This window comes from Clostridium sp. LS3 (assembly GCF_055330225.1).
In genome coordinates this window covers 2,501-60,171 of the sequence record NZ_CM143921.1, presented here as the reverse complement: position 1 = coordinate 60,171, position 57,671 = coordinate 2,501, and the positions used below count along the sequence as shown (strand labels likewise).

Sequence of the window (57,671 nt, the reverse complement as noted above, 5' to 3'; positions counted from 1 at the left end):
GATTTAACTAATATGTTAAATGCCGAAAAAATATAAACCTTAATACATAATTAAAAAAAGCTTAGTAATATAAAAACTAAGCTTTTTTTAATTTATACAACTAAATTTTTTTACTTATTATTATATTTAGTTTTTTATTACAAAGTTTTTATAAATACATTTTTAGATAATTCTCTAAGCTTTTCTTCATCTAGTATATATATTTTTTTATCCTCAAATCTTATAATTGATTTTGATTCCATTTCTTTAAGTGTTCTATTTAAATGCCTATATGTCGTTCCTAAAAATTGAGCAATTTCTAAAAATGATGAACTTAAAATTATATAGTCTTTATCTGTTATATGCTCAACTAAATATGTTGCTAATCTATTTATAAGTGGATATACAAAGTTATATGAACTATTATTAATAGTCGCATAAAGCTTATCACTTAAAGAATCTACTAAATGGTGTAAAAGCTTTGTATTATTAAAATACTTTTTTCTAAGTATATCTGACGGTATTGCTAGCAAATAAGTATCTTCAACTGCATCAATATTACAAAGTATAGGAATATTCTTTAAAAGCTCTAAATCTCCTATAGTATTAAAGTCTCTATAAAACTTTAAAAGCATAGATTTCCCATTTTCAAAAGGATAAAAAATTTTAACTTTTCCATCTACAAGTAAATAATAATACTCAAGACTATCTTCCGCTTCTAATATGTATTCTTCTTTTTCATAAAAATGAAGCTGAGCATATTTTAAAATCTCTTTATCTAATATATTTTCTATATTATGTTTATAAATATAGTAATTTAAAAGTTTATCATCAGAAATTCTTTTCATAATTCCTCCCATCATGACATATGTCATGTCTAGATTAATATAGATAGTGTAATTTATTTATAAAAGATTGTAAAGTTTAGGAGGAGTTTATATATGTACACTAATTTAGCTTTCGTAAATGGAATTATACTTGCTATAATGATTTTCCTTAATGGAATGCTAGCAAATATAATAGGCCCTTATATGAGTACCTTAGTATTTCACTTGCTAGGACTTATATTAATTATAATTATATCAATAATAAAGAAAAATAAATTTCCCAATTTAAAGAAGATACCTCTTCTACTTTTTATACCAGGAATTCTAAGCGTTATAACTATATTTTTAAATAATATCTGCATACCTAAAATAGGATTAACTCTTACTATTGGTATTACTTTATTCGGCCAAATTATAATGTCTAGTTTTGTAGAGCACTTCGGATTATTTGGAATGCCTATTAATAAATTTAAAAAAGAAAAATTATTGGGATTATCTATAATTTCTATTGGGATGATCTTTATGATTGCTGTATAAGGAGAAATAGAATGATATATATTTTTTTATCATTTATAACTGGAATAACTATAGTTATAAACATGATGTTAAATGGAAAACTTGCACAAACCGAAGGTAAGATAAATGGAGTTATTATAAACTATTTAATGGCTACAATATCATCAATTCTTCTTTGTATTATTATGATAAGATCTCTGCCTTCATATGCTTCTATAAAATCTATTCCATTATTTTATTTATTAGGTGGCATTATAGGTGTTTTAACTACTTATATTTTTAATATTATTGTTCCTAAAGTACCTGCAGTATATATCGTTATACTTCGTTTTATAGGCCAGATGTTTACAAGTGCACTTATAGACTATTTATACTTAGGTATATTATCCAAAGGAAAGATAATAGGAGGATTCTTATTTTTTATAGGGCTTATAATTAATGCAAAAGTCGATAATAAATATGAACATTCAAAAACTAAATTACAAAATAATATTTAACTATTTATTAATGTTTATATAAATTTATATGTTATAATTATAAAATTAACTATATATGGAGGATTATTATGAAATATGAAATTATAATATTTGATGCAGATGAAACATTATTTGATTTTAGAAAATCTGAAAAGTATGCTTTTGAAAATGCTATGATTGAATTTAATATAGACTATAATGAAAATTATCATTTAAAAATTTACTCTGATATAAATAAAGCTATTTGGAGAGAGTTTGAGGAAGGTCTTATTTCTCAAGAAAAGTTAAAAGTAGAAAGATTTAAAAGACTGTCAGATAACTTAAATATACATTTTGATGAAGTTAAATTTTCAAAATCATATTTAAAACATTTATCTAATGCATCATTTTTATATAATGATAGTATAAAACTTATAGAAAGCTTAAATAAAGATTATAGACTCTGTATAATTACTAATGGTCTTAATGATGTTCAAGATAATAGAATAAGAAAATCTATTATATCTAAATATTTCGAAGATATAGTCATTTCTGAGGAAGTTCAAATAGCAAAGCCAGATTCAAAAATATTTGAGATTGCTTTAAAAAATATAAATTATACTGATAAAAATAAGGTGTTAATGGTGGGTGATAGCTTAACTTCTGATATACAGGGTGGCATAAACTTTGGTATAGATACTTGTTGGTACAATCCTAATAGAATTATAAATAAAACTGAAATTAAACCAACTTATGAAATTTCTAGTTTAATGAAGCTCCATGAAATATTAGAAAAATAGCAGCTTCATTATCATATTTGAATATTAACTAAAAAACGAATTGCTTTAATAGCTTATGCTTTTTATAATTTTCATGAATAATGTTTCATTTTATTAAGATACTTAAAAAGGCAAAAAAATATTACTGGAAATGAAAGTTTCCAGTAATATTAATATACTAAATAAATAAACTACGCAAAATTATCTCTCTTCTCCATTTTATTATAAGCTAATTAATAATTAAATTTTCAAACTATTTTTTTACTATTGGTATATAAATATCCATCACAGTATCTTTTCTTCCATGACACCTTTCATCATAAAATTCAAAATCTAGCTTACTTTCATCAAAACTGTATTCACTATCTTTAAACCATTCTTCAAATATATATTTCCAGGTTTGTTTTATTATATCTGCAAAATCATTTTGCTCTGAATCATTTGTTGTATCTACTGGTGGAGTTGTAAATACTGCATAAGTTGCTTCTGGTACTTCCATAGTTATCATATCTTCTGTAACTTTTGTAAAATCATTAACTATAACACCAAGAAGATATATTGCAGCTCCATCCCTTTTACTAGATGATACACATAAACCCACCTCACCATGTTTTGGTGGCTCTAAAATTTTATACATTTTGCTTTCTAAATTTTCACCATCATAATTATTCCAAAATGAAGCAACATCTTTTGTATAATTCCCATTAGAAACATTCGTCTTAATACCATAACCAGCAACTTTAAATGCTGACTTTTTAACAATAATAGGATTCATTATATAACCTCCAACTCTTAATTTTGATCTTTCACCAAAATAACCATCCATGCGTTTTAGATATTGTGTAGGAGTAAAACCATACTCCTTTTTAAATGCCTTTGAAAATCCATTATGCGTATCAAATCCATATTCTACTGCAATATCTATTATTCTATTTCCATTAAATAAGTCTATTGCTGCTAATGCAAGCCTTCTCTTCTTAACATAATCCATTAAAGTCATGCCTTGATGTATGCTAAATATCCTACAAAAATGAAAAGTTGAATATCCACATTCTCTAGCTATTAATTCCGGTGTTAAATTCACCTTTATATTTGCTTCAATATACTCAATGCATTGTAATATGGCGTTGCTATAGTTCAAATTATCACCAACCTTTTCCCACGTGGTAATTATATTTTATCAATAAACTTAAGGTTAAATTACTCCTAAATTGCTAAATTAAAATATTTATAAATTTTCTAAAAATTAAATAGTATTATGAAAGAAAAAGGTTGATATCTTAATAAAGAAAAGCTTAACAATCTTTAAAATAGATTGTTAAGCTTTTCTTATTAAATTATATATTTTTTATTTTCCACTTTATTATTATACTAAGTTTTCCATCCTTTAGCTCTGATGAAATTTCATGCCCCATCTGTTCCACTAATTCTTTTGTTATAGCAAGACCAATACCGGTGCTCTTACCGCTTCTAGTACGATCCGCTGTAAAAAACCTTTGAAATAAGCACTTTGAATCTTCTTCACTTAAGTTTTTAGCCTCATTTGTAAAAGCTGTAATTATATAATCATCTTTATGCTTTAAACTTATTGATATAAATCTTTCTCCATACTTCAACGCATTTTGTATTAAATTAAATAATATCCTCTTTACAGCATTTTCATCTCCAATAATACTAGGTGCGTTTTCATCTATATCAATATAAGGCTCTATACCTTTATTGGTAAAATCATTATAAAATGAAGCTATTGAATCACAAATCAAATTAGATACATTGATTAATTCAAAATTAAATTTATATTCCTTTCCCTCAAGCCTTGATAAATCATAGAAACTAGTTATTAACATCTGTAAGGATTTTGTTCTATCCTTTATTATATTCATATACTCGTTTCTTTCAATCTGACTTATATTAGGATCTTCCATCAGCTGCAAATATCCCATTACTGATGTAAGTGGTGTTCTAAGATCATGTGATATATTGGAAATTGATTCTTTAATTTCTGAATCCATCTTTCTGTAATCAACTTCTGTTTTTTGTTTCAAATCTATAGTATTATTTATTTCTAAAATTAACTTCTCAACACTCTTATTCCCTGTCTTCAATAATACCCTTGAATTTGTTTTATTTTTATTTATATACCTAAGTTGATTCTCCACACTTTTTATTTCTTTTCTTAATAAGATGTAAAGTGTGACAACTATACCCAATATAATGGTAAGACAAATAACTATTATAAAAATCATATAGGTCACACCTTTCTATTTAATCTTTAGAATTAAATTAATAAATACCTATTTAATTTCTTTCTTCCTTAAATATAGCATACTTAATCCTGTAAATACTATAGTATATATAACTCCTACTAATATTGCAGGCCCTATATTCTCCATAGTTAAAGGTTCTCTTGCTAAAATATTTATCTTAGTAGAAATAAGGAAATTATTTAAATAACTAAATTTATCCCAAACAAGTAGTGATAATATAGCTATAATATTTTTAGTCATTAAGAATATTCCAAAATATACAAAAGCAGAAATATTACTACTATTAAAAACTAATGCTATAAATGTACCTATAGATATTGCTGCTATCCATAATACACTTGCTAGTGAGAATCTGATAAGAAATTCTGATAAGAAGTCACTTGATCCCCCTAAAAGTATTAAACCACTTATTGAAAATGCAGTTAATATAATAAATGCTGATAATATTGAAAGAATAACTGCAGTGATAACCTTAGAAATAGCTATTGTATTTCTTGTAACTCCAAAAGATACTACATTTTTAAAGGTTTGATTCTTCTGCTCATCGCTAGTTGCCATTTCAACAAATGCTCCTACTAAATATATAGGAAGAGTAAATGCTTGAGTAGCTATATTAAGCACTAAATTAAAATCTTTATCTGGAATATCTGAAATCTTAAAAAGTACTGTAACTAATACTGCCATTGCAGCTATTATTCCTGTATAAATCCAAAAATATTTTCTATTAAGATTTCTGTAAATATCTGCTCTTATATAATTAAGCATTATGTCCACCCCCAATTAAATTTATAAAGTAATTTTCTAGGTTTACTCCTTCTGAGCTCATGGAGTATAACATAATATTATTATTTATAAGAACTTTAGATACCTTCTCTGGAACATCCATAATATCATACAATTTTATTTCATTATCATTTAAAATTTCATATTCACTGCTTCCAAGTTCTCTCTCAATTATAGCAGCTGCTTTTGCTGTATCATTTACCTTTATGGCCAAAGCTTTCCTACACTTGTCACTTAACTCCTCGGAAGATAATTGTTCTAAAAATACACCATTATGAATAAAACCATAAGTAGTCGCAAGTTGAGAAAGTTCACTTAATATATGACTTGATATAAGTATTGTAGTATTTCTTTCTCTATTAAGCTTTAATAATATTTCTCTAAATTCTACTATTCCAGTAGGATCAAGACCATTTATCGGCTCATCTAAAATAAGTATATCTGGACTAGACATTATTGTAAGCGCTAATCCTAACCTTTGCTTCATACCTAAAGAAAAATTCTTGAATTTTTTATTTCCTGTATCATATAACCCTACAATTTTAAGAGCATAATCTATGGAATCTTTTTCCGCTATCCCTCTTTGAATTCTATAATATTCAAGGTTTTTTCTTGCAGATAAATAAGGGAAAAAGCTAGGAGTTTCAATTATAGCTCCTGTTCTCATTCTTGATTTATTTAACCCTTGAGATGATGTTTCATTAAACAAGTCAATTTCCCCATTAGATGGCATTGTAAGCCCACTTATCATTCTAAGAAGAGTTGTTTTTCCTGCTCCATTTTTCCCAACAAGTCCATATATATCTCCCTGTTTTATTTCCATATTAACATTATTTACTGCCAATTGATTATGATACTTCTTAGTTAAATTTTTTGTTTTAAGTATTGTGTCCATAACTTAAATTATCCTCCTTTTCTTGTATAACTATATATTAAAGTATAATCAACAAGATACCTTAAAGAAAAACTTAAGAAAGTATTAATTTCTCTGACTTATTTTAAATCCGATTCCCCATACTGTATGAATATACTCATCATTTGGTTTGATTTTAGAAAGCTTTGAGCGCAGATTACTTATATGAACATTTATTGTATTGTCGTCTCCTAAGAATTCCTCATTCCAAACATGTTCAAATAAATTTGACTTTGTGAATACCTTATTTGGATTAGCCATTAAAAGCTCTAATATACAAAATTCTCTTGCTGTAAGAATAACAAGATTTCCATCTAATGTAACCTCTACAGTATCTCTATTTAATACTAAATCCTTATGTCTTAATATTCTTTCTTCTTCTTTAGGTTTTGAAAATACCATATAGCGTCTCAATTGTGACTGAACTCTTGCTATAACCTCATTAGTATCAAAAGGCTTTGATATAAAATCATCAGCTCCAAGGTTAAGCGCTTCCACTTTAACACCTTGCTCAGCCTTTGCAGATATAACTATTATAGGCATTATTTTCAGTTTTCTTACAAATTTAATAATATCCTCTCCATTTATTCCTGGTAACATTAAATCAAGTAAAATAAGGTGAAAATCATACTGCTCCATACACATTTTAGCTTCTGTCCCTGAATATGCAGCTCTTACATTATATCCTTCTTTAATTAATATCTTGCACAGAAGATTATTTATATCTAAATCATCTTCTACAACTAATATATTCACATTATTATCCATAAACTTTCTTTAGTCTGGAAGTAAATTATATACCTCCACACCGAAGTTCCCCCTTCCGTTTTACATCTATAAAATTATATTATAAACAATTTACTTGTTGTATAACTCCAAACAGCTACTTAAAGTGATATTTTTCCATTTATATCTTATCTTTATTTTACATAATTACTGTATAATATCCAAGTTAAAAATACAATTCTTTATGTTATGTCTAAGAGTAAATATGATTTTTACAATCTTGGGTTATTGTTGATTCACATTAATATAAAATAGACATGCTATATGTACAATACAGCTCTTTGCATATAATTCTAAAGTTATTTATAAATAATTAAAAACCCCTCTACATTTGTTGAGGGGTTAAATATATCAATAAGTTTTTAAGCGGCATTTCTAAGTATTTTTAAATTTCTATTAGTAGCTTCAACTTTTTTAGGAGGTTTTATTGTAGCTACTATCACAACTGAAGCAATACACAATATTCCAACCACTATAAATGTAGGTTTAAATCCTCCTACTAATGTAGCAATAACTGATCCTGAAAGAGCTCCAAGTCCGAAACCTTGATATATAATTCCATAATTTTTACTATGATTCTTTAAACCGAAAAAGTCTCCTACTATAGCTGGGAAAACTGTAATATTTCCACCAAAACAAAATGCAATTCCAGCAACACAGGCAAAGAAAATTCCAAAGTTTAAATGTACAAAGCTTAATACGAACACTGAGATAGCAGTAACTGTAAGTGTAAACACTAATACTTTTAATCTACCTACTTTATCTGATAAGGCTCCTAATATAATTCTTCCAGAAGTATTAAATATTGCAACCATAGCTACTGCACTTGCTGCTACAGTAGGTTCAAGTCCAGCTAATTGAACACCTATATCTTTAACAATTCCTATTAAATAAAGCCCACTCATGCATGCTGTAAAGAATACTGTAAATAAAAGATAAGCTTGTCTGGTTTTTAACATTTCACTTACTGTAAAGTTATTTTCATTTGTAGTATTATTGACACTTACCCCTTCAGATGTGGCATCTTTTAATAATTGAGCACCAGTAAATACTAAAATCATTACTATAATTCCCCAATACAAAAAGGCTACAGAAACACCTTTTGAATTTATTAAACTTCCATTAATATATTTAAATACCAAGCTTCCAGCTCCATAGGCTCCTACTGAAATACCAGATATAAGGCCTTTTTTCTCAGGAAACCACTTTATACAATTAGAAAGAGTAGTAATATATGCAATACCATCTGCAGCTCCAACAATTAAACCAACCATAACATACAGCATAGATACTGATGTTACCTTAGAGGTTAACATTAAACCAGCTCCCATTATTATTCCAACTATTGATATAAGCTTTCTTATTCCTAGTTTCTCTTGAAGTTTACCTGCAAATAATGTTGAAAATGCTAAAGCAAAACTTGTAATTGAAAAAGTAAGAGCTACTTTACTTAATTCCCAGCCAAATTTATTTACAAGTGGCTGATTAAATAAACTCCAAGTGTATATTGTCCCTAATCCTAATTGAGTAATTATTGTACCTAATACTATTAACCAATTACGTTCTTGTTTACTTTTCATTTTAAAAATCTCCCTTCACTCACTCTTTAATTTTAGTTTTATACTATAATAAATAAGTAAAATCTTTATCCCTTCGTAAACCTTTTCCGATTTATTCCCTTTACTTATTTTAAATTATATAGTAGCACTCCATAAAATTATTAATTATTGAATGAGATGCAAAGAAATCTACATTAAATGCATAAATAAGCTAACTAAATACTATTAATACTCTTAACTCTAAGAACTAAGACGTAATAGTACTTAATTATCTTATTAAAAACTTGAATTATATATTCATTAGTTGTTTAAATTCCTTTAAATTACTTCTGCTTACTGGTACTTCATAATCTATATCTTGAAGTCTTAAATTATATGTATTATTAAACCAAGGTATTATTTCTCTTATTTTATTTATGTTAACAATATAAGACCTATGAGACCTAAAAAACTTATCTTTTGGCAAACTATTATAGAATTCAGTTATACTCATACCTACTGAGTATTCTTCATCCTTTGTAAAAACATGAGTTATTCTTTCTTTAGCAACACAATAGTATATATCATCTAAATCTACTACTCTTATCTTTTCATTCTTCCATAAATTCATTTTGTTAGGTATACTGTTTTTATGTAAATTATGTTTTTCCTGAATATAGCTACTTTCTAATTTTTTTAACATAGATATAATTCTAGATTCATGGTATGGCTTTAATATGTAATCGAAAGCCTCTATTTCAAAAGCCTCTACGGCATGCTCTTTATAAGCTGTTATAAATACTATATAAGGCCTTTTAGAAAAATTACTTATATTCTTCGCAAGTAGAACTCCATCAAGTGATGGTATATTTATATCTAAGAATATAGCATCAACTTGATTTTCTTGAATAAATTTAAGTACCTCTATTCCGTCTTCAAATTCATCTACTATCTCTATACTGCTATAATTTTTAATAAAATATTTAAGTTCTTCTCTTGCTAGAAATTCATCTTCAACTATTATAGCTTTCACAATCTCACCTCTTTACATAGAACTCTATTTTAGTTCCCTTATCAAGCCTTTTTATTATAAGTCCTTCCCCATAAATAAGTTTAAGTCTTAAATGTACATTATAAAGACCAATTTTATTTTCAGGCATAGTATCACTATAAATTCTCTCTATTATACCTTCACTTATACCGATCCCACTATCAGTTATAGATATTTTCACCCTTTCATCACACTTCTTTACACTAATACTTATAGTTCCCGTACCTTTATCTTTTAAAATACCATGGACTATAGCATTCTCAACTAAAGGTTGTATTGAAAGACTTGGAATTTTAATATCTACGTCATCTATATCATAAATTATATTTAATTTATTTCCAAACCTAGCTTTCTCTATCTCTATATAATCTTTAACTTGTTTAAGTTCTTTTTTTATATCTATAAACTCACCATTTAATTCCAAGTTATATCTTAAATAGCTAGCTAAATTTATTATAAGGTCCCTTGCTTTATCAGGGTCTATTCGTATAGATGAAGTTATAGCATTTAGTGCATTAAATAAAAAATGTGGATTTATTTGAGTTTGAAGAGCCTTAATTTCAGATTTATTTGCCATTTCTTTTATTTGCTCAATTTTTGATATTTCCATCAAAGTAGAAATAATTTGTGAAAGTCCCACTGCAAGACTTTGCAATGAATAAGTTATTTTGTGCTCTTTTCTATAGTATATTTTTAAAGCTCCTATAACTTCATTTTTTTCCTCAAGAGGAATTACAATAGCTGACTTTAGCATTGCGCCTTTATCCTCTAGGTTATCATTTTTTATAACTATTCTACCACTCTTTATTGCTTCTTTAGTTACTTCAGTTATTATTTCATGACCTATATTATAATTTTCTTCTCCAACTCCAACATAAGCTAATATATTTTTTTTATCTGTTATGGATACTGCATCAGCTCCTATATCATCCTTTATAATATTGCATATCTTATTTAAAGAATCACTATTTATATTTCTAAAGTATGGTAGCGTTTTGTTTGCAATATCAAGGGCTAATTTTGCTTGTTTTGCAGCTATCTTTTCTTTATCATCTGCTACACTTTGAACTAACAAAACAATAAATCCTACACTAATTTGCCCAAGTATCATTGGTATAGCAATTTTAGATACTATATCAACGCCTAATAAATGAGGTTTACTTAATATAAGTATTAGTATCATTGTTATTGTTTCACTTAGCATTCCTGCAGCTATACCAGCTATCCACCTATACTTCCTCTTAATCTTTTTATTTATATATCCAGATACAATTCCTGAAATTATACTACTAATAAGACATGGTATTGATGTTATTCCATTTATGTCTATTAAATATCTATGTAGCCCAGATACTACTCCTGTTACTATTCCTACAAGTGGTCCAAATATTACGCCTCCAGAAACTATAGTAATTGTTCTAACATTTACTAATGATCCTTCTACATCTACCCCTGTATAATTTGCAAATACAGCAAATATACTAAATACTATGCAAATAATGGCATAATCCTTTCTTTCATAATTCTCCTTCAAAAATATTTCTCTAAAACTTTGTAACCTAGTTATAATAAATAAGCATATAACCAGCAATGTAGCTCTATCTACAACTTGAAATAATATATCGTATATATAATACAGTTTAAATTCATCTCCATTCCTTAGATATTAATAAACTATAAAATCAATTTTCTATATCTGTTATAGGTAGCCATAACTTCTTGTTTTCTTGGCATAGCTAAGCTTCCTGATCCTCCATATATTTTATCTATAGAAATTAATCCATTTTTATTTATTTCGCTATACACTTCTTCAATCATCGCTTCAAAAGGTAATGATTTCTTCATCATATTCTCCTCTGCCCACTTCATAATAGCACCTATTGAATTTAATTGTTCTGTATCAACTATTTGTTCAACAGCTCTTAAATCTATATTTTCTTTATTTATACTAATTGAGCTTAATCCCATAGCTTTAATTTTTACACCTTTGTATGTGCTTTCTATAGTTCCTTTTTTAATTTTTCTATCAAATTTTATATTTACCTCTATATCTTTTTCTTTTATCCTCTTATTTATTTCACCTCTCATAAGGGATTTTGCTTCTTTTGTAACATCTTTTGCTTCATAATTATCCATTTGAATTACGTAGTCTGCTACATCAAAAAAGTCCCCAGAGCTTCCCACAACTATTATTGTGGATATATTATTTTGCTCATAAAGAGGTTTAACTATTTCTATAAATGGTGTTATTGGCTCTTTTTCTTTTGAAACTAACTTTTGCATTAATTCATCTCTAATCATAAAATTAGTTGCAGATGTATCTTCATCTATAAGTAAAAGATTTGTTTTACTTTCTATAGCTTCAACTATATTCGCTGCCTGTGATGTACTTCCACTAGCATTTTCAGTTGTAAACTTCACAGTATCTTTTCCATTAGGCAAATTATCTATAAATAATGATATATCTGTATTTTTAATACTTCTTCCATCTTCTGCTCTAACCTTTACAGCTGTGTTATCAGTAATAACAAACTCCCTACCATCACCTTCTATATGATTATAAACACCTAATTCAATAGCATTTAAAATAGTAGATTTTCCGTGATACCCTCCACCTACTATTAAAGTTATTCCTTCCTTTATACCCATTCCCTTAATTAAACCTTTATTAGGAAGATTAAATTCTACCTCTAAATTCTTAGGAGATTCAAACTTCTTTCCATTTCTTAAAGGTCTTGAAGACACTCCACTTTCTCTTGGAAGTATAGATCTATTGGCTACAAAGGCAATTAACCCCTTATTTTTAAGTTCACTTCTTATGTATTCTTGATCTTCTACTAAATTTATTCTTTCTATAATTTTTTCTTTATTTATATTTTGATAAATTAAAGTGTTTTCTATTATGCTAGGAATAATGCTGTATAATATCTTTTCTAACTCTTTAGCTAGAACACTTCTTCCCCTAGCTGGAAATCCTACATAAAACCTAGCTTCTATATTATCATTATTTATTACTATAGATGTTCTTTCTAAAATTTCTTGAGGGGATTTACTTATAGTTACCAAACCACTTTTACCTGATCCAAATATTTTTTCTCCATATTTATTTATATTAAAATAAAATAATCTAGTTAGAAAATCTGAAACTGCTATTTTTTTGTACTTTTTATCTAATAAATTTTCCGGGAAATTAGATATATTTTTATCTACAACCACTCTTAACCTTGATGGAGAAGCAAATGGATCTCCTTGAACATAATCTATACATAAAGTATAGTCTTTAAAGTGATATTCACCTTGTAGATTTTTATATAATTTATATCCCTTTCCATCTATTTTATTTAATTCATTTTTTAAAATAATAGAATTTTTCATATCTTTACCTCTTATAACTTGCTAAAATACTCATCTATTAGCTTTTCACCCATTCTTCTATACATATTGCTCATATTTATAAAAGAACTTAATAATAAAAAGTTTTTTTCAAATTCATCAGATTTTAACCCTTCTTCTTTTAAAAGCATATTCTGTATATCATTTAATTTATACTCCATCGACTTTTCTACATCAATTAAGTCATTTTGATATTGTTCTAAATAAAGTTTATATAAATCCCTTAATGCATAGTTCTCTTTATTTTCTAAAGATGTAACTATCTTATTTAGTGAGCTTTTTATATCACTTATCGATAAGGCTCCCTTTAAATTGTATATAAGACTCATTAAAATTAAGTGTTCTTTACTATATTTTTTATTTTTAACAGACATTAAAAGCTTACCTTTAGCATAATTATTAACCATTGTTTTAGTTAAAGCTTTATCTTCTTCCGTTCTTTTTGAATCATTAAACTTATTATCAAAAAGTTGAGTTACTTGATCCATATATAAATCTATTTCTGGTATCTCTTCTAAAGTTAATTGATTTTGTAAGTTTAATTCATTAAATTTTTCTTTTAATTCATTTAAATCCATATGTACCTCCATGTAGTTTCGTAAACTACTTATTAATATATATATTTAAATATACTAGTAATAAAGAGATATTTCAAGGAAATCAAAAAATATATTAATATTTCTAACTATTTCGTCTATTATAACCTTTGACTTTCAAAGTTTATTTTAATAATATAATTATAACAATACATAGTTTTTAAAACTACTTGTAAAGGAGTGTTTATTTTTGGAAAAATATTTAAGAGAACCTATAAATAGCTTAACTCATTGGATTGGTGCAATTCTTTCTCTTTTTGCTTTAATTGCAATGCTAACAAAAGGCTTAGTAAATGACTCATCTAGTATAGCAATAGTTTCTGTAGTAATATTTGGTATTAGTCTAATATTACTATATAGTGTTTCTGCAACTTATCACGGTGTAATAACAAGCGAAAAAATAATATTTAGACTTAGAAAGCTAGATCATTCTATGATTTTTATCTTAATAGCTGGGTCTTATGCACCATTTTGCCTAATAGGCATTAGTGGCTTTAAGGGAACTGTATTCTTTGCAACTATAGCATCCATAGCAATTGCTGGCATATTATTTAGGATGCTTTGGTTTAACTGCCCTAGATGGTTACAAACTTCTCTTTATATAGGCTTAGGCTGGGCTGCTATATTTATGATTAAACCTCTATCAGCAGTTCTTAGTCCTACTAGTTTATTTTTACTAGTATTTGGAGGAATTCTTTATACTATTGGTGGAGTTATATATGGATTAAAGCCAAAGAAATTCCAACTTGGTAAATTTGGTTTTCATGAGATATTTCATATATTCATCATTTTAGGTAGCTTAAGCCACTTTATATGTGTTTTCATATATTTAATATAAAATCAAAAACAGAAGGCTCTAATTAAAACCTTCTGTTTTTTTAATCTATAGAATCTAATTATTTTTCTTTAATTATCATTTTTCTTATCAATAAATATGCAGCTATAATTAATGCTATGAATAAAATAATGAACGTCAATATTGCTGTATATACATTTCTAGGAGTAATTCCAAATATATAAAATAAGAATTCAAGTACTTTTTGTGCTGCATAAGGAAAAATAGATACAAGCGCACCAAAAAGTATAAATAACATTATTGGAGAAATAGATATTACTGTTTTCATAAGCTTATTACATTTATAATAAACCATTGTTATTACAAATCCTAATGCAAATAACATTAAATACAATGCTGCTTGAAATAAGAAAGTATTAAAAAGTGTTACTATATCATTTCCTTGAATCCAGTTAGAAGTTGCCGTTGTAATATCAACATTATTGGAGAAATCAGTAAAAATCATATCATAGTTCGTAGGGCATTTAGAGAATAAACTATATACTCTATTTATTATTATATCTATAACAGACATTAAGGCTGCTATAGGTAACATTGATAAAACTGTTCCTAAAAAATAGCTTTTTCTTGATACATTATTACTCTTCATAAAATAGAAGTTTTCCTTAAACATATTTAATCCTACAATAAATATAAATATCGCTGAAGATAATTCTATTCCTGAGGTTCCAAAATTACCATAATATATTTTACTAAGTATAACTAAAAACATACATACAGCAATAAATATTAAATAATATACAAATAATGACTTTTTTAAACTATTAATATTATATTTAGCAATCTTATAAGCTTTCATTATTTAATACCCTCCTCTCCAGTTAAATGTATAAACAGCTTTTGAAGTTCAACTTTTGAAACTTCTATCCCTAACCTTTCTATATCCCTTTTATCTTCTTTACTTAATATTTCAACTATAGTTGCTTCCTTAAATCCAGAGATAGTATTAATATTTATACATTTTTTATTTTTAATATATTTATCTATACTTTCTGAAGCTCCTGAAACTATATAAGCTTCACTTAAAAGATTTTCAACTTCTTTATCACTTAAAAGCTTTCCTTCTTTTATTATTATTACTTTTTCTAGAATCTCTGCGACTTCTTCAATTATATGAGTTGAAAGAATAATAGTTTTAGGCTCATCTATATAATTAGCAACTAACTCTTTATAAAATAAATCTCTATGATTTGCATCTAAACCTAAAACTGGCTCATCAAATATCAGTATTTCTGCTCCTGATGAAAGCGTAATAATTATTTTGCATATTGATGAATATCCAGTTGAAAGCTCTTTAAACTTCTTATTAGTATCTAACCCAAACTTCTTACAAAGATTTAAAGCATATTCCATATTAAAGCTTTCATAGAATTCAGATGTCCATTTAAATAGTTCTTTTACTTTTAATCCTTGAGTATATAAATCCTGTTCTGTCATAAAGTATATCTTTCCTATAGGTTCATCTGATTCAATAACACTTTCATTATCTATAGTTATAATTCCTTCACTTGGAAATATTCTATTTGTTATAAGATTTAATAGTGTTGTCTTTCCTGCCCCATTTCTGCCTAATAAACCATAAATCTTATTTTCTTCAATTGTTAAAGAAACATTGTTTAACACCTTACTATTGCCGTACGTCTTTGTTAAGTTAGATATCTTTATTAAGCCCATATACTATTCCCCCTTTTCTATCATATCTATAATATCTTCTGTTGATATATTTAACTTTTTAGCTTCTTCTATTAATGCAACTATATAATTTTTATAGAAACTATCTTTTCTCTTTTGTATTAGTATTTCTTTGCTACCACTTAAAACAAACATCCCAACACCTCTTCTTTTATATATAATTCCTTCATCTACTAATAAATTAAATCCTTTAGCCACTGTAGCTGGATTTATTTTGAATTTTACTGATATCTCTGTAGTAGATGGTATTACTTCATCCTCCCTAAATATTCCCTTTAAAATACTATCCTCTATAGATTGAGCTATTTGAATATATATAGGAATTTCACTTGTAAAATCTAACTTCATATTAAGCCTCCTTGTAGAGTTTTATACTATATTATATTCGACTTTAGTCATTTGGTTCATTACTGTTGTAATTAACTATATGACTATTGGAATATTTTGTCAATATGTTTGATAAGTTTTTTGTAAATTTATACATATAAATATTTATCCTATATTTTGTTTAATAAATGATATAAAAATAGAGACCTGAGTTATCTCAAATCTCTATACATTATTATATTAAAAATTTTAATTATTATATTCCACCATATATTATTCCAAGTACTATAACTAAAACAGTTATAGTCGTAAAACCATACTTAGAAAACATTATAAATTTATCTCCAACCTTCTTACTTGCTCCCATATTAATTTCACTTAAAATATCTTCTTTATCTCTCATAAAGTAAAATACGATAAGTACTATCAATGCACCAATTGGAGATATAATTATTGTCATTAAATCTGAAAATCCATTAAATAAGTCCATATTTAAATTTAACGGTATTGAAAGTATAAATAGTATTCCAACAATCAAAGTAGTTGCTTTCTTCCTATTTAACCTTGTTTGAGACATCAATGCTTCTACCGGACCCTCTAGCATATTTATAGATGAACTTACAGCTGCAAATATCACACTTAAAAAGAATAATATAGATAGTATTTGACCTGCTGGCATTGATTTAAATATTGTTGGTAATGTTATAAATAATAAAGGCGGACCTGACATTGGATCAAGTCCGAATGCAAATACTGCTGGCATTATAACAAATGAAGCTAATAGTGCTGATATTATATCTAATATTGCTGTACTTATTGCTGCCGTTGGTATATCCATATCCTTTCCTATATAACTACCATATACAACCATTCCACACCCATTTAATGATACTGTAAAAAATGCTTGTCCTAAAGCCATTACCCACGTATCTACTTTAAATAAGTATTCCCACTTAGGTGTTAATAAGTATTTAACGCCTTCCATTGCTCCTGGTAATGTTAATGATCTAACTGCTAATAATATAAAAATTATAAATAATAAAGGCATTATTATTTTATTTATTTTTTCTATACCCTTTGTTACACCTATAATAACTATAATAAGAGCTATAAATATAGCAATCGCATTCCAAAGTATAGTTTCTGTACTCCCTGAAAAATTATTAAAATAACTGTTTATTTCTATTGTATTTATTTCTCCTGTTACACTTAAGGTAAAATATTTAATAATCCAGCCTACCACTACATTATAAAACATAAAAACTCCTGCTAATCCTACTGCTGGTATTACTCCTAATAATATTCCACCCTTCTTACCTTTTTTTTCAAAGGCCCTCTTTATCCCTGTTAATGATCCTCCTTGTGATGCTCTTCCAAATGCAAACTCTGTAATAAGCCCTGTAGAACCAAGTAATAAAACAAATATAAAGTATGGTATTAAAAATACTGCTCCTCCATTTTGCCCCAGTCTATAAGGAAACATCCAAATATTTCCTAGCCCTACAGCTGCTCCTATACAGGATATTATAAATCCTGCTCTGCTTGTAAAATGTTCTCTTTTCTTCATAACCTACATTCCTCCTTGTTTTATAAAAAAAACCACATAGACTACGCTATGTGGTAAATAAGCAACTTTAAAAATTAAAGCCACATAGCATTTATCTATGTGGCTAAATTAACTCTGTGAATTTGAGCACAACTAACAATAATAACCATCATAGATACAAACCCCGAATCTTCTTAACGGTCTGTATCTATAATTGTTTTTATAAATACAAGACCTATCTATAATAGTTATAATAATATTCTATATTAACTTTTATTTTTTTTAAGTTAATATTACTGCCCATTTCTATTCTCCTAAAACTTCCATTTTAATACATAATATCACCCCCCTATATAAGTGTCAATCTTTAATTTTTTCAAAATTTTAATAATTTACTTCTTTTCCATTAAGTTTTCTAAATATTATTTTACCTTTAAATGAAAATATGTTAAGTTTATGATATAATAACGAAATGAATAAGATTAGAAATGAGGTCGGTTTTTAGTGATAACTGTATCAAACGTAAGTTTAAGATTTGGTGCTCGTAAGCTTTTTGAAGATGTAAATATAAAATTTACTCCTGGTAACTGCTATGGTGTTATCGGTGCTAACGGTGCTGGTAAAAGTACATTCTTAAAAATATTATCTGGGGAGATTGAGCCAAACACAGGAGATGTTTCTATTGCTCCAAATACAAGAATGTCTGTTTTAAAACAAGATCATTATGAATATGATGAATTTGAAGTTTTACAAACAGTTATAATGGGAAACAAAAGATTATATGAAATAATGGAAGAAAAGGATTCCTTATATGCAAAGCCAGACTTTTCTGATGAAGATGGTATAAGAGCTTCAGAATTAGAAGGTGAATTTGCTGATATGAATGGTTGGGAAGCTGAATCAGATGCTTCTTCATTACTTCAAGGATTAGGAATCGGAACTGATATGCACTACAAGAAGATGTCAGAACTTGTTGGGGGCGAAAAGGTTAAGGTTCTTTTAGCTCAAGCCTTATTTGGTAACCCTGGAATACTAATTCTAGATGAGCCTACTAACCACTTAGATATACAATCAATTAACTGGTTAGAAGATTTCCTTTTAAGATTTGAAGGAACTGTAATAGTTGTATCCCATGATAGACACTTCTTGAATACAGTATGTACTGTAATGGCTGATGTTGACTTTAGCAAAATCAAGTTATATGTTGGTAACTATGATTTCTGGTATGAATCAAGCCAATTAGCACTACAAATGTCTAAGGATCAAAACAAGAAAAAAGAAGAAAAAATTAAGGAATTACAAGATTTCATTGCTAGATTTAGTGCTAACGCTTCAAAATCTAAGCAAGCAACATCTCGTAAAAAACTTTTAGATAAAATTACTTTAGATGATATTCAACCTTCAAGCAGAAGATATCCTTTCATTGGTTTTAAGCCTGAAAGAGAAGTTGGTAACGAAATTTTAACTGTTGAAGGATTAACTAAAACAATTGATGGAGTTAAAGTTTTAGATAATGTTAGCTTTAGAGTTAATAAAGATGATAAGATAGCTTTCATTGGAGATAATGATATTGCTATAACAACTTTGTTTAAAATAATAAATGGCGAAATGGAAGCAGATAGTGGAGAATTCAAATGGGGAATAACTATAACAAAATCTTACTTCCCTAAAGATAATAATGAATTCTTTGATAACTGTGATCTAAGCCTTGTAGATTGGCTAAGACAATATTCAGGTAACACTGTTGAAGAACAATCAGAATCTTACTTAAGAGGATTCTTAGGCAGAATGTTATTCTCTGGAGAAGAAGCTTTAAAGAATGCTAGCGTTTTATCAGGAGGAGAAAAGGTTAGATGTATGTTATCTAGAATGATGCTTACAAATGCTAATGTATTAGTACTAGATCAACCTACAAACCATTTAGACCTTGAATCTATAACAGCTGTTAATAATGGACTTAATGATTATAAGAGCGTTATACTATTCGCTTCTCATGACCACCAATTTATACAAACTATTGCTAATAGAATAGTAGATATTAAAAAAGATGGTTCAATAGTAGATAGAACTATGACATATGATGAATACTTAGAGTTCGCTGGAAAAACTAAGTAATATCTTTATAAAAAGCTGTACTAAAGGGTATTTTACTCCTTAGTACAGCTTCTATTTTTAATAATCTTTTCTCTAATCTTAGCTCAATAAATGAGTCAACTATAATGAAATGCCATCTCATATTTTTAAATAAAATAGTCTTTTTTTTACATTACTTAGATAAGTATTTTCTTGTTTTTAGTATAAAATCTAATACTTATAATTAATGTTATTAATTCAGCTAGAGGGATAGTTATCCAAACCCCTGTCATTCCCCACATTCTAGGTAATATAAGTATTAAAGGTATTATAGCAATACATCCTCTCATAATAGATATAATAAATGACTCTCGCGGTTTATTGATTGATGAAAATAATGATGTTGTTACAATGTTTACTCCCATTATGAAGAAGGCAATGAAATAAATTTTAATTCCTTCATCTGCTATACTTAATAAAATTTGATTTTGTTCTTTATTAAATACAGCAATTATTTGATTAGAGAATATAATCCCCATTAAATAACAAATAGTTCCAAGTATTATTGCTGTTATTACTGCATAATGATATAGTTTTCTAACATTACCACCTTTACCTTGTCCATAATTTTTACTTATTATAGGCTGCATGCCCTGTGCTATACCAGTAAAAATAGCAACTACTATTAGTGCTAAATTTGCAATTATTCCATAGGCTGCTACTCCAATATTTTCAGCAATATTTAAAATTGTAAAGTTAAAAACAAGCATTATTATTCCAGAAGAAAATTCTGTGATAAAAGATGGAACTCCTAATGAAATTATACTTTTTATATACCTTCTATTAATTTTACATTTTATAAGCTTGAAATTATTTTTTTTCTTAATTAAGTGTATTGATAAAACTATTAAGCTAAATATTGGAGCAAGTCCCGTTGCAAACGCTGCTCCAAACATACCAAGCTTCAATGGAAATATAAAAACATAATCTAGAATTATATTACTAAAACTTCCTAAAAGCATTGCTATCATAGATAAATTAGGGCCATTATCATTTCTTATAAAGCAGACCATTATATTATTTATTATAAAAGGACAGGAAAACATTAAAATAGTTTTTAAATACATTCCGGCTAAAGGATTTACATTTTCATCAGCACCAAGTAATGCTGCAATATCATAGGAAAAAAATATACCTATAATAGTTAATATAACACCAATTAAAAATCCTATAATAATAGCATGTGTAAATACTTCATTTGCACCTTTATTATTGTTTCTTCCTCTTAATATAGAGTATTTTGTTCCAGCCCCCATACCTATCATTAGTCCTACCCCACTAACTAAGCTATAAACAGGTAAAACTAAATTTAAAGCTGTAAGTCCAACACTCCCAACTCCATTAGCAACAAAAAATGTATCAGCTAATATATAACATGATAGTCCTATCATACTAATAACATTGAATGATACATATTTAATAAAATTTTTAAAGATATTATTACTTAATTCTACTCTCATAATTGATTCCTCCTATAAATAAAAAAGCATTAGGTGGTTCATACCCAAAGGCCTAATGGTATGAATCCCTAATGCTTGTTATACGAATATTATGTCCGGCGACATAATCACTCAAAAACTATTTAATTGAAATAATTTTATTACAATATACTAATATTGTCAATGTAGAAGTTCCTGTACCATAGGGGTATTTTACTATTTAAGCATTTTTTCTATACACTAAATTACTAATAAATTAAAATAGAGGATGCCTATACGACCTCCTCTATTTATAATTAAAATTTATTTTTTATATTTTATATGAAGTAACTCGTGAGCTTTTCCTGTACCAGGCTCTCCCATAAATGTTTCATACATTTTATTTAAAGAACCATTTTCATGTGATTTTCTCTTCTTTAAGTTTTTATCTTGATTATATAATACAGATGCTCTTATACTTCTAATATCCATATCTAATCTATCTGAAGCATTTACATGAGGTTGTCCACCACCATTTACACATCCACCTGGACATGCCATTACTTCTATAAAATGATACTTCTTATCATTAATTTTACCGCTCTTCATAAATTCAAATACATTTGAAGATCCATTTATAACAGCAACATTATATTCTTGTCCACCTATTTCAACTGTAGCTTCCTTTATTCCTGCTAATCCTCTTACTTGTTCATATTCTATATTTCCTAAATCCTTACCTTCAACAAAATCCTTAGCACTTCTTAAAGCTGCTTCCATAACACCACCTGTTGCTCCAAATATAGCACCTGCTCCGGTGTATTCTCCCATCGCTGGATCTACTTCGCTATCTTCTAATTTGGCAAAATCTATCTTAGCATCTTTAATCATTTTTGCTAATTCTCTTGTTGTTATTACAGCATCTATATTTCTTAAATCTTCATTCTCCATTTCAGGTCTATCTGCCTCATACTTCTTAGCTGTACATGGCATTATAGTTACTGTAAATACTCTCTTTGGATCTATATCAGCAACTTGTGGATAATAAGTTTTACTTGCTGCACCAAATATTTGTTGTGGTGATTTAGCACTTGATAGATTGTCTATAAACTCTGGATAATAATTTTCAACTTGTCTAACCCATGCAGGACAACAAGATGTAAACATTGGGAATGGACCACCTTTTTTAATTCTTTGAACTAATTCTGTAGCTTCCTCCATTATTGTCATGTCAGCTCCAAAGTTTATATCAAATATTTTATCAAAGCCAAGTTGTCTAAGAGCAGTATATATTTTTCCTGTAACATCTACCCCATATCCCATTTTGAATAATTCACCCATAGATGTTCTAACTGATGGTGCCATTGCAACTATAACATGCTTTTCTTCATCTGCTAAAGCTTCTTTTACTCTATCCATATGAGATTTTTCTGATAAAGCATCTACAGGACATGCAACAACACATTGTCCACATAATAAACAGTTAGTATCATCAAAACATTTTAAGTTTTCTGGTCCAACTATTTTTTCTCCGTCTACTTCTATGAATTTTATTGATTCTGTTCCAGTCTTAGTTTTACATGCTGCAACACATCTGCCACATGTAACACATTTTGTTCTATCTAAAACTATTGATTTACTTCTATCATCCACATATTCTGATTTATCTGCAACAATAAAAGGCTTAGAAGCTCTTGCTTTAGTTTTTATTACTAACTTTAAGAATTCACAGTTTTCTCTTCTTTTACAAGGTCCACACTTAAATTCATGCTTATCTAATAATGAAGAAACAGTTTTTTTAACTTCTTCTTGAACTCTTTCTGTATTTGTATTAATAACCATTCCATCTTCTGGAATAACGCAACATGCTTTAACTAGCTCTTCTTGTCCCTCTACTTCAACTAAACATACTCCACACTGTCCAACATTACTACAATCCTCTAAAAAACATAAAGCTGGAATATCTATCCCGTTATCTTTAGCTATTTTTATTATACTTTTATCCTCATTAACTACGATTTTATTTCCATTTATAGTTATGTTTTTCATTTAACTTCCCCCTGTATTGCTTTATATAAACATCTTTTGTAATTGATATTTTATTAACAAACTCTATTTTACACTATTTCTCCAATAATTACTATCTTTTAATTATTATTATTTTAATATATTCTCCATATATGATTGTACGACAAATTTATATAACGGACAATGCTAAATTGTAGTCAAATATGCATACTTTTTACTATTATATTAATTAATGTGAGTCTTCCTTCATCTCCCAATGAATAACAAAGGCTAATATTGCTCTTAAAACTATTATTGCAGCTAATATGTACATTTCATCTAAAGACCTCACAATTACTGTTTTTAATATCTCTGCTCCTAACTTAAATTCCAGTGCAAGAGTTAGTGACTGTGCAAACTCTACTTTTATTGGAAAATTATTTTTAGTTACAATATTTAATACAAATTTATAGAAAGCTTTAATTGCTCCTACAATTATTATTAATATTCCCATAGACTCTAACAGATGTATAGCTATGGGAGTTATAGTCTCCACAAAATGATTTAACAAACCTATCCCTCCAAAAATTTATTCCCAACCTTAATTATCTTGTATAATAAAATATATGTAAAGGAACTTTATATATTTTTTAGAATTTTTATTGCGTTTTTATGTTAATATAATAATATAAAATTTTTTTATTCGAGGTAACTTATGATACAAATATATAATAGAAAAACTAATAATTATGAGACAGAAAAAGTAGCAGGAGAAAACTATATAAAATGGTCTTATGAATCACCTGTAGGGAAAAGCTTCACAGAGCTTTTATTAAAGAAAAAGTTGTTTTCTAAGCTTTATGGATCTTATTGCAATACTTCACTTAGCAAAAAGAAAATAGATAAATTTATAAAAGATTTCGATATAGACATGAATATAAGCTCAATGAACGTTTCTGAGTTTAATAACTTTAATGAATTCTTTATTAGGACATTAAGTAAAGATTCAAGACCTGTTCCAACTGACGATAGTTTGCTAACTTCACCTGGAGATGGTAGGTTATTTGCTTTTGAAAATATCTCTACTGACAAACTAATACAAGTTAAAGGCATTCACTACAGTTTATCCGAATTAATAGGTGATGCTTCTATAGCTAAAGATTATGAAGGTGGCGTTTGCTTAGTGTTAAGGCTTTGCCCTACAGATTATCATAGATTTCACTTTGTTGATAATGGAATTCCATTGGAAAGTAGTTTTATAGCTGGTAATTACTATTCTGTTAATCCTGTTGCCTTAGAGAGAATCCCTAAGTTATATTGTCAAAATAAAAGAGAATGGAGTATCTTTAAATCTGATAATTTTGGAGATATAATTCATATTGAGGTTGGGGCTACCTGTGTTGGTACAATAGTTCAAACTTATACTCCTAATAAAAGAGTTATAAAGGGAGAGGAAAAAGGCTACTTTAAGTTTGGCGGCTCAACAACTATACTTTTATTTAAAAAGGATAGTATTAAAATTGATGATGATATACTATGTCAAACGGAACTTGGATTTGAATGTAAGGTTTTAATGGGTGAAGTAATAGGTAAAAAATTTAATTCTTAGAGGTATTTTATGGGGGATTTAATATATAGATTATTATTATTTTTAAATAGCAGTAAAGAAAATGATATTAACTATAATATAGCAATAACTATGCTTAGAAATATCAGAGTAATTCCAGATATGTCTATAAATAAATTAGCTGATTTATGTTATACATCTCCAGCTGCTATAACAAGATTTTGTCATAAGCTAGGTTATTCTAACTTAATTGAGTTTAAAGAAAGTATAAAAATAAATATAGGTTATTATAATGTTGGTCTTATGAAGCCAAAAGCTATACATTATAATCTTTCTAGAGAAGATATTCTAAATAATATGTCTTTAGAAATAATGAATGAAATTACAACTTTTAAATCCTTTGTTGATTTAAAAGTTATAGATAGGGTTGTAGAGCTTATATTTAATAGTACTAATGTATGTATATTTGGAACTCAATTTTCTCAGCTTATGGCTCAAGAGTTACAGCGTAAGCTAGTTAATTTATCTAAATTAATTTACCATGCTAACGATGTTCAAGAACAAGAAAGGTTAGCCGATGAATTAGATGAAAATTCTTTAGCTATTCTAATTTCTCCAACTGGAAGATTTACTCTATATCATGAAAGGCTTTGGAAAAAAATTGAGAATAGTTCATCTACAGTAGTTGTAATTACAGAAAAAGAAAAGCCTGAATATATAAAGAGAAGTGATTATATAATTTACCTTCCACCAAGAAATGACTCCAATGAATATGTTCAGAATCATAGATATGACTTAAGTTATCTTATTGAATATATTTATGTTAGATACGGAAGTTTATATAGTTCTAATTCTTAAATTTTCTAGAATATAAATTATAAAAATAAAGTAATATGTTTATATAAAACAAATATATTACTTTATTTTTATAATACTATTTGAAGCAATAGGAGACATTAGATAAATTTGCGTAGTTTTTTAAACACGTACTAACACATAATCTCCATCATTAGTATTAATCTCGACTAATGTTAAACCCTTATACTTCTTTAGTTCTCTCATCCCTAGCATAATAGATTCCATATCTATATAGTCTATATATTTAATAAAATTTTGTAAATCTTTATCTGAATTGTTATGCTTGTGATATTTTGTACTAATATAACTCGTAAGCTTTATACCACTAGTTAATATAAACATAGGTATATATAATGTAAAATTAGTTTCCTTTGATTTTACTACTATTTTCATTTTTCTACCTATTCAACAACAACTCTAACAACGTCGCCCTTACTTGAATCTACAGTTACTATCTCTCCAAGCATTTCATTATCTAAAGCTGCAATTATTGATTCACTTAACACTTCAAAGTCAATGCCTTCCATCTCTGCACTTTTAATTGGTAATTTTCCTGTTGCCTTAAGTATTGATGTTATAACAACTATCGGCAAATTAACCTTTACATTATCTCCTTGTGTTGAATCTACAAAGACCTTGAGCATTCTCTTGTCATAGTTCTTATCTACTACTTGTATTTCCTTTTCTTCCTTCTTATACATTGCCTCAATTAATTCTGCGCTTTTTTCCACATTAAGCTTTCCCTCTGATAGCATTGTTAATACTTTTACTAAATCCTCTCTCATTCCTTTTCCCTCCAAATACTTATTATTCTTTCATTCTCTCTATGGCTTCTTGCGGAGAAATCTCTCCTTTTTCTAATGCATTGATAACATCACTTGTTGATGTTTTTAAAGGTTTTGAACTATTTTTATAACCTAAGGAATTAATTACCTCATCTAGCTTTGCTCTAACTGTTGGATATGAAATTCCAAGTTCTCTTTCTACATCTTTAATATTTCCTCTACACATAATAAAAACTTCTATAAATTTTAATTGCTCTTTAGATAAATAATCAAACTTAGAAAACTCAAATTCATTTTCAATAACAGTCTTACATGAAGAACAGTTTAATCTAGTAGCCTTCATTTTTTTATTACATACTGGACAAGAAGTTATTACTTTATACATTCCATTATCCCTCCTGTTAATTATATATTATGCCTCCCCCTTATATTTGTCAACGAAAATATTGAATTTAATTATTTCACAATTAATATTTTTAATTTTATACTTTAAATTAATTTATTTTATTTATTTCTTAATTAATTTCATTTGAATTTCTCTTAATTATGCTATACTTTACATAAATAATAATTATACCACTTTATAAAATAAAAATTAATTACACATAAAAGGAGATTAACTATAAAAGTTAATCTCCTAAATTAGTAATCACTATATTAAAATTCTGCTCTTTCAACCTTTTCAATCTTTTCTATAACATCTTTAAATTGCGGTAGATAATCTTTATGAGCAACTAACATTTCATTTAATAATTTTCTTCCTCTTATATCATCTGATATTAATGGATTTGTTACCATTGCTAATAATGCTGTATTATAATCTCCTGTATAAGCCGCTTCAGCTGCTAATCTTTCAAATGACTTTATTTGTGCAACTAAGCCTTGAGCAAATACTGGCAATTCTGTAACTGTTTCAACTGGTACAGGACCATTTTTTCCTACATAACAACTTACTTCTATAGCTGAATCATCTTCAAATTGCTTTAAAGTTCCATTATTTTTAGTATTTACTGCAATAATTGTATTTTTATCATTGTATATTCCATTTATAACATTACATGCTACATCTGAATAGTGAGCTCCACCACGCTTAGCCAACTCTTCTGGCTTTTCTTGTAAATTAACATCCTTATACATTTCAAATAATTTCTTTTCAACTTCCATTACTACTTCTGCTCTAGTTTTTCCTGTTTTGAATTCTTCTAACTCGCTATTAAGCATATCTCTAGTTTTGTAATAATATCTATGATATGGACACAGTATAACTCCTAAAGCTTTTATAGTTGCTACATCCCAATTAAATCCTTTGATATTTGCCATAGTTTGTGACTTAGCATTACCTGATGTTAACTCTTTTATTATATCTGCTGTAACATCTTTTCCTTCTAAATAAACTCTTTCTGCATAAACCATATGGTTTAATCCTGCAAAATCAACAGTTACCTTATCCTTATCTACTCCTAATATATCAGCAAATGAATATTGTAAGCCTACAGGAACATTACAAACGCCAATTACCTTTTTATGAACTCCATATCTTAATAATGCTTCAGTAACTATACCTGCTGGATTTGTAAAGTTTATAAGCCATGCATTTGGACATAACTCACTTATATCCTTAGCTATATCTAATATAACTGGAACTGTTCTTAAAGCTTTAAATAATCCACCAGCTCCATTAGTTTCTTGTCCTAAAAATCCATGACTTAGTGGAATTCTTTCATCTTTTACTCTTGCAGGCAATAATCCTACTCTTAATTGAGTAGTTACGAAGTCTGCATCTTTTAATGCTTCTCTTCTATCTAACGTTAAGTGTATATTCATTGGAACGCCAGCTTTTTCAACCATTCTCTTAGCTAGTGCTCCTACTATTTCTAGTTTTTCTTTACCTTCTTCAATATCAACTAACCAGTAATCGCTTACAGGCATCTCATCATATCTTTTAATTAATCCTTCTACTAATTCAGGTGTATAGCTTGATCCTCCACCTATAGTAACTATTTTTATTCCTTTTTTAGCCATATGCCAACCCCCCATAATGTTTAAATTATTTTCTATATCTTAATTATACATATATAAACCTTTAAACAATTTCAAAATTTGAAAATCCTTATTACATTAAATTAATTCCTTCTAATAATTTTCTGTATCTTATCTTTAAACTTTTCTTCATCTCCATCAAATATAACAATATCTATGTCCATTTCCTTTGCTCTTTCAATTACTGCAGATTTTATTGGATTTTTTGTTGCAACTAATATCTTATATGCCTTGTCTCCACCAATTTGTTTACTATATACATCTAATTCATTTAATGCGTCTTCATTGTATTTATCGCTATCTTTACAAGATATACATATGGGAATTGAATCTTTTACTGCAACTACATCGACTTCATTTCTTACTATTTTGCTCTTATCATTCCAGAAGAACATAACTCCACTTTTCACTTCATCCATTTCTTTTATTTCGCGTATTATAATATCTGTTGCTATTTCAAGCCATGTACCACTTTTAAAAATAAAAGACTTTAAATATTCATTTTTAAAATTTACTTCTATTTGGTTTTTATCGATTTCTAAATAGTCTATTCCATTAAGCTTTTTTAACTCACTAAGTATTTTGTTTAATAATTGTATTTCTTCTCTATTTAAATTTTCTTTTTTAATTATAACCTTTTCAGAATCTTGATAATCATGCACAAATATATTCATATCATATAGCTTTTGCTTATATTTATGCCATAGATTTAAGTTCTTATATATTTTCTTTGTTAAATATATAAGCTCCTCTTTATCACAAAGTCTAGTAGAGTCAGATATAAGTTTTCCTCCTGCAGACTTTATAAGGCTATCTAAGTTCATATCATCAAACTCTTCTTTTAATAACTCTATTTCATTACCTATCTTATACAAAATCTTTTTTCTTATATCTACATATATTGATTCTAATGAATTTTTATTACATATATCCAAAAGTATTAATGAATTTATTCTACTTCCTCCTGTTAAATTAATTAAGATATCTTTATTTTTATTTATGTTTATAACTTTTTCTAACTCCTCTATATTTCCTTCGCTAATACATCTTCTTTCAAATATTACTAGTGGTTCATACTTTAAATAGTAGTCCTGTAATGAATTCATTAAATCTTCATCTTTTTTATCATATATAAATAAAACTTCTTTAGGCTTAAATTTTTTAGCTACTAAAATACTTGATTGATTATGTTCATCTAGTTGATTTACTAATATATCTACGCTCATAATTAAATTCCTTCTTTTTTAATTTATATGATTCTAATTTACCCAAAGGAATCAAATTTTATTTTAAAAATAATTAATAGTACATTATTACTATATAATATTTATCTAAAAGTAAAAAAACCTGCAACTTAAGTTACAGGTTATGGTACGGCGGAGAGGATTCGAACCCCCGACCAACTGGTTCGTAGCCAGCTACTCTATCCAACTGAGCTACCACCGCATATAAAATTTTAACAATAATTATATTATCATAATTACTGAAATAAATCAAGCAACTAATTAGCTTATAGCAAACTAATTATTATATATATCAGAGAATTCTACTTCTAACATTTGAATTTTATTACTATCGCCTCTTATGCAGAAATCTTCACTTTCTTCTACAATAGTTATTGGTAATGTTACTATAAATTCACATCCATTTCCTTCTTCACTATTTAACTCTATATTTCCATCAAGTGACTTTACTAAGTAATTTACTAAATCCAACCCTATGCCACTTCCTGAATTTTCTCTTTCTTTCTTGCTTGATATTTGATAAAATCTATTAAATATTTTTTCTTGATATTTTTTTGATATTCCTGGACCTTCATCCTTTATAGAAATTTTTATAGCTTCTTTTAGTACTAATATATTTATATATATATTAGTACTACTATAAGAAAATTTAATAGAATTAGATAGTAAGTTCATAATAATTCTATCTATAACCTCTGGATCAACTGCCATGATACATTCTTCTTCATTTGTATCAAATATTAATTGAATTTCTTTTTGCTTCGCATATTTATCTATACAACTTATAGTGCTTTCTATCATAGATATTATATCTATGTTTTTCTTATTTAGAACATAGTAATTATTTTCTAGTTTTGTTGTATCTATTAAATTATTTATTAACTTTAACATTTTTAAGCTATTTCTCTTCACAATTTTCATATATTCTAATGCTTTTTTATCTTTTATATTTACGCTACCATAATCAATACATTGCATAATACTTAATATAACATTTAAATGACCTCTTAGGTCATGAGAAATATTAAGCAAAAAATTTTCTTGATTAATCCCCTTTCCTATTAACTCTGTTATGACATTAATTAATTCTTCATTTTTAAAATTAAAATTTTCATTTAATATAATCTCACTTATATCTCTTTTATTATCTAATAATTCTATAACTTCACTAATAATCATGATAATAATTCCTTTCATAACAGATTTAGATTTATTTACATAAATACCATATAAACAGTTTAACATATACACATTTTTCCAACAATGCTTTTTGTTGTTTTTTTCCAATTTCCCTTTTGTTTATTTAATTATTAATTATCTAGTGGTATTTTTAATACATTATTATTACACTTTTTTGTATAATAATTCTTTCTATTATGTTAATCTTCATTTTCATTAGTAAAAAGATACATGAAATCAATCTAATATTATTTTATAGGATTTTAAATTTATAATTAAATATTTGCTTCTAGCTTAATTTTACTTATAGCTATCATTAGATAAAATCCCGATACTAATATGCTAAGTGGTCCTATTGGATAAATTAATTTAATTAATGTAGGTAAAGTCATTGCATATAAAGATAATTTAAATATATCTCCATAATCTAAATTTATACCTTGAGTTTTGTTAATAATTGCTCCTCCTAAGGAAATTATAAATGCATAAAATAAGAGTGTTAAATAAACTAAAAAAATATTCACTATAAATACTATATATTTAAGTGGTTTCATAGCATCTATAGCTTTAATAATTAGTTCATTATCAAAATTTTGTGGTAATGGAAGTTCTTTATACTTATAGGTTACTTTTTGATCATTATTTCTTACAGATATTCCATCTTTAAATATTACTGTGGAAATATCCTTGTGTATTACTATTTTTCTTACACTTTCTTCATCTTCTAAAGACTTATTAGTATCTATAAGTAATATTAACTTTCCTTTTTCCTTTATTATAGGAGACTCATTAAAATTTAGTACACCATCCTCCATTTCAAAACTAAATTTATCATCTGTTAATGCATTTCTACTAGCTTTTTGCACTAAATTTATTGCTGCAAACTGAGCAATTCCAGTTACTACCCCAACTAAAATGCTTAATAAAATAGAATAAATTAAGGCTTTAGAAAAGCTTAATCTTAATAGCTCCTTATATTTTCCTATATTTAATACACTAATTTTAACTTTATTTACAAAACTTATGTTTTCTTCCATAAATACCTCCAAATATCTGGATTAAACGCTTACTAAATATTTTACCATATATATTTAATTTTATAAACAATAGTTGTTTTTTATAGCAATATTCATATATAATAGCTATTTTTATAAAAATATTTTTTTCAGATTAAAATTCCCTCTTTTGGTTAATGATTATAGTATGAATTATAAGGAGGGGTACTAATGTTTAATAATAAGCCCAAACCTAAAAATAAATTTTCTATTTTTAAGCTTCTTTCTATTTTAACTTTATTTATTTTATTATGGTTTGGAGTAAATATTTATTTAAACTATCAATACAAGCAAGTAACTTCTAGTTTCTATAAATCATTTAATAATTGTGAGTTTTCAGATGCAAAAGATACTTTGAACAAAAAAATTATATCTTTTAAAAAAAATCAAATTAATTCAGACTTAAAAACATACTTTACAGAAATTGTTAATAAGTTATGTGTTTCTTTAAAGAATAATGAAATTAGTAATAAACAAGCACTAGCTGTTTTATCTGAAATTAAAAGCTATAATGTATTAAATTCTTCATTAGATAAATTAATTTTAGCATTAGAAAATTCTCCTATTGAAAACAGTGCTTCAAATAGTATATCTTCAAAATCTAATAATTCAAGCACTAATTCATCAAAAAAAGATAATTATCTAAATTTAGGAATTTCAGCTTTTAATTCAAAAGATTATTCTAAGGCGATAAAATACTTTAATCTAGTTCCAAAATCATTAGCTGAAGATTATTCAATGGCACAAGAATATATAAAGGATTGTACAGTAAATTATAAGGGCTATCTTCTTGAAACTTCTGATAAACTAGTTGCAAATAAATATTATACTAAAGCAATTAATCTTTTGTCTGAGTATGATTCAAACTTATTAAGTAAAAATGATATAACAGAAATAAATAATAAAATTAGTTCTATAAAATTATTTAGAGAAGAATATCAAGGAGATGACTCGGAGTATACATCTAATGCAATTCTTCAAGCAATAACGACTCAGAATGTTAATACCTTATCTATTAGTAGTAAAACATCTTATTTTGTTTATTTAAATTTAGCTGAGCAAATGACGTATGTATATAAAGGTTCAACAAATAATTGGAAGTTGATTAAAAATTTCCCTTGCTCCACAGGAATATCTGGAAAAGAAACTCCTAAGGGCATATTTGCCGTTACTAATAGAGGAGATTGGTTCTTCGCAGAGGAATTCGGTCAAGGTGGAAAGTATTGGGTTCAATTTATGGGAGATTACTTATTTCACTCTATTCCCTTTGATAAAACTCAAACTGTTGTATTAGACGATACTCTTGGTACTCCAGCCTCTCATGGTTGCATAAGGTTAAAGGTAGAAGACGCCAAATGGTTATATGACAATATTGCAAATGATACTAAGATAATAATAAATTAACATATAATTAAAATAACCTTAATCACTATTTATGTAATGATTAAGGTTATTTTACCATTTCTTATAAATATTTAATTATGCTATTATATTTATATAATATTTTGAAAGTAGGACAAATAATGCATATATTTATTCCAAATGAAGTTGATTTTATTATGGATACATTTTATAGAAATAACTTTAAAGCATTTATGGTAGGTGGGTGCGTTAGAGATAGCTTACTAGGAATTTCCCCTAAAGATTATGACATAACTACTTCTGCAAAACCTGACACCACCTTATCTCTATTTGAAAAAACTATTCCAACAGGTTTAAAACATGGAACAGTAACAGTTATTATAAGTAATACTCAATATGAGGTAACTACATTTAGAACAGAAGGAACCTATCTAGACAATAGAAGACCATCATCAGTCGAATTTGTTTCTGATATAAAAGAGGATTTATCTAGAAGAGATTTCACTATAAACGCTTTAGCTTACAATAACTCTATTGGACTTATCGATTATTTTGGTGGAATTGATGATATTAATAATAAAATAATTCGTTGCGTAGGTAATCCTGATGAACGTTTTAAAGAGGATTCCCTCAGAATGCTTCGTGCAATTAGATTTAGTTGTCAATTAGACTTTAATATAGATGAGATTACTTATAAGGCTATAATAAATAATAATAAGTTAGTAAGTAATATAAGTCATGAAAGAGTAAGAGATGAGCTATGTAAAATTTTAATTTCTAATAATTCATCAAAAGGTCTTATTTTATTAAAAAATACAGGATTACTAGAAATAATTCTTCCAGAAATTCATAGTTTAACTAACTTTACTCCAAAATGTAATAATCATAATAAAGATGTATTTAGCCATACCCTTAAAGTTATTGATAATACCTATAATAATCTTTTATTAAGATTATCAGCATTACTTCATGATGTAGGAAAATTAAACACACTCACATTTAATGGAAATGGATCTTATTATTTTCCTAATCACAATATAGAAAGTTCAATAATGGCCAGAAATATATTATCTAAATTAAGATTTGATAATAATACTATAAATATAGTTTGTAAATTAATAGAACATCACTTAGTTTTAGATGTTAATTATCTTCCAACCAAATTTGAAGTTAAAAAGCTATTAAATGTTATTGGTAAAGACAATATAGGTCTTTTATTTGATTTGCAACGAGCAGATATAAACTCCTTAGATAATCCTAAAATATTTTTAGCTAAGGTTGATTATATGGATAATTTAGTAGATGAAATATTAAACAATAATGAACCGCTTTCAATAAAAGATCTTCATACTAGTGGTGAAATACTAATTAAAAACTTTAATTTAAAACCTGGTAAATTAATTGGCGATACATTAAGCTTTTTACTAAATAAAGTTTTAGAAAATCCTAGTTTAAATGATGAAGAGTCATTATTTAAACTAGCTAAAGAGTTTATCTATAAATAAATTGTATTATTAGCAAGCAAAGAGGTGGTTTAATTTTAATCCACCCCTTTGCTATTTCATACTTATAAAATTATTAACCTTTAACTTTATATTTGTAAATCATAATCTTTTCATTATAGATTCATTCTAAACTCTTTGTTTAATCCAAATAAATATAGATAGCTTTCTTTTACTTTCTTTCCTGTAATTCTTTCTACTGCATCTTTATAATATTTAATTTGAATTCTATATTTATCTAAAATTTCATTCTCTTTGCCATACTCAACATAATCAGTTTTATAATCTAATAAAACAATACAATCATCTTCTTCAAATATGCAATCTATTATTCCTTGAAGTCTTACATTTTCATTTTCATATATCTCTTTAGGTAATGTATTGTCTATGTTTAAACTACTAATTTCGGTATAGAAAGGTAACTCCCTTTTTAATAACTTTCCTTCATTAAATGCATTTAGTAATCTTTTTCCTAGATTACTTTCAAAAAAGCTTATAAAACTAATTTTTTGTACTGCTTTGATTTCTTCTTCTGTCAGTAGATTTTTATCTTCCATAGAATTTATTTGAGCGTCTATTTCTTCTTTACTACTTACTTTATTTAAATCTAGTTTTTGCATTATAAAGTGGGCTATAGTTCCTTTTTCTGATGCTGATAATCCCTTTTTCTCTTGTAAAAACTTTGGCCTTAACACTTCTTTATCACTAAATATATTTAATGTAATAACATTATCATCCTCATTATTATAAAGAGATCTTTTTAAATCAGAAACTGAAACATTACTAGGCAATCCCCCTGATAAACTATACTTATATCTATAATTTAATCTTCTTTCAATTTCCTTATCTATATAATTTATATCTGAGTTTATAAATAAATCAGACTCACCATTTTCATCCACAGCCACTTCACTTTTTTCCACAGTTAATAAATTTTTAGTCCACATTTGTATATTCCATGTTGAAAAATCATTTATTACTGAGCTATTATTTACTCCTATATACTTTCTAAGCTTTTCTCCATCTCTATGCTTACATATAGCCATTCCAACCCAATCTAAATAACTTTTTCCTTTTAAAACTTCTGATGGTGGGATTATATAATCGTCTAAAGCCGCTGCTGAAGCCCACTTTGATATTGATTTTTCTAGATTTTTTGTTGCACCTGTAATAATAAGTTTTTCTTTTGCTCTTGTAAATGCGACATATAGTATTCTCATTTCTTCTGAGAGAGTTTCAAATAGTATTTTTTTCTTTATTGCTTCCTTAGCTAATGTACTGTAGGAATTTCTTCTTTCTAAATCAACATAATCTGGTCCTAACCCTAACTCATCATGATATAAAATAGATTTATTTAAATCCATTAAATTAAACTGCTTACCAAATCCTGATGTAAATACTACAGGAAATTCTAGACCTTTACTTTTATGAATACTCATTATTCTAACAACATCTTCATTTTCACCAAGTATTTTTGCACTTCCCATATCCCCTGATGAATTTCTAATTTTATTTATAAAGTTTATAAAATTAAATAATCCCTTAAAGCTAGTTTGTTCAAATTGCTTTGCTCTTTGGAATAATATTTTTAAATTTGCCTGTCTTAGCTTACCATTTGGCATAGCTCCAACATATCCATAATAAGCTGTATCCATATAAAGATACCAAATAAATTCATCTATAGGAGTATATATTGATTTATTTCTCCACTTACTTAAACTATTTACAAATACAGTACATTTTTCTCTAAGATTTTCATTTACTTCATAGATATCATTTGCAACTTCTTTTATTATCTCGTAGAAATATTTTTCTTTATCCAATAACCTTATATCACCGAGCTCCTCTGCACTAAAGCCTACTAAAGGAGATCGTAATACTGAAATCATAGGAACATCTTGCATTGGATTATCTATAATTTTTAATAGAGCCATCATTGTTCTTATTTCTATAGTTTCAAAATATCCTGTACCTGTATCAGCATAAACAGGTATTCCTTCTGAACCAAGCTCTTCTAAAAATATTTCTGACCAATTTCTAGTTGCTCTTAGTAATATAACTATATCCTTATACTTTAAAGGTCTGTAATCTCCTGTTTCTTTATCTAAAACTTTATATATTTTTCCTGTTTTAGGATCCGGATTTAAAAGTTCTTTGATTCTTCTAGCAACTATTCTTGCCTCTAAGCCTATTGAATCAATATCTTCTTCCTCTTCAGTCACACCTTCACCGTCATAATCATCCTCTACCTCAGTAGTGTATTCCCCTGACTTATCAAGAATATGAAGTTCTATTGGACCTGCTATAATTGTATCTTCATCATTATTTTCTTTATAATTAGCTCCAAGATTAAGTGCTTCATCATCATTATACTCAAGCTCTCCTACTGTTTTAGACATTACTTCCTTAAATATATAATTTACACCACTAATTACTTCTTCTCTACTTCTAAAATTTTTATATAATTGTATTTTTCTATTTAAATCACCAGCTTCTAAAGGATATTTATTATACTTATCTAAAAACAACTCCGGCTTTGCTTGCCTAAATCTATATATACTTTGTTTAACATCTCCAACCATGAATACATTTGGATTTTCTAAATTTTTTCTAGATACTAATTCTATTATAGCTTCTTGAACGTTGTTAGAGTCTTGATATTCATCCACTAATACTTCATTAAAATATTCTCTAAAACCTTTTGCTACACTAGATGGTATTAAACTATAATTTTCTTCATTTATAAGTATCTTTAAGCACAAATGCTCTAAGTCATTAAAGTCTAATATATTTCTTTCCCTTTTCTTTTCTTTAAATCTATTTATAAACTCTAAAGTTAAATGGCTTATCATCTTCATATAGGGATAAGAGCTTTTTATTCCATTTAGAGCATCATCTATTGTCATAGAAAAACTATCTTCAATTAACTTTGACGTTTTCTTTTTAATGCTATCTCTTATACTCTTAACTACTTCTAAACTTTCTTCATTTGATACTTTATCTTTTTTTACTGATTTTAATCTAGAAAAACTTATATTGCTAATAGATGAATAAAGTTCCGCTATACCGTAATTTAATGACTCTTCAATATTTTTAAACATATTTAAATCATCTAAGAAAGTAATTTCATATGGATCTAACCCTTCAGTATCTTTTATAATTCCTATAGCTTTTTCTAACATTTTTATATATCCAGAAACCTCAATTTTTATAGTTTCCTTTAATATATCTATCCATATGGTTTTGTTTAAATCATCTATGTTTTCTATATTAAAACTTTCTGCATTTTTAGTTAACCACTTTTCCGGCCATGGTCCACTCATTGAGAACCTATATAAATCAAGTATTATATCTTTTAATCTTTGATCATCTCTTGAACCACTATAAGCTTCTATTAAATTTCTAAATTCTTGATTTTCATCTTCATAGTAATCCTCGAATATATCATTTATAACTTCTAACTTTAATAAGGTATTTTCTGTTTCATCAGAAATTCTAAATGTAGGATCCAAATCTATAACATGATAATAATTTTTTATAACATCTAAACAAAATGAATGCATTGTTGTTATATTTGCTCTACTTAAAAGTGTTAATTGTCTTTGTAAAACCTTAGAATTAGGATTTACTTCTAGAGCCTTTGATATTGCGGCTGCTATTCTTTCTCTCATTTCTGCTGCTGCTGCTGAAGTAAATGTAACAACTAATAATCTATCTATATCAACTGGATTATTTTCATTAGTTATTATTCTTATAATTCTTTCTACTAATACTGCTGTTTTACCTGAACCAGCAGCGGCAGCTACTAGCAAATTGCATCCTCTTGTAGTTATTGCCTTAAGCTGATCCTCTGTCCATTTTGTATCTCCCATAATTAGTTATTACCTCCCTTCTCTACCTCATCCTTTATTAACTTCCAAGCTTCATCGTTACTCTTCTTTAAAACCACTCTATATTTATTATTTTCTATTGTTGTATCAAATTGACATACTGATGAGTAGTCACAATAATTACAATATGGAGTACTATTATTTTTACAAGGCTCTATTTTTATATCACCACTTAACATATCTTCACATATTTCTGCCATTTTATCATTAACATATTTTCGTAATATATCAAATTGCTCTTCTGTAATTACTGAACTACTGGATGTAAAATCACCGTCTTTCTTTATCGCCGCTGGTATTATTAGTGAATATGATTCCATATCATTATCCATAGCCTTAACAACATTTATATCTTTAAGAAGTAATCCACTCATCTTTAATTCTTTTAATATATTGTCTTTTATTTCTTCCTCTGTAAGTTGTTTTTTAGATTTTATTATTGGATCATCTATTCTGAAATATAATATTGCTCCTGGCATTGCTTGCTTGTGCAATATATACTTTGAATTTTTTATAAGAGCATCTAAGTAAACTAATAACTGTATTTGGAGACCATAATAAACTTCTGTTAAATTGAACTTTTTAGCTCCTGATTTATAATCAACTATCTTTATATATGTGTTTCCATCTAAATCTAAGGTATCAATTCTATCTACTCTTCCAACTAAATATACTGTTTCATTTGATGGTAGGTCTATCTTAATTGCTTCACCATCTTTAAATCCTCCAAAAGCAAACTCATTTTTAAATACTTCAAATTTTCCTTTTCTCATTTGCTCTGATATAACCATTACTGACTTAGTTATAGTTCTCTTAAATCTATCTGCAAAATATTTATATTTTTTTGTACTATTTAATATTGAATTAGAATCATTCTCTAACCTTTTATCAACCAGTTCATTTACTATTAACTTACATCTTTCTTTATTTAAATCAGACCATGCTATTCTTTCATCTCTTATGGTATTTGTAAAATCATCTAATACGTTATGCATAAATGACCCTAAGTCTGGAGCAGAAAATTCATATACTTTTCTATCCTTTGCCTTTAATCCATATTGTACATAGTATGAAAAAGGACACTGCGCATACTTTTCTATTCTAGATACATTAAATATTAGCTTCTTATTTTCTGACTCATATAATCTCTTTATTTTTTCTCTAGGAACCTTCTCAACTAGATTTGTATATGTTAATCCTTTAAACATTCTACTTGATTTATTTTTAAATTCCTCACTATTTTCAAACCACTTAAATGTTTGAGCCCAATAATCATCTATCTTCTCCTTTTCAAACTCCATTCTTAGAGCCGATATAAGTTCATTAAAAGTTGGTGTAGGAGCCGTTATTTTATTAAATTTATCTTCTTTATCTCTCTTATTATATATTTCACTTTCCTCTGTTACATTTGATAGAATCTTTTTAAGTCTTGGAATAATTATAGATGGTCTTAATGATTTTCCTTCAAAATCTGCCATAGGGAAGGTTACCATTAAATACTCAGAAGGAATTGTTAATGCTGTATAAACAATAAACTGTTCTTCAAAAGCTCTACTTTTAGTATCTGATGCTAATTTTATTCCTATATTCCTTAAAACATCTCTTTCTCTATCACTTATAATTCCTTCGTCCTTATTTGAAGCTGGTAATATGCCATCATTTACTCCTATTAAATACAGTGCTTTTACTTCTCTACCTTTAATTCTTGATATATCACCTATATTCACTTGATCTAAAGACATAGGAATTACCCCTATTTCTTTCTCCTCAAATCCTGATATAAGTATTTTAGTAAATTCTTTTATTTCTAAAACTTCGTCTCCTAAAACTTCTACAACTTGATCTAGAATTTCTATTACCATCTCAGGAACTTGTATATATTCTTTTATTTTATCTTGAAGTCCTAAGGTATCAAATTCTTCTAACCAAGTTTCTAGAGTTTTAAATACGCCTAGTTCATTCATAAATTCATATATGTTTATAGCAAAATCCTTTACCCTATGCTTTCCCTTTATCTTATTATGTAACTTAATTAAAGGTGCTCTTATTTCTTCCATAATCTCAAGAATTATATTTTCTTCTTCAGAAATATTCTCTTTATCATAAAGATCCTTAGTCCATTTATACCCCTTTATGCCATTAGATAATATATAATTTTCTAGTATATCGATATAATCTCTTTCAACATTTACTAATCCACTTTTTAAATATTTAAATACACTTTCATATGACCAATTGCTTGATAATATCTCTAATGATGAAATAATAACTACAACTAATGGATTATTAAGTATTTCTCTTTTTTTATCTATAAAGAATGGAATGTTATATTCATTAAAAATAACTGTAGATATCTTTTCATACTCATCTATATTTCTACATACAACTGCTATGTCCTTAAATCTATAGCCATTATCTCTAACCATTCTTAAAATATCTTTAGCTACAACCTCAATTTCATCATAGCTATTGTTTGCTTTATATACTCTTACATTATTTGCTTTACCTTTATATTCTTTGAATGGATAAGTAAAAAAGTGACGTTCTAAATGTTGCAAATCTTCACTATTTAAAAATCTATATGAATATCCTTTATTTAAATTAATAGGCTCTAAATATGATATATTTCCTTCTTGCATAATTCTTAATATAGAGTTTTCAGTATTCTTTATTGCATCAAATATATCAGTATAATCTATATTGGCACCACCACTTAAAGAATCACTACATAAAGTTATATTTACAACCTTTGCCTTCTTTGCAAGTACCTTTATAACCTCTAACTGTTGAGGTGTGAAAGTAGTAAATTCGTCTATCCATATTTCAGAATCATCATATATAGTGCAATCTTTTAATCTCTTTGCTAATAAAGTTAATTCATCATCTGAATCAATAAACCTCTTATGAAGAACCTCATTAAAATTATCAAAAATTAGTTTCAAATCATTCATTTTCTTTTTAAGTTCATCATCATTTATTTCTTCTTCTTTTATATTTAATATTTCCGTGGAAATATTATATTTTTTAAATTCTGTAATTACTTTTGATACTATTGATGAGAAGCCTTGTTGCTTAGACATTCTGTTAAAGTATTGCAAGTCTTCTCCTTTATCTTTTAATAATTTATAAATAAGCATATTCTTTCCAGAATCGCTCATTCTAACCTCTGTTCTTCCTCCACATTCTTCTGATACTCTATGAGCCATTCTTTTAAAGCTTAATACTTCCCCCCTTAATAGTCCCCTTTCAGTTACTATGTCTAGGAATTTCTTTTCTGTATCGAAGGTGTATTGTTCTGGAACTATTAAAATTAACTTATTTTCATTATCATTGTTTTCCATTTTCTTTTTTATTTGTTCAAGACAGAATCTACTTTTTCCTGTACCTGCCCTTCCAAAAATAAACCTTATTCCCATAAACACACTCCTAATAATATTCTATCTTAATTATTCCCCTCAGCCTTAAATAAATTCTTCTTTAAATAAGCCCATTACTATGGTATCAAGATATTTTCCGCATATATAGTACTTACTTCTTCTTACTCCTTCTTCCTTAAATCCACATTTTCTATAACAATTTATAGCTCTAATATTTTCCTTAACAACTTCTAGTTCTATCTTATGAGCTTTTCTCTTATTAAATAAATAATTGCATAACGTTCTTATTGAATCTTTACCATATCCATTTCCCCAATATCCCTTACCTATAGTTATACCTATTGAATATACATCTCTTGTATAACTATTTTCTTTATAATAAACATATCCTATTAAATCACTATCTTTGGTTACTATAACCAATTCCTTTTTATTTGGCTTCGTAAAGTGATGGAATTGGCTTCTTATATATTCCTTAGTCATAATTCCTGTAGATAAACCATTATACTTAAGTACCTCTTTATCTGCACAAATATCATATAAAGTATCTATATCTTCTCTTACTGGATCTCTTAAATATATATTTTCTCCGTATATCATAATGCCATCTCCCTAAGTAAAGTTTATACTATAAAATAAACCTTTGTATACTTTATTATAAATCTATTGTTATAGTAAAAAAAAGAGTTCAATTAAAAATTGAACCCTTAATTTTCATATTACTCTGAAATATATACTTCTACTCCATAGTGATCAGAAATAACATTTTTGTTTATATTATTAAATATTACATTAGACTTTTTTACATTAACAATTCTATTGGTAAATATTATATCTAGTCTTTTATTCTTCTTTTTACCTTCCCAACCTGCAATTTCACCCTTTACTGTTATACCATCATCTTTCTCAACTGCTATCGTATAAGTATCAATCAACCCACTATTTAATAAATAATCATATCCTTCTTTTTTAATCATAGCATCATTATTAAAATCCCCCATAATAAAGCTTAATCCATCAACTTTATTAATAAGATTTTTCACTTGGTATCTGAAGGATTCCTCTTCATCATTCCACCAGCCCAAATGACATGTGAAAAAGTTAATTGTATTATTATTTATATTTATAGTACATTTAATTATTTTTCTACTTTTATAAAAAGTTTTATCACTACTTTCAGTTATATAGAAAGCTTCTGAACCTTCTATTTTATGTTTAGTTAATATAGATAATCCCTCTTCATATATATCATAACCTATATGTGAAAAATCCCAAATATAATTATATTTACTTTCTCCTAATTCCTTAAGTTCTTCATTTAATAAATGAACAAAATTATCTTTTTTTATAATTCCTTTAATTATATCTTCTTTTATACTTTGACTAACTTCTTGAAGGGCTATAACGTCATATTGATTTTCCTTTATTATTTTTGCTAAATACTTGATTTTCTCTACTTGATTTTCTTCCATCCATGAATGACAATTAAGTGTTAATAATTTCATCTTAAACTCCTAATATATCTTGTATATTTGATTTTAACACATCTGCCTTTGGCCCATATATAGCTTGAACTCCATTATCTCTTAATATAAGCCCTAATGCCCCATTCTTCTTCCATTCTTTTTCATCAGCTACTAATTTTATATCTTTAACAGTAACTCTCAATCTTGTCATACATGCATCTATATCTTCTATGTTATCCTTTTCTCCTAATAATGAAATTATCTTAATTGCTTGTAAATCATTTTCTGTATTTTGATTTTGTTTAGAAGAAGATTTTGTTGTCTCTTCATTTTCTGAATCTATATAGTTTCCATTACGTCCTGGTGTTGGAATATTAAATTTTTTAATTAATATATTGAATATTCCATAGTTTAATCCGAAGAAAACTAAACATGTAATTATAAAATTAATTAAATCTCTTATTAACCCTGCATGAATCATCATTGGTGTTCTTGTTAAAAATTCTATAAACCCAAATGCATGAACTCTTAATTGTATTATATCAGTTAAAGCAAATCCTATTCCTGTAATTACTGCATACACTCCATATAATATAGGTGATATAAACATAAACATGAATTCTATTGGCTCTGTAACTCCTGTTAGGAATACTGCTAATCCAGCTGATAAGAATATTGTTTTATATTTACTCTTTTTATCTGATTCAACATTCTTATACATTGCAAATGCTATACCTAGTAATGATGCACTTGAAAGTATAACTTGCCCTGCCTTAAATCTTGCTGGAACAACACTTGTTAATAATGTATTATACTCTGAAATATTTCCAGCATCCTTGAAGTTAATTAGATCCCCTATCCATGCTAACCATAATGGATCCTGACCTGCTACTAATGTGCCTGCTGATGAACCTGTCATTATTTGATATACTCCACCTAACTCTGTATAGTTTACAGGAACTGTTAACATATGATGTAAACCAAATGGTAATAATAGACGCTCTAATGCTCCATACACAAAAGGAGCTAAAACTGGTGCTGTATCTTTTGATTCTGCTAACCAAACTCCAAAACTATTTAAAGCTCCTTGTATAAATGGCCAAACTATTGACAGTACTATAGCTGTAACTGTTGATCCTAAAATAACTACAAAAGGAACAAATCTTTTTCCATTAAAGAAATCTAATGCTTTAGGTAGCTTATTATAATTATAATATTTATTATATAAAGCTGCTCCTAAAAAACCTGCAATTATCCCTACGAAAACTCCCATATTAAGTGCCGGTGCACCTAATATATTAGTAAAGTAATTTTTAACTATAAGTTCTGTTCCAAATAATGAATTTACTTTTGCTGAAGCATCACTTAGCATTCCTGGATTTACTCCAAATATTGCACCTGTAATACGATTAATTAATATAAAGGATAGTAATCCAGCAAAAGCACCACCAGCTCTTTCTTTTGCCCACGATCCACCTATAGCAACTGCAAATAATACATGAAGATTTCCGATTATAGCCCAACCTATATCTTCCATAACCCTTCCTATAGTATTTATTATTGATATATCCACTGACATTCCTATTAGCTTTCCAATAGAAATCATAAGTCCTGCTGCTGGCATAACCGCTACTACAACTAATAATGCCTTTCCAAATTTTTGCCAGAAATCGAATGATACCAATTTACCTTTTTTCTCAACTTTCCCCATTATTATTCACTCCTTATTTTTATTAAAAATCTTAATCTATTTTATACATTCTCGCTTCATATGGCTTTAAATCTAAATATTTCAAATCATCATGTGGTAAAACCTCATAATTTGATATTAATAAGTTTTCATATTTTAATATTTCATTCTCATACTTATACTGTGTCTTGATTCCTGATAGGTTAGTTATAATAATAAACTTTTCCTCATTAATTTCTCTTATATATGCATAAATCTTATCATGATTTTCTAAAATTAATTTGTACTCACCATATATAAGTATCGGATTATTTTTCCTTATTCTTATCATATCTTTATAAAAATTAAGTATTGATTCTTTATCATTAATTTGATCTTCAACATTTATATATTTATAATTTAGATTAATTCCTATCCAAGGTTTACTATTAGAGAATCCCGCATTTATTGAGTTACTCCATTGCATTGGGGTTCTAGCATTATCTCTAGATACTGCCCATAAATGTTTTATACATTGTTCCTCAGTAAAACCATTTTCTAACATATCATTATAAGCATTTATACTTTTAACATCATTATACTCATCAACATATTTGTATTTTACATTTGTCATCCCAATCTCTTGCCCTTGGTATATAAATGGAGTTCCTTGCTGCATAAAGTACATCAAACCTAACGCAGTAGAACTTTCTCGCCAATATTCTTTATCATTTCCCCATGTTGATACTACTCTTGGAATATCATGATTCTCTATAAATAATGCATTCCACCCTTTATTATATAAACCCTCTTGCCATCTAGTTAGAACCTCTTTACACTCCTTTACATTGAATGCTTGATTATCTTCATTATTCCATAAATCTAGATGTTCAAATTGGAATACCATGTTGAACTTACCTGTTTCTTCTCCTACCCACTCTTCTGCTTCTTCAGCACTTACTCCATTTGCTTCTGCAACTGTCATAACATCATATTTTGAAAATGTATTTTCAGTTAATTCATCTAAAAAATCATGTATACCTTCAACATTCATATGCTTTTCGAAACAACTTAAATATTTTTGATTTTCTATATTAGGCATGTCATTAAATTCTGTATCTTTCTTAATATGACTTATAGCATCTATTCTAAATCCATCTATTCCCTTATCAAGCCACCAATTTATCATTTTATAAATTTCTTTTCTTAAATTCTCATTTTCCCAATTTAAATCTGGCTGCTTTTTCGTGAATAAATGTAAAAAATATTCATTAGTATCTTTATCATATTCCCAAGCTGATCCTTTAAAGATACTCTCCCAATTGTTAGGTTCTAACTCACCTTTTCCTTTTCTCCAAATGTACCAATCTCTTTTAGGATTATCCCTAGATGACTTTGACTCTATAAACCACTCATGTTCATCACTAGTATGATTTATTACTAAGTCTATTATTAACTTCATTCCTTTCTTATGAACCTCTGATAGTAACTCATTAAAGTCTTCCATAGTTCCAAAATCAGTCATTATATCTTTATAATCGCTTATGTCATAACCGTTATCATCATTTGGTGACTTATACATTGGGCAAATCCATATAACATCTATACCTAAATCTTTCAAGTAATCTAACTTTGAAGTTATTCCTTTTAAATCACCAATCCCATCATTATTATAATCAAAAAAACTCCTTGGATATATTTGATATGCTACTGCTTCTTTCCACCAAATTTGTTTCATATATTCCTCCAACATAGCTAAATCTGTGCAATCGTTTGCCTAAAATATTTTAAAATATGTGTACAGAGAATATCTGTACACATCATTCTATTTGCTTTCTAATATTGCTAGTGCAGCTGCACCTAAAACCCCTGCTTGATTACCTAATAAAGCTTTTTCGACTTTACAGTGATTATAAATTGTCTTTAAGCATCTTCTTTCCATTTCATTTTCTATTTTGTCAAATACAATTCTACCAGCTTCACTAACACCGCCACCTATAACTATTTTATCAGGATCAAAAGTGTTTGCTATATTTGCAACAGTTATTCCTAAATATGATAAAGCATCATTTAATATATCTTGTGAAACTTTATCTCCTTTTTCAGCTTCTACGAATACTTCCTTAGCAGTAACTTCTTCATAATTCTTTAAGCTAGTTTCTACCTTACTTTCAAAAGCTTCCCTTGCTCTCTTCATAATTGCAGTTCCTGATGCAACTGCTTCTGCACATCCAGTGTTCCCACATCCACATCTAGGACCACCTTTCATAACAGTAGCATGTCCTATTTCTAATGCATTTGATGTACTACCTCTAAATAGATTGCCATTTATTATAGCTCCTCCACCTATTCCCGTACTTACAGTAATGAAGACCATGTTTTTACTTCCCTTACCTGCTCCAAACATAAATTCACTTAGTGTTGCTACATTTGCATCATTATCTAAGTAAGTATCTAATTTATATCTATCTTTTATAGGTTGAACTATGTTAAAGTTCTTAAATGGTAAATTAGGAGTATATACTATTAATCCCTTTTCTACATCTAAAGGCCCTGGAGAACCTATCCCTATTGCTTTAACTTCATTTATATCTGTTCCTTCTAATACATCATCTATTGTTTTTAATAATTTTTCTAAAACTACACTCTCACCTTTATGAGCTTCTGTTTTAACGGTAACTTCTTTTATTATAGATCCCTCTAGGTCAACTAAAGCAGTATATATTTTAGTTCCTCCTAAATCAACACCTACTACATATTTCTTTTCCATTTCCATCCCCCTAGATATAAATTTAATTTTATTTCTCTTATATTATAAAAATAGTATATCATACAAGAGAAATTGTTTACAATAATTTAATGTTTTGTTTTACGCGAAAATTGCTAATCATTTTAAATTATCTTCATTTTTCTCTATAATTTAAAGTTTCGTGCAATCGGTTGCACTTACTCTTGAATTTTAATCTTTTGTATGGATTTTCTTTCTATTAATTTTGTATCTATTATGTATGAATTTTTCTCCATATCTCTATCTTCTAATTTATTTATTATAAGCTTTGTTGCATGAAATCCTAATTTTTCTGCATTTATATCTACTGATGATAATGGTACGTTTTGATACTCAGACATAGGTATATTATTAAACCCTACAATAGATATATTATACATATTAAGCTTATTTAAAACTTCTTGAACTCCAAGTGCTAATAAATCATCAGTAGCTATTATGGCTGTTGGTTTATTTAATTTTAATATTTTATTCGTCGCACTGCTTCCATTTTTTTGTGTAAACTCTTTTCCTTCATATATCAAACTTTCTTCAATCCCTATATTATTGTCAAGTAGTGCTTGCTTATATCCATTTAATCTATCTTTAGATACATTTAGATTGGATTTAGCCCCCACAAAACCTATTGTTCTATGTCCATAACTTATAAGTTTTTCTACTAATTCATACATAGCTTTAAAATTATCATTATCTACCCATAATACATTTTGTATATCATCTGGTCTCCCTATAACGACAAACGGAAATTCCCTTTCCTTCAAATATTTTATAGAATCATCATCTTCTTTAGAATTTAATAAACAAATACCATCAACTAAATTACTGTCTATAAATTTTTCAAACCATTCTTTATCATTTTTTCCTTCTTGCTTAAAGGCATACATTATATAATAATTTTCTTTTTGAGCATATATACTCATCCCCTTCATTGCTTGAACAAAAAATGGATTAGAAAATATATCTTCTGCCTCTTTTGGTAATATTACTGCTAAAATTCTAGTTCTATTATTAGCAAGGCCCCTTGCAATTATATTAGGAGTATAATTTAATTTTTTTATTGCTTCATTTACTTTTTCTTTTGTTTTATCACTTATTTTATCACTGTTCGATAATACCCTTGAAACTGTTGATGTTGCAACATTTGCTTCCTTAGCTACATCTTTAATTGTAACTTTCATCTTATTTTCCCCCTAAGAATTACTTAATAAGATTATAGTATATTTTAAATATAAAATAAATCTAAAATAAAAAAGCATCCAACTACTGTTAGATGCTTTCTGGCGGAGAAACCGGGATTTGAACCCGGGCGCCAGTTACCCGACCTACGCCCTTAGCAGGGGCGCCTCTTCAGCCACTTGAGTATTTCTCCACGTGCCTTCTCTTGAAGTTTTATGGCGGAGAGAGTGGGATTTGAACCCACGGTACCCGCAAAGGTACGCCGGTTTTCAAGACCGGTGCCTTAAGCCAGCTCGACCATCTCTCCATATTCCGTCTTGCGACAAATATTATTATATCAAGTACTATATTTATTGTCAATTATTTTTTTAATTTTTTATTACATAATAAATATTAAAATAATACTTAACTATAATAAGCTAATACTTTAATTAAAAAGCATCTAAGAAAACTTAGATGCCTTTATGGCGGAGAGAGTGGGATTTGAACCCACGGTACCCGCAAAGGTACGCCGGTTTTCAAGACCGGTGCCTTAAGCCAGCTCGACCATCTCTCCATACTTCGTCTCGCGACAAATATTATTATAGCAATGACTTTCTTTATTGTCAATTATAAATTTACATATTTTTAAATTAAATAATAAATCTAATAAAAACAAATTTCTACCTCTTCATCCCCCACTGAAATTACTGCTTATTAATCTAATAGTAAAATTTAAATAACATATATACTTAGAAAAATCAAATATATTACTTTCTTTTGCAATATATTCCATTACGACTTAATTTTATCTTTCAAATAAATAAGTAAAGACTAAATCTAATAGCATAGATTTAGTCCTTAGAATTAAAACTACTTAATTACCTTCATATTTCCCATGTATGGTTGAAGTGCAGTTGGAATATTTACTGAACCATCTTCATTTAAGTTGTTTTCTAAAAATGCTATTAACATTCTTGGTGGCGCAACAACTGTATTGTTTAATGTATGAGCAAAGTATTTTTTATCCTTAGCATTTACACGAATTTTTAAACGACGAGCTTGTGCATCTCCTAGGTTTGAACAGCTTCCTACTTCAAAATATTTCTTTTGTCTTGGTGACCAAGCTTCAACGTCTACTGATTTAACTTTAAGATCTGCTAAATCTCCAGAACAACATTCTAAAGTTCTAACTGGTATATCTAAAGAACGGAATAAATCTACAGTATTTACCCATAATTTTTCATACCACTCCATACTTTCTTCTGGCTTACATACAACTATCATCTCTTGTTTTTCAAATTGATGAATTCTATATACTCCTCTTTCTTCTATTCCATGAGCTCCCTTTTCTTTTCTAAAACAAGGAGAATAACTTGTTAAAGTTTGTGGTAATGAATCTTCAGGTAATATAGTATCGATGTACTTCCCTATCATAGAGTGTTCACTTGTTCCAATTAGATATAAATCTTCACCCTCAATTTTATACATCATAGCATCCATTTCAGCAAAGCTCATAACACCTGTTACAACTTCGCTACGAATCATGTATGGCGGAATACAATAAGTAAACCCACGATCTATCATAAAATCTCTAGCATATGAAATTATTGCTGAATGAAGTCTTGCAACATTACCCATTAAATAATAGAATCCACTTCCAGCTACTTTTCTAGCACTATCTAAATCTAATCCACTTAACTTTTCCATTATATCTGTATGATATGGAACTTCAAAATCTGGAACCTTTGGATCTCCAAAACGTTCAACTTCTACATTTTCGCTATCATCTTTACCGATTGGAACGCTTGGGTCAATTATATTTGGTAGAGTCATCATTATTGTCTTAACTCTTTCATCTAACTCAACTTCCTCAACTTCTAACTCAGATAAACGCTCTGAATTTTCAGTTACCTTCATTTTCATTTCTTCTGCTTCTTCTCTTTTTCCTTGAGCCATTAAAGACCCAATTTGTTTTGAGAATTTATTTCTATCAGCTCTTAAAGCCTCAGCTTGTTGTTTAGCTTCCCTAAGCTTTTTATCTAATTCTATTACCTCATCTACTAGTGGAAGTTTGCTATCTTGAAACTTATTTTTTATATTTTCCTTAACTATCTCTGGATTTTCTCTTACAAATTTTAAATCTAACATTATGTATACCTCCTAATAATTTATATCTATTAATTTTTTTCAATAAAAAAAGAACCTTTCCCCTAAACAAGGGACGAAAGATTCCGCGTTGCCACCCTAATTAATAGCAAAAAATGCTATTCTCTTTAATAAATTTAACGGTTTAAGCCGTACTGCTCATCACAGTCCCTCCAAGGTGGATTCATAACATTTTACTATCGATTTACACCAAACATCGACTCTCTTAAAACAAATATTGTTATTACTAGCCTCTTCAACAGTTTTATTATATTTATTCTTAATATATTATAAAATATTGTGTATGTCAATATTTTACTAAGATGATTTTTATATATTATTTGTTTTTTGTACTATAATTATTCATCTAATATATCTTTTGTACATATTACGTCAATCCCAGTATTTAATATATTTTTGCAAATCATACTTCCTTCTTTAACTGGAGTACTAACATATATTCTAGCTAAAACTTTAGATAGCTCTATCCATAATGATTTATCTACTTCTTTATTAGTTCTAACTGGTACAACCTTATATTTTTCATTGCCCTTAACTCTAACTATTGATGTAAATATATCTTTATTATCAACTTTAGATTCTGAATTAAACATCCTTAAACTCCTTTATTCGGCTTGATATAATTTTAGAATTCTTAGAATCCTCAACTATATCTGTAACTTTTTTATCAAGCTCTCTAGCTAATATATTTACTATTTTTTCATAGCAGTAGGAACCATGACAACTTCCAAATCCAGATCCTGTTCTCCTTTTAACGCCCTCTACAGTTCTAGCTCCCAAAGGTCTTCTTATACAGTCTACTATTTCACCTTCAGATATATTGTTACATACACATATAATTTTCCCATATCTTTTATCTACAGCTATTATTTCATTAGCTTCTTTTTTTCCAAGTTCTCTAAATTTATAAATTTCTCTTCTTTTATCAATAAAGTTTTTCTTTAATGTACAATTTAAATTATTAGCTATAGTATCACAAAGCATTTTTGCTATTGCTGGTGCTATCGTAATTTTCCCATAATGAGTACCTGTTACTCTTATATATCCTTTATCTATCTCACTATCATCTATTACCATAGAATCTTTATTGTAACTTTCTCTAAATAAATTATTTATATTATTTTTATCTAAGTCTATTAATAAGCTATTTGCATACATTAAATTATCTTCTAAGCTAGTTTTTTCTGTACTTTTTATTCCTATTAACGATCCTGTAGTTGTTGTTGGAGTACTTAGTACAAAAGTATTTTTATCAAAAGTTTCTATTACTATTTTATTTAATTTATTTTTATAATTATCATCGACTAATAAATAACTCATATTTTTAAAGCAAGATTCATTATTATCTACTTCTTTATCTTCAACTTTTCCATTTTCTCTTATATATATTTCATGAGGAATTGTATTTATAACAACCTTGCATGTAAATTTATTTTTATTGGTAGTTACTTTAAATCCTCTAGCTAAACTTTGTATATTTAAAACTTCTTCTTCTAGCCTAAAATTAACTCCATTATCTGAAGCCACTTCAGCATATGCAATAGCTAGATCATAAGGTGCTACTATTCCTATATTTTCAGAATATAACCCTTTCTTTATATTAGTATTTATATTTGGTTCTATATCATATACATCTTTATCATCTATTAAATAAACGCCGTCTATCCCTCTTTTTTTTGCTCTATCATACATCTCTTGTAATTTCTTAACACCATTTTCATCATTTACAACTCTTAAGGCTCCAATTTTTCTAAAAGGAACTTTAAACTTTTTACAAGTATCCATCATTATTGAGTTTCCTATATACTCAAGTCCAGCCATTACATCATCAGATGTCTCTGAGCCGTCATATACTATAGATGTATTTACAAATGAAATATCATCTGCTATATCATAATCTCTTTCTATTAAAGCTATATTAAAATTATATTTTGATAACTCATATGCAACTGAACACCCTATTATTCCTCCACCTAATATAAGAATATCATAGTCCATAAATATTAAATCCTCCTAAACTCTATAATAAAAAGCCTTTTTTCGATAATTCCATCTTTATTGCTTCAATGTCCTCTTCATTATCTGCAGCTATAGTATGAAGATGAACCCCATTAGTCAAATTTGAAAGAGGTTTAATATTTTTTCTTTTAAATTCACTTTCAAATTTATTTAAATCATTTAAGTTTTTTATCATTAAATTTCCTTTTATTTCACCATAGATAGGATGATCTATTATAACATCTTCTATTATACCACCATATTTAACTACGATTTTTAATTCTTCTATAGTTTCGCTACTTCCATGATTAACTGCAATAATAGCCTTTATTTTATTAATATCTTTATTATAAATATATCCATCTGGAGTGGCTATTATATTTTTACCAGCAGCTCTTAATATAGCTATATCTTTTACTATTATTTGCCTCGTAACTCCAAATAAATCAGCTAATTCTGTTCCTTTAATTGCTCTATTCTTTTCAATTATCAACTTTATAATTTTTTCTCTTCTTTCAATAGCTCTCATAAATACACCTCTGTACTAATTTTTATCATCACAAGTACTTATTATATTAAGTATTCTATTATTATTTACTTTATTTTTATTATGATGATATCTTACCACTTGTAAAAATTCTTTATCATAATTAAAATCTTTAAGCATATCTAACCCTATTTTAGGATGATTATAATATATATCTATTTGTTTTACTTTATTGTACTTTTTAATTTTACCTTTAGTTATCTTATCTAATAACACAATTACAGATTTTTCTATTAAACTTAAATGTTTTTTACTCTTTCCTACATCATGCAATAACGCTGCCTTAGCTAGTTTATTTATATCAACATCTATATTAAAATCTTCTTTCATTTTTATTGAATCTTTACATACTCTTATACAGTGATGCTTATCATTATGTTTTAACTTATTAAATATTTTAATTTCATCTTCACTTAAAAACTTATTTATATAATCATAATCTATATCCTTAAATAATGAAGTAAATCCCCATATAAATTGTTTTATTCTATATAAAGCCATTTTAATCACCTATATTTATTATCTATATATATATAGATAATAACACTATATATTTTCATTATCAATTATATATATTTTTATAAAACAAAAAAAGCTACGAAACTAATCGTAGCTTTGGTGGAGGTAAAGGGATTCGAACCCTTGACCCCTTGCGTGCAAGGCAAGTGCTCTCCCAACTGAGCTATACCCCCATAAAAAAATAACCTGGCGACGTTCTACTCTCCCACACAGTTTCCCATGCAGTACCATCGACGCTGTAGAGCTTAACTTTCCTGTTCGGAATGGAAAGGAGTGTTTCCTCTACGCCATCATCACCAGATATCAGAGTGTTCTCTGAAAATTGCACATGAATTACAGCCAAAATCTTTTAATTATTGGTCAAGCCCTCGACCTATTAGTATCAGTCAGCTAAATATGTTACCACACTTACACCTCTGACCTATCAACCTTGTGTTCTTCAAGGGGTCTTACTAGCTTATGCTATGGGAAATCTCATCTTGAGGGGGGCTTCACGCTTAGATGCTTTCAGCGTTTATCCCTTCCCGACTTAGCTACCCAGCCATGCTCTTGGCAGAACAACTGGTGCACCATAGGTCAGTCCATCCCGGTCCTCTCGTACTAAGGACAGCTCCTCTCAAATTTCCTACGCCCGCGACGGATAGGGACCGAACTGTCTCACGACGTTCTGAACCCAGCTCGCGTGCCGCTTTAATGGGCGAACAGCCCAACCCTTGGGACCTACTACAGCCCCAGGATGCGACGAGCCGACATCGAGGTGCCAAACCTCCCCGTCGATGTGGACTCTTGGGGGAGATCAGCCTGTTATCCCCGAGGTAGCTTTTATCCGTTGAGCGATGGCCCTCCCACGAGGTACCACCGGATCACTAAGCCCGACTTTCGTCCCTGCTCCACTTGTGGGTGTCGCAGTCAGGCTCCCTTCTGCCTTTGCACTCTTCGAACGATTTCCGACCGTTCTGAGGGAACCTTTGGGCGCCTCCGTTACTTTTTTGGAGGCGACCGCCCCAGTCAAACTGCCCACCTAACAATGTCCCGTCACCAGATTCATGGCGTCCGGTTAGAATCCCAATACTGTCAGGGTGGTATCCCAAGGATGACTCCACTAAGGCTGACGCCCTAGCTTCTCAGTCTCCCACCTATCCTGTACAGACAATATCGAAACTCAATGCTAAGCTACAGTAAAGCTCTACGGGGTCTTTCCGTCCAATCGCGGGTAGCGAGCATCTTCACTCGCACTACAACTTCGCCGGATTTGCAGTTGAGACAGTGCCCAAGTCATTACGCCATTCGTGCGGGTCAGAACTTACCTGACAAGGAATTTCGCTACCTTAGGACCGTTATAGTTACGGCCGCCGTTTACTGGGGCTTAAGTTCACACCTTCGCTTGCGCTAAGTGTTCCCCTTAACCTTCCAGCACCGGGCAGGCGTCAGCCCCTATACATCAGCTTACGCTTTAGCAGAGACCTGTGTTTTTGCTAAACAGTTGCTTGGGCCTATTCTCTGCGGCCTGCTCTCGCAGGCACCCCTTCTCGCGAACTTACGGGGTCAATTTGCCTAGTTCCTTAACTGCAATTCTTCCGATGGCCTTAGGATTCTCTCCTCATCTACCTGTGTCGGTTTGCGGTACGGGCACTACTTCTCTCTCTAGATGCTTTTCTTGGAAGCATGGAATCAGATACTTCGGCCAAATTGGCCTTCCCCATCACACCTCAGAATTGTTAAGACGGATTTTCCTGTCTTAACTCCCTAAATGCTTAGACTAGCATTTCCAATCGCTAGCACATCCTATCCTTCTCCGTCACACCATCGATAATAACGATAATAGTGGTATTGGAATATCAACCAATTGTCCATCACCTACGCCTTTCGGCCTCGGCTTAGGTCCCGACTAACCCTGGGCGGACGAGCCTTCCCCAGGAAACCTTAGATTTTCGGCCTGTAAGATTCTCACTTACATCTCGCTACTAATGCCAACATTCTCACTCGTAATCAGTCCACCGCTCCTTACGGTACGACTTCAGCCCGATTACGACGCTCCTCTACCGCTCAAGTTAAACTTGAACCCGTAGCTTCGGTGGTAAGTTTGAGCCCCGGACATTTTCGGCGCAGGATCTCTCGACTAGTGAGCTATTACGCACTCTTTAAATGAGTGGCTGCTTCTAAGCCAACATCCTAGTTGTCTTAGAAATCCCACATCCTTTACCACTTAACTTACACTTTGGGACCTTAGCTGACGATCTGGGCTTTTTCCCTTTTGACTACGGATCTTATCATTCGCAGTCTGACTGCCGGACTCATAGTATATGGCATTCGGAGTTTGATAAGGTTCGGTAAGCGATATGCCCCCTAGCCCATTCAGTGCTCTACCTCCATTACTCATATCCGACGCTAGCCCTAAAGCTATTTCGAGGAGAACCAGCTATCTCCGAGTTCGATTGGAATTTCTCCGCTATCCACAGCTCATCCCATGCTTTTTCAACAGCAACGTGGTTCGGTCCTCCACGGGGTTTTACCCCCGCTTCAACCTGGCCATGGATAGGTCACCCGGTTTCGGGTCTACGGCATGCAACTAGTCGCCCTATTAAGACTCGGTTTCCCTTCGGCTCCGTACCTTAAGTACTTAACCTTGCTACATACCG

General features: G+C 28.4%; 48 protein-coding genes, 5 tRNA genes, 2 rRNA genes and 1 other annotated feature (2 of these 56 running past the window's edge). Of the genes, 10 read left to right on the top strand and 45 right to left on the bottom strand.

Annotated elements, in window-relative coordinates:
- On the top strand, nucleotides 1–36 hold the 3' portion of the coding sequence (locus tag ACZJV1_RS00280) for an ABC transporter substrate-binding protein (protein ID WP_460288563.1). 909 nt of this gene lie to the left of the window's left edge; the window shows 36 of its 945 coding nt (coding positions 910–945); its start codon lies off the left edge, out of view; it ends in the stop codon at nucleotides 34–36.
- A gap of 101 nt (nucleotides 37–137) precedes the next feature.
- On the opposite strand, the gene ACZJV1_RS00275 is transcribed toward ACZJV1_RS00280, so the two are convergent.
- Nucleotides 138–827 (bottom strand): Crp/Fnr family transcriptional regulator, encoded by a 690-nt coding sequence (locus tag ACZJV1_RS00275; RefSeq protein WP_463651066.1) that lies wholly within the window; start codon nucleotides 825–827, stop codon nucleotides 138–140.
- Between the two features lie 93 nt (nucleotides 828–920).
- Between ACZJV1_RS00275 and ACZJV1_RS00270 the strand changes: the two genes are divergently transcribed.
- The 3 genes from ACZJV1_RS00270 to ACZJV1_RS00260 all read left to right on the top strand — a co-directional run bounded on the left by ACZJV1_RS00270 (nucleotide 921) and on the right by ACZJV1_RS00260 (nucleotide 2,577).
- On the top strand, nucleotides 921–1,343 hold the full coding sequence (locus ACZJV1_RS00270; protein ID WP_460288565.1) for a DMT family transporter: 423 nt from the start codon (nucleotides 921–923) through the stop codon (nucleotides 1,341–1,343).
- A gap of 11 nt (nucleotides 1,344–1,354) precedes the next feature.
- The gene (locus ACZJV1_RS00265; RefSeq protein WP_463651065.1) at nucleotides 1,355–1,819 is read left to right on the top strand and encodes a DMT family transporter; all 465 of its coding nucleotides are present in this window, start codon (nucleotides 1,355–1,357) and stop codon (nucleotides 1,817–1,819) included.
- 68 nt (nucleotides 1,820–1,887) lie between these two features.
- On the top strand, nucleotides 1,888–2,577 hold the full coding sequence (locus tag ACZJV1_RS00260; protein ID WP_463651064.1) for a YjjG family noncanonical pyrimidine nucleotidase: 690 nt from the start codon (nucleotides 1,888–1,890) through the stop codon (nucleotides 2,575–2,577).
- A 232-nt stretch (nucleotides 2,578–2,809) separates the two neighbouring features.
- Here ACZJV1_RS00260 and ACZJV1_RS00255 read toward each other — a convergent pair whose 3' ends face one another.
- The 10 genes from ACZJV1_RS00255 to ACZJV1_RS00210 form a co-directional block, all read right to left on the bottom strand.
- The gene (locus ACZJV1_RS00255; RefSeq protein ID WP_463651063.1) at nucleotides 2,810–3,697 is read right to left on the bottom strand and encodes an AraC family transcriptional regulator; all 888 of its coding nucleotides are present in this window, start codon (nucleotides 3,695–3,697) and stop codon (nucleotides 2,810–2,812) included.
- A 196-nt stretch (nucleotides 3,698–3,893) separates the two neighbouring features.
- Nucleotides 3,894–4,802, bottom strand: coding sequence for a sensor histidine kinase (locus ACZJV1_RS00250; protein ID WP_463651062.1), 909 nt, complete (start codon nucleotides 4,800–4,802; stop codon nucleotides 3,894–3,896).
- 48 nt (nucleotides 4,803–4,850) lie between these two features.
- The gene (locus ACZJV1_RS00245; protein ID WP_463651061.1) at nucleotides 4,851–5,588 is read right to left on the bottom strand and encodes an ABC transporter permease; all 738 of its coding nucleotides are present in this window, start codon (nucleotides 5,586–5,588) and stop codon (nucleotides 4,851–4,853) included.
- Nucleotides 5,581–6,501, bottom strand: coding sequence for an ATP-binding cassette domain-containing protein (locus ACZJV1_RS00240; RefSeq protein ID WP_463651060.1), 921 nt, complete (start codon nucleotides 6,499–6,501; stop codon nucleotides 5,581–5,583). The genes ACZJV1_RS00245 and ACZJV1_RS00240 overlap by 8 nt, the downstream gene beginning before the upstream one ends.
- Nucleotides 6,502–6,585: 84 nt before the next feature.
- Nucleotides 6,586–7,287 carry a response regulator transcription factor gene (locus ACZJV1_RS00235; RefSeq protein WP_463651059.1) on the bottom strand — a complete coding sequence of 234 codons (702 nt, stop codon included), beginning with the start codon at nucleotides 7,285–7,287 and terminating at the stop codon, nucleotides 6,586–6,588.
- A 380-nt stretch (nucleotides 7,288–7,667) separates the two neighbouring features.
- A complete protein-coding gene (locus ACZJV1_RS00230; RefSeq protein ID WP_463651058.1) occupies nucleotides 7,668–8,885 on the bottom strand; it encodes an L-lactate MFS transporter in 1,218 nt (405 codons plus the stop codon).
- A gap of 268 nt (nucleotides 8,886–9,153) precedes the next feature.
- Nucleotides 9,154–9,876, bottom strand: a complete 723-nt coding sequence (locus ACZJV1_RS00225) for a LytR/AlgR family response regulator transcription factor (protein WP_463651057.1) — start codon at nucleotides 9,874–9,876, stop codon at nucleotides 9,154–9,156.
- A gap of 4 nt (nucleotides 9,877–9,880) precedes the next feature.
- Nucleotides 9,881–11,524 (bottom strand): LytS/YhcK type 5TM receptor domain-containing protein, encoded by a 1,644-nt coding sequence (locus tag ACZJV1_RS00220; RefSeq protein ID WP_463652133.1) that lies wholly within the window; start codon nucleotides 11,522–11,524, stop codon nucleotides 9,881–9,883.
- A 44-nt stretch (nucleotides 11,525–11,568) separates the two neighbouring features.
- Nucleotides 11,569–13,269 (bottom strand): ABC-ATPase domain-containing protein, encoded by a 1,701-nt coding sequence (locus ACZJV1_RS00215; protein WP_463651056.1) that lies wholly within the window; start codon nucleotides 13,267–13,269, stop codon nucleotides 11,569–11,571.
- Between the two features lie 11 nt (nucleotides 13,270–13,280).
- Entirely contained in the window at nucleotides 13,281–13,865 is a 585-nt protein-coding gene (locus ACZJV1_RS00210) for a DUF1836 domain-containing protein (RefSeq protein WP_463651055.1), read from the bottom strand.
- Between the two features lie 208 nt (nucleotides 13,866–14,073).
- Here ACZJV1_RS00210 and trhA point away from each other — a divergent pair, with 208 nt between their 5' ends.
- The gene (gene trhA / locus ACZJV1_RS00205) at nucleotides 14,074–14,721 is read left to right on the top strand and encodes a PAQR family membrane homeostasis protein TrhA (RefSeq protein WP_460288577.1); all 648 of its coding nucleotides are present in this window, start codon (nucleotides 14,074–14,076) and stop codon (nucleotides 14,719–14,721) included.
- A 58-nt stretch (nucleotides 14,722–14,779) separates the two neighbouring features.
- On the opposite strand, the gene ACZJV1_RS00200 is transcribed toward trhA, so the two are convergent.
- The 4 genes from ACZJV1_RS00200 to ACZJV1_RS00185 all read right to left on the bottom strand — a co-directional run bounded on the left by ACZJV1_RS00200 (nucleotide 14,780) and on the right by ACZJV1_RS00185 (nucleotide 18,325).
- On the bottom strand, nucleotides 14,780–15,538 hold the full coding sequence (locus ACZJV1_RS00200; protein ID WP_463651054.1) for a hypothetical protein: 759 nt from the start codon (nucleotides 15,536–15,538) through the stop codon (nucleotides 14,780–14,782).
- Entirely contained in the window at nucleotides 15,538–16,413 is an 876-nt protein-coding gene (locus tag ACZJV1_RS00195; protein ID WP_463651053.1) for an ATP-binding cassette domain-containing protein, read from the bottom strand. Before ACZJV1_RS00195 ends, ACZJV1_RS00200 begins: the two co-directional genes overlap by 1 nt.
- Nucleotides 16,414–16,416: 3 nt before the next feature.
- Nucleotides 16,417–16,779, bottom strand: a complete 363-nt coding sequence (locus ACZJV1_RS00190; protein ID WP_460288580.1) for a GntR family transcriptional regulator — start codon at nucleotides 16,777–16,779, stop codon at nucleotides 16,417–16,419.
- A gap of 235 nt (nucleotides 16,780–17,014) precedes the next feature.
- Nucleotides 17,015–18,325: a sodium-dependent transporter gene (locus tag ACZJV1_RS00185; RefSeq protein ID WP_460288581.1), complete on the bottom strand. Its 1,311-nt coding sequence runs from the start codon at nucleotides 18,323–18,325 to the stop codon at nucleotides 17,015–17,017.
- A gap of 483 nt (nucleotides 18,326–18,808) precedes the next feature.
- Between ACZJV1_RS00185 and ACZJV1_RS00180 the strand changes: the two genes are divergently transcribed.
- Entirely contained in the window at nucleotides 18,809–20,419 is a 1,611-nt protein-coding gene (locus tag ACZJV1_RS00180; RefSeq protein ID WP_411169351.1) for an ABC-F family ATP-binding cassette domain-containing protein, read from the top strand.
- A gap of 155 nt (nucleotides 20,420–20,574) precedes the next feature.
- Here ACZJV1_RS00180 and ACZJV1_RS00175 read toward each other — a convergent pair whose 3' ends face one another.
- From ACZJV1_RS00175 to ACZJV1_RS00165, 3 genes are all read right to left on the bottom strand, one after another.
- Nucleotides 20,575–21,897, bottom strand: coding sequence for an MATE family efflux transporter (locus tag ACZJV1_RS00175; protein WP_463651052.1), 1,323 nt, complete (start codon nucleotides 21,895–21,897; stop codon nucleotides 20,575–20,577).
- 282 nt (nucleotides 21,898–22,179) lie between these two features.
- Nucleotides 22,180–23,904: a ferredoxin hydrogenase gene (locus ACZJV1_RS00170; RefSeq protein WP_463651051.1), complete on the bottom strand. Its 1,725-nt coding sequence runs from the start codon at nucleotides 23,902–23,904 to the stop codon at nucleotides 22,180–22,182.
- A 208-nt stretch (nucleotides 23,905–24,112) separates the two neighbouring features.
- Nucleotides 24,113–24,433: a DUF1622 domain-containing protein gene (locus tag ACZJV1_RS00165; protein WP_411169348.1), complete on the bottom strand. Its 321-nt coding sequence runs from the start codon at nucleotides 24,431–24,433 to the stop codon at nucleotides 24,113–24,115.
- A gap of 144 nt (nucleotides 24,434–24,577) precedes the next feature.
- Here ACZJV1_RS00165 and ACZJV1_RS00160 point away from each other — a divergent pair, with 144 nt between their 5' ends.
- Entirely contained in the window at nucleotides 24,578–25,471 is an 894-nt protein-coding gene (locus ACZJV1_RS00160) for a phosphatidylserine decarboxylase (protein ID WP_463651050.1), read from the top strand.
- 9 nt (nucleotides 25,472–25,480) lie between these two features.
- Nucleotides 25,481–26,287, top strand: coding sequence for a MurR/RpiR family transcriptional regulator (locus ACZJV1_RS00155; protein WP_463651049.1), 807 nt, complete (start codon nucleotides 25,481–25,483; stop codon nucleotides 26,285–26,287).
- A 120-nt stretch (nucleotides 26,288–26,407) separates the two neighbouring features.
- Here ACZJV1_RS00155 and ACZJV1_RS00150 read toward each other — a convergent pair whose 3' ends face one another.
- The 8 genes from ACZJV1_RS00150 to ACZJV1_RS00115 all read right to left on the bottom strand — a co-directional run bounded on the left by ACZJV1_RS00150 (nucleotide 26,408) and on the right by ACZJV1_RS00115 (nucleotide 32,572).
- A complete protein-coding gene (locus ACZJV1_RS00150; RefSeq protein ID WP_463651048.1) occupies nucleotides 26,408–26,680 on the bottom strand; it encodes a hypothetical protein in 273 nt (90 codons plus the stop codon).
- A gap of 8 nt (nucleotides 26,681–26,688) precedes the next feature.
- A complete protein-coding gene (locus ACZJV1_RS00145; protein ID WP_463651047.1) occupies nucleotides 26,689–27,072 on the bottom strand; it encodes an SHOCT-like domain-containing protein in 384 nt (127 codons plus the stop codon).
- Between the two features lie 22 nt (nucleotides 27,073–27,094).
- Complete coding sequence (locus ACZJV1_RS00140) at nucleotides 27,095–27,457, bottom strand: DUF2089 domain-containing protein (protein ID WP_460288587.1); 363 nt, start codon at nucleotides 27,455–27,457, stop codon at nucleotides 27,095–27,097.
- A 272-nt stretch (nucleotides 27,458–27,729) separates the two neighbouring features.
- The gene (locus ACZJV1_RS00135) at nucleotides 27,730–29,094 is read right to left on the bottom strand and encodes a 6-phospho-beta-glucosidase (RefSeq protein ID WP_411169344.1); all 1,365 of its coding nucleotides are present in this window, start codon (nucleotides 29,092–29,094) and stop codon (nucleotides 27,730–27,732) included.
- A gap of 101 nt (nucleotides 29,095–29,195) precedes the next feature.
- Nucleotides 29,196–30,338 (bottom strand): Card1-like endonuclease domain-containing protein, encoded by a 1,143-nt coding sequence (locus ACZJV1_RS00130; RefSeq protein ID WP_411169343.1) that lies wholly within the window; start codon nucleotides 30,336–30,338, stop codon nucleotides 29,196–29,198.
- Between the two features lie 143 nt (nucleotides 30,339–30,481).
- Nucleotides 30,482–30,558 (bottom strand) — tRNA-Arg (locus ACZJV1_RS00125).
- Nucleotides 30,559–30,632: 74 nt separating this feature from the next.
- On the bottom strand, nucleotides 30,633–31,553 hold the full coding sequence (locus ACZJV1_RS00120) for a sensor histidine kinase (protein ID WP_463652132.1): 921 nt from the start codon (nucleotides 31,551–31,553) through the stop codon (nucleotides 30,633–30,635).
- A 257-nt stretch (nucleotides 31,554–31,810) separates the two neighbouring features.
- Nucleotides 31,811–32,572 carry a DUF1189 domain-containing protein gene (locus tag ACZJV1_RS00115; RefSeq protein WP_460288588.1) on the bottom strand — a complete coding sequence of 254 codons (762 nt, stop codon included), beginning with the start codon at nucleotides 32,570–32,572 and terminating at the stop codon, nucleotides 31,811–31,813.
- 189 nt (nucleotides 32,573–32,761) lie between these two features.
- On the opposite strand from ACZJV1_RS00115, the gene ACZJV1_RS00110 reads away from it, so the two are divergent.
- Together ACZJV1_RS00110 and ACZJV1_RS00105 are read left to right on the top strand one after the other, a co-directional pair.
- Nucleotides 32,762–33,994, top strand: coding sequence for a L,D-transpeptidase family protein (locus tag ACZJV1_RS00110; protein ID WP_463651046.1), 1,233 nt, complete (start codon nucleotides 32,762–32,764; stop codon nucleotides 33,992–33,994).
- Nucleotides 33,995–34,113: 119 nt separating this feature from the next.
- The gene (locus tag ACZJV1_RS00105) at nucleotides 34,114–35,457 is read left to right on the top strand and encodes a CCA tRNA nucleotidyltransferase (RefSeq protein WP_463651045.1); all 1,344 of its coding nucleotides are present in this window, start codon (nucleotides 34,114–34,116) and stop codon (nucleotides 35,455–35,457) included.
- Between the two features lie 113 nt (nucleotides 35,458–35,570).
- On the opposite strand, the gene addA is transcribed toward ACZJV1_RS00105, so the two are convergent.
- The 19 genes from addA to ACZJV1_RS00010 form a co-directional block, all read right to left on the bottom strand.
- A complete protein-coding gene (addA, locus tag ACZJV1_RS00100; RefSeq protein ID WP_463651044.1) occupies nucleotides 35,571–39,326 on the bottom strand; it encodes a helicase-exonuclease AddAB subunit AddA in 3,756 nt (1,251 codons plus the stop codon).
- Nucleotides 39,327–39,328: 2 nt separating this feature from the next.
- The gene (gene addB, locus ACZJV1_RS00095; RefSeq protein ID WP_463651042.1) at nucleotides 39,329–42,760 is read right to left on the bottom strand and encodes a helicase-exonuclease AddAB subunit AddB; all 3,432 of its coding nucleotides are present in this window, start codon (nucleotides 42,758–42,760) and stop codon (nucleotides 39,329–39,331) included.
- A 45-nt stretch (nucleotides 42,761–42,805) separates the two neighbouring features.
- On the bottom strand, nucleotides 42,806–43,321 hold the full coding sequence (locus tag ACZJV1_RS00090) for a GNAT family N-acetyltransferase (RefSeq protein ID WP_460288593.1): 516 nt from the start codon (nucleotides 43,319–43,321) through the stop codon (nucleotides 42,806–42,808).
- 119 nt (nucleotides 43,322–43,440) lie between these two features.
- On the bottom strand, nucleotides 43,441–44,226 hold the full coding sequence (locus ACZJV1_RS00085) for an endonuclease/exonuclease/phosphatase family protein (RefSeq protein ID WP_463651041.1): 786 nt from the start codon (nucleotides 44,224–44,226) through the stop codon (nucleotides 43,441–43,443).
- Between the two features lies 1 nt (nucleotide 44,227).
- Nucleotides 44,228–45,898 carry a PTS transporter subunit IIBC gene (locus ACZJV1_RS00080; protein ID WP_463651040.1) on the bottom strand — a complete coding sequence of 557 codons (1,671 nt, stop codon included), beginning with the start codon at nucleotides 45,896–45,898 and terminating at the stop codon, nucleotides 44,228–44,230.
- Nucleotides 45,899–45,929: 31 nt separating this feature from the next.
- The gene (locus tag ACZJV1_RS00075) at nucleotides 45,930–47,594 is read right to left on the bottom strand and encodes a glycoside hydrolase family 13 protein (RefSeq protein WP_463651039.1); all 1,665 of its coding nucleotides are present in this window, start codon (nucleotides 47,592–47,594) and stop codon (nucleotides 45,930–45,932) included.
- Between the two features lie 87 nt (nucleotides 47,595–47,681).
- Entirely contained in the window at nucleotides 47,682–48,626 is a 945-nt protein-coding gene (locus tag ACZJV1_RS00070) for an ROK family protein (RefSeq protein ID WP_460288597.1), read from the bottom strand.
- A gap of 176 nt (nucleotides 48,627–48,802) precedes the next feature.
- The gene (locus ACZJV1_RS00065) at nucleotides 48,803–49,822 is read right to left on the bottom strand and encodes a LacI family DNA-binding transcriptional regulator (protein WP_460288598.1); all 1,020 of its coding nucleotides are present in this window, start codon (nucleotides 49,820–49,822) and stop codon (nucleotides 48,803–48,805) included.
- A 100-nt stretch (nucleotides 49,823–49,922) separates the two neighbouring features.
- Nucleotides 49,923–50,013, bottom strand: a tRNA-Ser gene (locus ACZJV1_RS00060).
- Between the two features lie 23 nt (nucleotides 50,014–50,036).
- Nucleotides 50,037–50,127, bottom strand: a tRNA-Ser gene (locus ACZJV1_RS00055).
- 158 nt (nucleotides 50,128–50,285) lie between these two features.
- Nucleotides 50,286–50,376: transfer RNA gene (locus ACZJV1_RS00050), tRNA-Ser, on the bottom strand.
- A gap of 296 nt (nucleotides 50,377–50,672) precedes the next feature.
- A complete protein-coding gene (gene serS, locus ACZJV1_RS00045) occupies nucleotides 50,673–51,950 on the bottom strand; it encodes a serine--tRNA ligase (protein ID WP_463651038.1) in 1,278 nt (425 codons plus the stop codon).
- A gap of 66 nt (nucleotides 51,951–52,016) precedes the next feature.
- Nucleotides 52,017–52,216 (bottom strand) — a binding site (T-box leader).
- Between the two features lie 90 nt (nucleotides 52,217–52,306).
- Nucleotides 52,307–52,561 carry a DUF1667 domain-containing protein gene (locus ACZJV1_RS00040; protein WP_460288600.1) on the bottom strand — a complete coding sequence of 85 codons (255 nt, stop codon included), beginning with the start codon at nucleotides 52,559–52,561 and terminating at the stop codon, nucleotides 52,307–52,309.
- Nucleotides 52,554–53,966 (bottom strand): FAD-dependent oxidoreductase, encoded by a 1,413-nt coding sequence (locus ACZJV1_RS00035; RefSeq protein ID WP_463651037.1) that lies wholly within the window; start codon nucleotides 53,964–53,966, stop codon nucleotides 52,554–52,556. Before ACZJV1_RS00035 ends, ACZJV1_RS00040 begins: the two co-directional genes overlap by 8 nt.
- A 22-nt stretch (nucleotides 53,967–53,988) precedes the next feature.
- Nucleotides 53,989–54,495, bottom strand: a complete 507-nt coding sequence (locus ACZJV1_RS00030) for a 3H domain-containing protein (protein ID WP_463651036.1) — start codon at nucleotides 54,493–54,495, stop codon at nucleotides 53,989–53,991.
- Nucleotides 54,496–54,510: 15 nt separating this feature from the next.
- A complete protein-coding gene (locus ACZJV1_RS00025) occupies nucleotides 54,511–55,014 on the bottom strand; it encodes an HDIG domain-containing metalloprotein (protein WP_463651035.1) in 504 nt (167 codons plus the stop codon).
- Between the two features lie 115 nt (nucleotides 55,015–55,129).
- Nucleotides 55,130–55,205 (bottom strand) — tRNA-Ala (locus tag ACZJV1_RS00020).
- Between the two features lie 11 nt (nucleotides 55,206–55,216).
- Nucleotides 55,217–55,333 (bottom strand): 5S ribosomal RNA (gene rrf, locus ACZJV1_RS00015).
- A 55-nt stretch (nucleotides 55,334–55,388) separates the two neighbouring features.
- Nucleotides 55,389–57,671, bottom strand: a 23S ribosomal RNA gene (locus ACZJV1_RS00010) (it continues 623 nt past the right edge of the window).

What these genes read in the sequence shown, in the direction of transcription:
- ACZJV1_RS00160 (WP_463651050.1), top strand. Translation starts at nt 24,578, where the DNA reads ATGATACAAATATATAATAGAAAAACTAATAATTATGAGACAGAAAAA.
- ACZJV1_RS00190 (WP_460288580.1), bottom strand. Translation starts at nt 16,779, where the DNA reads ATGAAGTTAGATTTTACAAGTGAAATTCCTATATATATTCAAATAGCT.
- ACZJV1_RS00105 (WP_463651045.1), top strand. Translation starts at nt 34,114, where the DNA reads ATGCATATATTTATTCCAAATGAAGTTGATTTTATTATGGATACATTT.
- serS (WP_463651038.1), bottom strand. Translation starts at nt 51,950, where the DNA reads ATGTTAGATTTAAAATTTGTAAGAGAAAATCCAGAGATAGTTAAGGAA.
- ACZJV1_RS00120 (WP_463652132.1), bottom strand. Translation starts at nt 31,553, where the DNA reads ATGAAAGGAATTATTATCATGATTATTAGTGAAGTTATAGAATTATTA.
- ACZJV1_RS00185 (WP_460288581.1), bottom strand. Translation starts at nt 18,325, where the DNA reads ATGAAGAAAAGAGAACATTTTACAAGCAGAGCAGGATTTATAATATCC.
- ACZJV1_RS00170 (WP_463651051.1), bottom strand. Translation starts at nt 23,904, where the DNA reads ATGAAAAACATAACTATAAATGGAAATAAAATCGTAGTTAATGAGGAT.
- ACZJV1_RS00175 (WP_463651052.1), bottom strand. Translation starts at nt 21,897, where the DNA reads ATGAGAGTAGAATTAAGTAATAATATCTTTAAAAATTTTATTAAATAT.
- ACZJV1_RS00150 (WP_463651048.1), bottom strand. Translation starts at nt 26,680, where the DNA reads ATGAAAATAGTAGTAAAATCAAAGGAAACTAATTTTACATTATATATA.
- ACZJV1_RS00230 (WP_463651058.1), bottom strand. Translation starts at nt 8,885, where the DNA reads ATGAAAAGTAAACAAGAACGTAATTGGTTAATAGTATTAGGTACAATA.
- addB (WP_463651042.1), bottom strand. Translation starts at nt 42,760, where the DNA reads ATGGGAATAAGGTTTATTTTTGGAAGGGCAGGTACAGGAAAAAGTAGA.
- ACZJV1_RS00140 (WP_460288587.1), bottom strand. Translation starts at nt 27,457, where the DNA reads ATGTATAAAGTAATAACTTCTTGTCCAGTATGTAATAAAAAAATGAAG.
- ACZJV1_RS00275 (WP_463651066.1), bottom strand. Translation starts at nt 827, where the DNA reads ATGAAAAGAATTTCTGATGATAAACTTTTAAATTACTATATTTATAAA.
- ACZJV1_RS00085 (WP_463651041.1), bottom strand. Translation starts at nt 44,226, where the DNA reads ATGAAATTATTAACACTTAATTGTCATTCATGGATGGAAGAAAATCAA.
- ACZJV1_RS00260 (WP_463651064.1), top strand. Translation starts at nt 1,888, where the DNA reads ATGAAATATGAAATTATAATATTTGATGCAGATGAAACATTATTTGAT.
- ACZJV1_RS00110 (WP_463651046.1), top strand. Translation starts at nt 32,762, where the DNA reads ATGTTTAATAATAAGCCCAAACCTAAAAATAAATTTTCTATTTTTAAG.
- addA (WP_463651044.1), bottom strand. Translation starts at nt 39,326, where the DNA reads ATGGGAGATACAAAATGGACAGAGGATCAGCTTAAGGCAATAACTACA.
- ACZJV1_RS00210 (WP_463651055.1), bottom strand. Translation starts at nt 13,865, where the DNA reads ATGGATTTAAATGAATTAAAAGAAAAATTTAATGAATTAAACTTACAA.
- ACZJV1_RS00025 (WP_463651035.1), bottom strand. Translation starts at nt 55,014, where the DNA reads ATGGCTTTATATAGAATAAAACAATTTATATGGGGATTTACTTCATTA.
- ACZJV1_RS00250 (WP_463651062.1), bottom strand. Translation starts at nt 4,802, where the DNA reads ATGATTTTTATAATAGTTATTTGTCTTACCATTATATTGGGTATAGTT.
- ACZJV1_RS00245 (WP_463651061.1), bottom strand. Translation starts at nt 5,588, where the DNA reads ATGCTTAATTATATAAGAGCAGATATTTACAGAAATCTTAATAGAAAA.
- ACZJV1_RS00240 (WP_463651060.1), bottom strand. Translation starts at nt 6,501, where the DNA reads ATGGACACAATACTTAAAACAAAAAATTTAACTAAGAAGTATCATAAT.
- ACZJV1_RS00070 (WP_460288597.1), bottom strand. Translation starts at nt 48,626, where the DNA reads ATGGAAAAGAAATATGTAGTAGGTGTTGATTTAGGAGGAACTAAAATA.
- ACZJV1_RS00270 (WP_460288565.1), top strand. Translation starts at nt 921, where the DNA reads ATGTACACTAATTTAGCTTTCGTAAATGGAATTATACTTGCTATAATG.
- ACZJV1_RS00135 (WP_411169344.1), bottom strand. Translation starts at nt 29,094, where the DNA reads ATGGCTAAAAAAGGAATAAAAATAGTTACTATAGGTGGAGGATCAAGC.
- ACZJV1_RS00115 (WP_460288588.1), bottom strand. Translation starts at nt 32,572, where the DNA reads ATGGAAGAAAACATAAGTTTTGTAAATAAAGTTAAAATTAGTGTATTA.
- ACZJV1_RS00145 (WP_463651047.1), bottom strand. Translation starts at nt 27,072, where the DNA reads ATGAGAGAGGATTTAGTAAAAGTATTAACAATGCTATCAGAGGGAAAG.
- ACZJV1_RS00200 (WP_463651054.1), bottom strand. Translation starts at nt 15,538, where the DNA reads ATGAAAGCTTATAAGATTGCTAAATATAATATTAATAGTTTAAAAAAG.
- ACZJV1_RS00035 (WP_463651037.1), bottom strand. Translation starts at nt 53,966, where the DNA reads ATGGACTATGATATTCTTATATTAGGTGGAGGAATAATAGGGTGTTCA.
- ACZJV1_RS00130 (WP_411169343.1), bottom strand. Translation starts at nt 30,338, where the DNA reads ATGAGCGTAGATATATTAGTAAATCAACTAGATGAACATAATCAATCA.
- ACZJV1_RS00215 (WP_463651056.1), bottom strand. Translation starts at nt 13,269, where the DNA reads ATGAAAAATTCTATTATTTTAAAAAATGAATTAAATAAAATAGATGGA.
- ACZJV1_RS00195 (WP_463651053.1), bottom strand. Translation starts at nt 16,413, where the DNA reads ATGGGCTTAATAAAGATATCTAACTTAACAAAGACGTACGGCAATAGT.
- ACZJV1_RS00155 (WP_463651049.1), top strand. Translation starts at nt 25,481, where the DNA reads ATGGGGGATTTAATATATAGATTATTATTATTTTTAAATAGCAGTAAA.
- ACZJV1_RS00040 (WP_460288600.1), bottom strand. Translation starts at nt 52,561, where the DNA reads ATGTTTAATTCAGAATCTAAAGTTGATAATAAAGATATATTTACATCA.
- ACZJV1_RS00075 (WP_463651039.1), bottom strand. Translation starts at nt 47,594, where the DNA reads ATGAAACAAATTTGGTGGAAAGAAGCAGTAGCATATCAAATATATCCA.
- ACZJV1_RS00090 (WP_460288593.1), bottom strand. Translation starts at nt 43,321, where the DNA reads ATGATATACGGAGAAAATATATATTTAAGAGATCCAGTAAGAGAAGAT.
- ACZJV1_RS00030 (WP_463651036.1), bottom strand. Translation starts at nt 54,495, where the DNA reads ATGAGAGCTATTGAAAGAAGAGAAAAAATTATAAAGTTGATAATTGAA.
- ACZJV1_RS00065 (WP_460288598.1), bottom strand. Translation starts at nt 49,822, where the DNA reads ATGAAAGTTACAATTAAAGATGTAGCTAAGGAAGCAAATGTTGCAACA.
- ACZJV1_RS00265 (WP_463651065.1), top strand. Translation starts at nt 1,355, where the DNA reads ATGATATATATTTTTTTATCATTTATAACTGGAATAACTATAGTTATA.
- ACZJV1_RS00080 (WP_463651040.1), bottom strand. Translation starts at nt 45,898, where the DNA reads ATGGGGAAAGTTGAGAAAAAAGGTAAATTGGTATCATTCGATTTCTGG.
- ACZJV1_RS00235 (WP_463651059.1), bottom strand. Translation starts at nt 7,287, where the DNA reads ATGGATAATAATGTGAATATATTAGTTGTAGAAGATGATTTAGATATA.